Annotated in this window: 55 protein-coding genes, 1 tRNA gene and 2 pseudogenes (1 of these 58 only partly in view); 27 read left to right on the forward strand and 31 right to left on the reverse strand. The window is 54.6% G+C overall.

From position 1 onward, the window contains the following. Positions 1–25: 25 nt before the first annotated feature. Together APY94_RS08160 and APY94_RS08165 are read left to right on the forward strand one after the other, a co-directional pair. Entirely contained in the window at positions 26–295 is a 270-nt protein-coding gene (locus APY94_RS08160; protein WP_245610445.1) for an S-layer protein, read from the forward strand. A 50-nt stretch (positions 296–345) separates the two neighbouring features. Beyond that, positions 346–1,128: a hypothetical protein gene (locus APY94_RS08165; RefSeq protein ID WP_058939161.1), complete on the forward strand. Its 783-nt coding sequence runs from the start codon at positions 346–348 to the stop codon at positions 1,126–1,128. Here the strand turns inward: APY94_RS08165 and APY94_RS08170 are convergent. Next, complete coding sequence (locus APY94_RS08170) at positions 1,115–2,863, reverse strand: radical SAM protein (protein ID WP_058939269.1); 1,749 nt, start codon at positions 2,861–2,863, stop codon at positions 1,115–1,117. The two genes, APY94_RS08165 and APY94_RS08170, sit on opposite strands and share 14 nt — an antisense overlap. A gap of 84 nt (positions 2,864–2,947) precedes the next feature. On the opposite strand from APY94_RS08170, the gene APY94_RS08175 reads away from it, so the two are divergent. After that, on the forward strand, positions 2,948–3,490 hold the full coding sequence (locus APY94_RS08175) for a ferritin-like domain-containing protein (protein WP_058939162.1): 543 nt from the start codon (positions 2,948–2,950) through the stop codon (positions 3,488–3,490). Here the strand turns inward: APY94_RS08175 and rsmA are convergent, their stop codons facing one another. The 5 genes from rsmA to APY94_RS08200 all read right to left on the reverse strand — a co-directional run bounded on the left by rsmA (position 3,491) and on the right by APY94_RS08200 (position 6,963). Continuing rightward, positions 3,491–4,312: a 16S rRNA (adenine(1518)-N(6)/adenine(1519)-N(6))-dimethyltransferase RsmA gene (rsmA, locus tag APY94_RS08180; RefSeq protein WP_058939163.1), complete on the reverse strand. Its 822-nt coding sequence runs from the start codon at positions 4,310–4,312 to the stop codon at positions 3,491–3,493. Further along, positions 4,309–4,929, reverse strand: a complete 621-nt coding sequence (locus APY94_RS08185) for a DUF655 domain-containing protein (protein WP_058939164.1) — start codon at positions 4,927–4,929, stop codon at positions 4,309–4,311. The genes rsmA and APY94_RS08185 overlap by 4 nt, the downstream gene beginning before the upstream one ends. A 69-nt stretch (positions 4,930–4,998) precedes the next feature. Further along, positions 4,999–5,367, reverse strand: coding sequence for an RNA polymerase Rpb4 family protein (locus tag APY94_RS08190; protein WP_058939165.1), 369 nt, complete (start codon positions 5,365–5,367; stop codon positions 4,999–5,001). 2 nt (positions 5,368–5,369) lie between these two features. Continuing rightward, positions 5,370–5,666, reverse strand: a complete 297-nt coding sequence (locus APY94_RS08195; protein WP_058939166.1) for a 50S ribosomal protein L21e — start codon at positions 5,664–5,666, stop codon at positions 5,370–5,372. 136 nt (positions 5,667–5,802) lie between these two features. After that, the gene (locus APY94_RS08200; protein ID WP_058939167.1) at positions 5,803–6,963 is read right to left on the reverse strand and encodes a tRNA pseudouridine(54/55) synthase Pus10; all 1,161 of its coding nucleotides are present in this window, start codon (positions 6,961–6,963) and stop codon (positions 5,803–5,805) included. A 45-nt stretch (positions 6,964–7,008) separates the two neighbouring features. On the opposite strand from APY94_RS08200, the gene APY94_RS08205 reads away from it, so the two are divergent. From APY94_RS08205 to gatE, 3 genes are all read left to right on the forward strand, one after another. After that, positions 7,009–7,302, forward strand: coding sequence for a transcriptional regulator (locus APY94_RS08205; RefSeq protein WP_058939168.1), 294 nt, complete (start codon positions 7,009–7,011; stop codon positions 7,300–7,302). Between the two features lie 105 nt (positions 7,303–7,407). Then, positions 7,408–8,727, forward strand: a complete 1,320-nt coding sequence (gene gatD / locus APY94_RS08210) for a Glu-tRNA(Gln) amidotransferase subunit GatD (protein WP_058939169.1) — start codon at positions 7,408–7,410, stop codon at positions 8,725–8,727. A 5-nt stretch (positions 8,728–8,732) separates the two neighbouring features. Continuing rightward, positions 8,733–10,619 (forward strand): Glu-tRNA(Gln) amidotransferase subunit GatE, encoded by a 1,887-nt coding sequence (gatE, locus tag APY94_RS08215; protein WP_058939170.1) that lies wholly within the window; start codon positions 8,733–8,735, stop codon positions 10,617–10,619. Positions 10,620–10,689: 70 nt separating this feature from the next. Here gatE and hmgA read toward each other — a convergent pair whose 3' ends face one another. Beyond that, positions 10,690–11,919 carry a hydroxymethylglutaryl-CoA reductase (NADPH) gene (gene hmgA, locus APY94_RS08220; protein ID WP_058939171.1) on the reverse strand — a complete coding sequence of 410 codons (1,230 nt, stop codon included), beginning with the start codon at positions 11,917–11,919 and terminating at the stop codon, positions 10,690–10,692. 21 nt (positions 11,920–11,940) lie between these two features. After that, positions 11,941–12,684, reverse strand: coding sequence for a MinD/ParA family ATP-binding protein (locus APY94_RS08225; RefSeq protein WP_058939172.1), 744 nt, complete (start codon positions 12,682–12,684; stop codon positions 11,941–11,943). 201 nt (positions 12,685–12,885) lie between these two features. Here APY94_RS08225 and tdh point away from each other — a divergent pair, with 201 nt between their 5' ends. The 4 genes from tdh (at position 12,886) to truA (ending at position 18,290) form a co-directional block, all read left to right on the forward strand. After that, positions 12,886–13,938 (forward strand): L-threonine 3-dehydrogenase, encoded by a 1,053-nt coding sequence (tdh, locus tag APY94_RS08230; protein WP_058939173.1) that lies wholly within the window; start codon positions 12,886–12,888, stop codon positions 13,936–13,938. 71 nt (positions 13,939–14,009) lie between these two features. Continuing rightward, on the forward strand, positions 14,010–15,515 hold the full coding sequence (gene pheS / locus APY94_RS08235; RefSeq protein WP_058939174.1) for a phenylalanine--tRNA ligase subunit alpha: 1,506 nt from the start codon (positions 14,010–14,012) through the stop codon (positions 15,513–15,515). A 10-nt stretch (positions 15,516–15,525) separates the two neighbouring features. Continuing rightward, positions 15,526–17,232, forward strand: coding sequence for a phenylalanine--tRNA ligase subunit beta (gene pheT / locus APY94_RS08240; RefSeq protein WP_058939270.1), 1,707 nt, complete (start codon positions 15,526–15,528; stop codon positions 17,230–17,232). A gap of 254 nt (positions 17,233–17,486) precedes the next feature. After that, positions 17,487–18,290 (forward strand): tRNA pseudouridine(38-40) synthase TruA, encoded by an 804-nt coding sequence (gene truA, locus APY94_RS08245; RefSeq protein ID WP_058939175.1) that lies wholly within the window; start codon positions 17,487–17,489, stop codon positions 18,288–18,290. Here truA and APY94_RS08250 read toward each other — a convergent pair. Further along, on the reverse strand, positions 18,237–19,637 hold the full coding sequence (locus tag APY94_RS08250) for a DEAD/DEAH box helicase (protein WP_058939176.1): 1,401 nt from the start codon (positions 19,635–19,637) through the stop codon (positions 18,237–18,239). The genes truA and APY94_RS08250 overlap by 54 nt on opposite strands. Positions 19,638–19,704: 67 nt before the next feature. Here APY94_RS08250 and APY94_RS08255 point away from each other — a divergent pair, with 67 nt between their 5' ends. Continuing rightward, the gene (locus APY94_RS08255; protein WP_058939177.1) at positions 19,705–20,970 is read left to right on the forward strand and encodes a UbiD family decarboxylase; all 1,266 of its coding nucleotides are present in this window, start codon (positions 19,705–19,707) and stop codon (positions 20,968–20,970) included. 3 nt (positions 20,971–20,973) lie between these two features. On the opposite strand, the pseudogene APY94_RS08260 reads toward APY94_RS08255, so the two are convergent. From APY94_RS08260 to APY94_RS08280, 5 genes and pseudogenes are all read right to left on the reverse strand, one after another. Then, positions 20,974–21,890 (reverse strand): annotated as a pseudogene (locus tag APY94_RS08260) (ATP-binding cassette domain-containing protein). Between the two features lie 5 nt (positions 21,891–21,895). Beyond that, complete coding sequence (locus APY94_RS08265; protein WP_058939178.1) at positions 21,896–22,765, reverse strand: ABC transporter permease subunit; 870 nt, start codon at positions 22,763–22,765, stop codon at positions 21,896–21,898. A 266-nt stretch (positions 22,766–23,031) separates the two neighbouring features. After that, positions 23,032–24,345, reverse strand: coding sequence for an RNA-guided endonuclease InsQ/TnpB family protein (locus APY94_RS08270; protein ID WP_058939179.1), 1,314 nt, complete (start codon positions 24,343–24,345; stop codon positions 23,032–23,034). Between the two features lie 121 nt (positions 24,346–24,466). Then, positions 24,467–25,258: an N-glycosylase/DNA lyase gene (locus APY94_RS08275; protein WP_058939180.1), complete on the reverse strand. Its 792-nt coding sequence runs from the start codon at positions 25,256–25,258 to the stop codon at positions 24,467–24,469. 1 nt (position 25,259) lies between these two features. Further along, positions 25,260–26,228: a beta-ribofuranosylaminobenzene 5'-phosphate synthase family protein gene (locus APY94_RS08280; protein WP_058939181.1), complete on the reverse strand. Its 969-nt coding sequence runs from the start codon at positions 26,226–26,228 to the stop codon at positions 25,260–25,262. 218 nt (positions 26,229–26,446) lie between these two features. Between APY94_RS08280 and APY94_RS08285 the strand changes: the two genes are divergently transcribed. Together APY94_RS08285 and folP are read left to right on the forward strand one after the other, a co-directional pair. Further along, a complete protein-coding gene (locus APY94_RS08285) occupies positions 26,447–26,764 on the forward strand; it encodes a hypothetical protein (RefSeq protein WP_058939182.1) in 318 nt (105 codons plus the stop codon). After that, the gene (folP, locus tag APY94_RS08290) at positions 26,745–27,563 is read left to right on the forward strand and encodes a dihydropteroate synthase (protein ID WP_058939183.1); all 819 of its coding nucleotides are present in this window, start codon (positions 26,745–26,747) and stop codon (positions 27,561–27,563) included. The genes APY94_RS08285 and folP overlap by 20 nt, the downstream gene beginning before the upstream one ends. On the opposite strand, the gene APY94_RS08295 is transcribed toward folP, so the two are convergent. From APY94_RS08295 to sppA, 3 genes are read right to left on the reverse strand one after another with little or no spacing between them, the layout of a single operon-like run. Beyond that, positions 27,541–28,551 (reverse strand): AI-2E family transporter, encoded by a 1,011-nt coding sequence (locus APY94_RS08295; RefSeq protein ID WP_058939184.1) that lies wholly within the window; start codon positions 28,549–28,551, stop codon positions 27,541–27,543. The genes folP and APY94_RS08295 overlap by 23 nt on opposite strands. Further along, positions 28,541–29,020, reverse strand: a complete 480-nt coding sequence (locus tag APY94_RS08300; protein ID WP_058939185.1) for a PH1570 family protein — start codon at positions 29,018–29,020, stop codon at positions 28,541–28,543. The genes APY94_RS08295 and APY94_RS08300 overlap by 11 nt, the downstream gene beginning before the upstream one ends. A gap of 10 nt (positions 29,021–29,030) precedes the next feature. After that, positions 29,031–30,035, reverse strand: a complete 1,005-nt coding sequence (gene sppA, locus APY94_RS08305; RefSeq protein ID WP_058939186.1) for a signal peptide peptidase SppA — start codon at positions 30,033–30,035, stop codon at positions 29,031–29,033. Positions 30,036–30,128: 93 nt separating this feature from the next. Between sppA and APY94_RS08310 the strand changes: the two genes are divergently transcribed. The 6 genes from APY94_RS08310 to APY94_RS08330 all read left to right on the forward strand — a co-directional run bounded on the left by APY94_RS08310 (position 30,129) and on the right by APY94_RS08330 (position 35,859). After that, entirely contained in the window at positions 30,129–30,935 is an 807-nt protein-coding gene (locus APY94_RS08310) for a sugar phosphate isomerase/epimerase family protein (protein ID WP_058939187.1), read from the forward strand. 97 nt (positions 30,936–31,032) lie between these two features. Continuing rightward, positions 31,033–34,452: a hypothetical protein gene (locus APY94_RS13680; protein ID WP_058939188.1), complete on the forward strand. Its 3,420-nt coding sequence runs from the start codon at positions 31,033–31,035 to the stop codon at positions 34,450–34,452. 10 nt (positions 34,453–34,462) lie between these two features. Further along, entirely contained in the window at positions 34,463–34,882 is a 420-nt protein-coding gene (locus tag APY94_RS08320; protein ID WP_058939189.1) for a hypothetical protein, read from the forward strand. A 4-nt stretch (positions 34,883–34,886) separates the two neighbouring features. Next, a complete protein-coding gene (locus APY94_RS08325) occupies positions 34,887–35,168 on the forward strand; it encodes a hypothetical protein (RefSeq protein ID WP_058939190.1) in 282 nt (93 codons plus the stop codon). Position 35,169: 1 nt separating this feature from the next. Continuing rightward, the gene (locus tag APY94_RS13880) at positions 35,170–35,292 is read left to right on the forward strand and encodes a hypothetical protein (RefSeq protein ID WP_281176028.1); all 123 of its coding nucleotides are present in this window, start codon (positions 35,170–35,172) and stop codon (positions 35,290–35,292) included. Between the two features lie 129 nt (positions 35,293–35,421). After that, complete coding sequence (locus APY94_RS08330) at positions 35,422–35,859, forward strand: hypothetical protein (protein ID WP_157065510.1); 438 nt, start codon at positions 35,422–35,424, stop codon at positions 35,857–35,859. A gap of 233 nt (positions 35,860–36,092) precedes the next feature. On the opposite strand, the gene APY94_RS08335 is transcribed toward APY94_RS08330, so the two are convergent. The 6 genes from APY94_RS08335 to APY94_RS08360 all read right to left on the reverse strand — a co-directional run bounded on the left by APY94_RS08335 (position 36,093) and on the right by APY94_RS08360 (position 40,852). Continuing rightward, entirely contained in the window at positions 36,093–36,479 is a 387-nt protein-coding gene (locus tag APY94_RS08335) for a ribonuclease III family protein (protein WP_058939192.1), read from the reverse strand. Continuing rightward, positions 36,476–37,792 carry a hypothetical protein gene (locus APY94_RS08340; RefSeq protein WP_058939193.1) on the reverse strand — a complete coding sequence of 439 codons (1,317 nt, stop codon included), beginning with the start codon at positions 37,790–37,792 and terminating at the stop codon, positions 36,476–36,478. The genes APY94_RS08335 and APY94_RS08340 overlap by 4 nt, the downstream gene beginning before the upstream one ends. 107 nt (positions 37,793–37,899) lie before the next feature. Continuing rightward, positions 37,900–38,187 carry a DNA-directed RNA polymerase subunit L gene (locus tag APY94_RS08345; RefSeq protein ID WP_058939194.1) on the reverse strand — a complete coding sequence of 96 codons (288 nt, stop codon included), beginning with the start codon at positions 38,185–38,187 and terminating at the stop codon, positions 37,900–37,902. Continuing rightward, positions 38,177–38,809, reverse strand: coding sequence for a DUF2067 family protein (locus APY94_RS08350; RefSeq protein ID WP_058939195.1), 633 nt, complete (start codon positions 38,807–38,809; stop codon positions 38,177–38,179). The genes APY94_RS08345 and APY94_RS08350 overlap by 11 nt, the downstream gene beginning before the upstream one ends. A 2-nt stretch (positions 38,810–38,811) precedes the next feature. After that, on the reverse strand, positions 38,812–39,402 hold the full coding sequence (locus APY94_RS08355; RefSeq protein ID WP_058939196.1) for an exosome complex RNA-binding protein Csl4: 591 nt from the start codon (positions 39,400–39,402) through the stop codon (positions 38,812–38,814). A 118-nt stretch (positions 39,403–39,520) separates the two neighbouring features. Then, positions 39,521–40,852, reverse strand: a complete 1,332-nt coding sequence (locus APY94_RS08360) for an RNA-guided endonuclease InsQ/TnpB family protein (protein WP_058939197.1) — start codon at positions 40,850–40,852, stop codon at positions 39,521–39,523. Positions 40,853–40,997: 145 nt separating this feature from the next. On the opposite strand from APY94_RS08360, the gene APY94_RS08365 reads away from it, so the two are divergent. Then, positions 40,998–42,878 (forward strand): threonine--tRNA ligase, encoded by a 1,881-nt coding sequence (locus APY94_RS08365; RefSeq protein ID WP_058939198.1) that lies wholly within the window; start codon positions 40,998–41,000, stop codon positions 42,876–42,878. Here the strand turns inward: APY94_RS08365 and APY94_RS08370 are convergent. From APY94_RS08370 to APY94_RS08385, 4 genes are all read right to left on the reverse strand, one after another. Continuing rightward, positions 42,868–43,614 (reverse strand): hypothetical protein, encoded by a 747-nt coding sequence (locus tag APY94_RS08370; RefSeq protein WP_058939199.1) that lies wholly within the window; start codon positions 43,612–43,614, stop codon positions 42,868–42,870. The two genes, APY94_RS08365 and APY94_RS08370, sit on opposite strands and share 11 nt — an antisense overlap. After that, positions 43,607–44,293, reverse strand: coding sequence for a TBP-interacting protein (locus APY94_RS08375; RefSeq protein ID WP_058939200.1), 687 nt, complete (start codon positions 44,291–44,293; stop codon positions 43,607–43,609). The genes APY94_RS08370 and APY94_RS08375 overlap by 8 nt, the downstream gene beginning before the upstream one ends. Before the next feature lie 100 nt (positions 44,294–44,393). Further along, complete coding sequence (uppS, locus tag APY94_RS08380; RefSeq protein ID WP_058939201.1) at positions 44,394–45,188, reverse strand: polyprenyl diphosphate synthase; 795 nt, start codon at positions 45,186–45,188, stop codon at positions 44,394–44,396. A 6-nt stretch (positions 45,189–45,194) separates the two neighbouring features. Further along, entirely contained in the window at positions 45,195–45,719 is a 525-nt protein-coding gene (locus APY94_RS08385) for a gamma carbonic anhydrase family protein (RefSeq protein ID WP_058939202.1), read from the reverse strand. Positions 45,720–45,789: 70 nt separating this feature from the next. Here APY94_RS08385 and hjc point away from each other — a divergent pair, with 70 nt between their 5' ends. Beyond that, a complete protein-coding gene (hjc, locus tag APY94_RS08390; RefSeq protein ID WP_058939203.1) occupies positions 45,790–46,191 on the forward strand; it encodes a Holliday junction resolvase Hjc in 402 nt (133 codons plus the stop codon). Continuing rightward, positions 46,181–47,728 carry a COG1361 family protein gene (locus tag APY94_RS08395; RefSeq protein ID WP_058939204.1) on the forward strand — a complete coding sequence of 516 codons (1,548 nt, stop codon included), beginning with the start codon at positions 46,181–46,183 and terminating at the stop codon, positions 47,726–47,728. Before hjc ends, APY94_RS08395 begins: the two co-directional genes overlap by 11 nt. 50 nt (positions 47,729–47,778) lie before the next feature. Here the strand turns inward: APY94_RS08395 and APY94_RS08400 are convergent. Continuing rightward, positions 47,779–49,091 (reverse strand): annotated as a pseudogene (locus APY94_RS08400) (RNA-guided endonuclease InsQ/TnpB family protein). A 173-nt stretch (positions 49,092–49,264) separates the two neighbouring features. Between APY94_RS08400 and APY94_RS08405 the strand changes: the two are divergent. The 3 genes from APY94_RS08405 (at position 49,265) to APY94_RS08415 (ending at position 51,905) form a co-directional block, all read left to right on the forward strand. After that, positions 49,265–50,302, forward strand: coding sequence for a lysyl aminopeptidase (locus APY94_RS08405; protein ID WP_058939205.1), 1,038 nt, complete (start codon positions 49,265–49,267; stop codon positions 50,300–50,302). 233 nt (positions 50,303–50,535) lie between these two features. Beyond that, complete coding sequence (cyaB, locus tag APY94_RS08410; RefSeq protein WP_058939206.1) at positions 50,536–51,072, forward strand: class IV adenylate cyclase; 537 nt, start codon at positions 50,536–50,538, stop codon at positions 51,070–51,072. Continuing rightward, positions 51,069–51,905, forward strand: coding sequence for a hypothetical protein (locus APY94_RS08415; protein ID WP_058939207.1), 837 nt, complete (start codon positions 51,069–51,071; stop codon positions 51,903–51,905). The genes cyaB and APY94_RS08415 overlap by 4 nt, the downstream gene beginning before the upstream one ends. Here APY94_RS08415 and APY94_RS08420 read toward each other — a convergent pair. Together APY94_RS08420 and APY94_RS08425 are read right to left on the reverse strand one after the other, a co-directional pair. Next, positions 51,859–52,719, reverse strand: a complete 861-nt coding sequence (locus APY94_RS08420) for an energy-coupling factor ABC transporter ATP-binding protein (protein WP_058939208.1) — start codon at positions 52,717–52,719, stop codon at positions 51,859–51,861. The genes APY94_RS08415 and APY94_RS08420 overlap by 47 nt on opposite strands. Further along, positions 52,716–54,197 carry a TrkH family potassium uptake protein gene (locus APY94_RS08425; protein WP_058939209.1) on the reverse strand — a complete coding sequence of 494 codons (1,482 nt, stop codon included), beginning with the start codon at positions 54,195–54,197 and terminating at the stop codon, positions 52,716–52,718. Before APY94_RS08425 ends, APY94_RS08420 begins: the two co-directional genes overlap by 4 nt. Positions 54,198–54,292: 95 nt before the next feature. Between APY94_RS08425 and map the strand changes: the two genes are divergently transcribed. Beyond that, positions 54,293–55,180 (forward strand): type II methionyl aminopeptidase, encoded by an 888-nt coding sequence (gene map / locus APY94_RS08430; protein WP_058939210.1) that lies wholly within the window; start codon positions 54,293–54,295, stop codon positions 55,178–55,180. 144 nt (positions 55,181–55,324) lie between these two features. On the opposite strand, the gene APY94_RS08435 is transcribed toward map, so the two are convergent. Continuing rightward, positions 55,325–55,410, reverse strand: a tRNA-Ser gene (locus APY94_RS08435). Between the two features lie 130 nt (positions 55,411–55,540). Between APY94_RS08435 and APY94_RS08440 the strand changes: the two genes are divergently transcribed. Continuing rightward, positions 55,541–56,409, forward strand: partial view of a CBS domain-containing protein gene (locus APY94_RS08440; RefSeq protein WP_058939211.1) — the 5' portion only. Its footprint extends 307 nt past the window's final position; the window shows 869 of its 1,176 coding nt (coding positions 1–869); its start codon is at positions 55,541–55,543; its stop codon lies off the right edge, out of view.

Consider the following 56,409-nt stretch of genomic DNA (forward strand, 5'->3'; position numbering starts at 1 on the left):
GACACCGAGGTCATGGAGCAGGGCCTTGACAACGTCGACAGGCAACCTCATCCTCATCGGCGGTCCGGTCGTCAACAGCGTCACCGCTGCTCTCGCCGAGAAGCTCGAGGTCCCGAGCGACTACGACGGCTGGAAGGAGGAGTACGGCACCGGTGCCGACAGCGGCGTTGTCAAGTACGTCGCCGAGTGCGGCGACATCAACGGCTACGGCGTCGTCCTTGTCGCCGGTACCGACAGGGAGGGCACCGCTGCCGCCGCCAAGGCCCTTATGGAGTACCTCGCTGGCCTCAGCTGAAGGCCTTTTCTTCTTCCTTTACTTCCCAACACTTCTAGGAGGTTTCCAGAGTGTCAAGGAAGTTCTTGGTCGCGCTTGTTCTGGCAGTCCTGATTCTCTCGCCCATCGGCTACCTGCTGTACGGATACTCCAAATATGATGTCTCAGTAAACCCGGACAAACCCGCTCCGGAGCACACATACATAGTACTCAGGTTCCCAAGCGGCCAGTACGCTGTTTTCACGCTTCCCCAGTACGTCAATCTAACAATGCGCGGATTCAGAATACCCGAGGGAACAAAGGGCTACGCCATCAACGTTACGGGGTATATAACGGGCATACCCGAAGTCGATGTAAACATGACGATGAACGCGCCCTACCAGCGCTTCACAATCGTGCTTGGAGACCCCAGCGTCAAGGTCTGCTCCTCCAATCCTGAGGAGTTTACGGGAAGTTGCTCAGACCGCACCGCGGCAGTGGCTGAGATGAGTGCTTTCACTGCCACACTGTTTAAACGGTACTACTACGTTGAGGCCCTGAAGAACAGGATGGACGAGGCCAGCGCGAGACAGTACGCATACGAAGAGACCATGAAGCGCCACGACACCAGGTACCTCTCCTTCATGACAAAGACCTCCCTCGGGCTGGGGAGGATAGGCAACAAAGACCACCTGGCGGTTGTGCTGCTGGGTCCGGCGGAAGGGGCCGAGGTGAACAGGGTCATCGTTCCCAGACCCGGGCTGATAGTCCTCGAGGGCAAATCCGACGGCGCGCTCCGTGCGGAAGTGGTGTTAATCGAAAAAATCATGCAGTTTAAGTGGCCCACCGAGAACCAGACCACTACTTCAGGGTGATTACATCCCCAAGGGTTTTCCTTTTCTCTTCCCCCACCACCCGGAAGAATTCATCCTTGCTCCCAAAAGGCCTCTCCGCCAGTACTCTCACCACGGTTTTCTTCCCAATCCCCGGCAGGTACTGGAGAACCCTGGGGCTCTCGCGGTTGACGTTTATTGGGACGGGAACTCCCGTGATGCTCCGGTACCCATGTCCAACTATCAGGACGTCGTAGAACCTGTTCAGGGGCATCTCCTTGGGCATGCCCACGATCAGGGGATAGCTCCCTATCTGCCTGCCGTAGGTCAGGCCGTTCTCAAGGACCTCCGCGCGGACATCGCGGAGGATGGTTCCCACGGGAACAATGCGCCTGAGCATCGGGAGGTCTATCTCGTGCCTTATCTTGTATTTGTAGTGCTGGATGAGCTTCTTGTGCTTTTCGGTCTTGACCCTATCCCTCATGTGCCACAGTGGAGTTCCCGGAAAGACAACCACCTGTCTGATGTTTATCCTGCGGACCATCAGCCCATCGTCCAGGAGCCTCTTGAAAAACTGGAACGTCAGCTCGTAGCTCTTCTTTGTTTCCCCTGGAAGGCCAAAAATCACGTTTATCCCGGGCAGGAGCCACGGCATGCCGTTGGGACCCCGCTTTGCCCCCACTTCGTTGAGTATCCTCACCGCCTCGTAGGTCTCCTCGGCGGTGGCGTTCAGGTTGTTGAGCTTCGCCACCTTCGGGTCAGCACTCTCGAGGCCGAAGGCAACGACGTTTCCGGGGGTTCCGTACTCTATTAGGGTCCTGGCTATTCTGACGCTCTCCTCGGGGTAGTTGGCTATGACTGCGGGGTTTGCGTTGTCCACGTGGAGGGTCTTAAGCCCAGGTGCGACGGAGCGAATACCCCGGAAAAGCTTCTCCAGAGCCTCGGGATTAGGTACTGGGACTCTTCCGTCCGGTTTGGCCATGTACGAGAAGATGCAGCTCTGTCTGCCGACCCGGAAGTGCCTCACCCCCAGGGTGTAAAGGGCCTCGACCTCTGCAACAACGTCCTCAATAGGTCTGTCCTCAACGTTCCTGTAGCGCACGGGCTCGGTGCAGAAGGAGCAGCCGCCTATGCCCATCGCCTTAGGGCAGCCACGCTGGGTTTCTATCTCAGCTATCACGAAGTCGGGAAAGTCGGGAAACTGCCTGACCACCTCCGCCCCGAGCAGCGCGTAGTCTCTCAGCTCCCCGTAGGTCCTGAAGCGGAGGGGGTCGGCATCGGACGGATTCACGAGGTAGTCGTGCAGAAACGCCTCGAGGTCGCCGTAGACGATGTGATCAAAGACAGACTGGGCAAGGAGAAGCTCGCGGGAGGTTATCCTCGTCCCGCCCGCGTGGGCGGAGCCCATGAACGCCGGGCCGCCGAGGATTTTAACCCCCTGAAACGGCCGGAGGAACCTCGCCACCTCCTCAACCTGGGACGGGACGGCTGAGAGATACTTGCCGGGGGTGTGCAGGCCACCTATGTACACGAGAACGTCCGCCCTCTCGAGTATCTCACGGGTTCGGGGGAAGTTCAGAGTCTTGTTTTTAGTGGCCACCCCCCTTTCGCCCTCAAGTGCGGCCCTCAGGTCATCTATGGTCAGGTAGAAAACCCTGGCGTCTCTTCGAGCCTTTTTTACGGCGCCATACGCATAGCGCGGGTATATCCCCAGATACGGGGGGACACCAAGTCCCGCGGGCTCGTCGGTGTAGCCGTCGATGATGGCAACTATCATGGTCTGGAGTTCGCGGGCCCTTTTAAAAATCAATCGCCGGCGAAAAGTATAAACACCCAAACTCGTAACATACCGGGGATGGATATGGCGGAGCTTTCACCCAGGACGGAAGGAGAGAAGGCCAGGTTTAGGGAGATACTAACGGCAATCTCAAACCTGAACCACAGGGAACTGCTGGCGTACTGGATGGATCAGGAAGTGAAGAAAGCTGAAATGTACCACAAGCTGTACCAGCTCAGCCACGACGTCAACTGGGACAAACTGCTGTCGGAGCTTTTCTTCCAGCTCTATAAGGACAGCCTCAGGCATGCTGAGGCCCTGCTGGGGGTATTCAAGGGGATGTTCCCCACGGAAAGCCCGCCGAAGGTCAACCTGCCCGCCCTTGAGGTTGAGCTCTCGGAAGAGCGGTTGAGGGATATGATCTACCACAGTGATCTCAGGGACATCCTGGAGTACCTGATGGAGACGGAAAAACTGGCCCACGACGTTTACCGGTACCTGGCGGAGAAGACGGAGGATGAAAACTCCAAAGCAACCCTCATATGGCTCTCGAACATAGAGAACGATCACTACCAGAAACTCAGAAACCTGTACGTAACACTGTTCGGAACCGAACCTGGAGAGTAATCAGCCCAGGACGCCCTCCGCAGAGAGAAACTCCTCGATATCCCTAACTTCCGAAGGAGCCAGCTGAAAGACCCTCTTCCCGGCGTGGGGCACTGCCCCAATGATGCCGCGAACCCGTTTGAAATCTTCCTTACTCAACCCCAGCATGTGATGCGACTTTTTGAGGGCCGCCAGGACGGTGCTTCTCCTGTGCTGAAAGAGGGCCCTAACCAGATCCTCGTTCAGTTCAATGCGCTCGTCCCGTGGTTTGGGCTCAAGAACGATGACCGCGGAGTCAACCTTGGGCCTTGGCCAGAAGGCGCCCCTCCCGATGCGCTCCACGAGCTCGGCGTAGGCCTTCGCCCTAACCATCAACGACAGGCGGGAGTAGTTTTTATCCCCCGGCTCCGCCACCATCCTCTGGGCAAATTCCAGCTGGTAGATAAGAACGGCCCTCCCGAAATCATACCTCAGAAAGCGGAAGGTTATGGGGGACGAAATCTGGTAGGGGAGGTTGGAGACTATCTTGTTGAACCCGGGGAACTCAACCTTCACGGCATCGCCCTCAATTATTTCAACGTTGGGCCAGTCGTATTCGGCCCTCAAAATCTCCACGAGGCGGGGATCCTTTTCAATGGCGTACACCTTACCCGCGTGCCGGCTCAGGGCGTCTGTAAGAACGCCAAGCCCTGGGCCGACCTCGAGGACCGTGTCGCGCCCGCTCAGTTCCGCCCGCTCAACGTTGCGCTCGATTATATCCGGCACTACCAGAAAGTTCTGTCCCAGGTCAGAATTTGCCTTAAGGTGGTATTTTGAAATTAGAGAAAAGAGGCGCTCCCTCATACCCTGAATATCCTCCTTGAGCCAACGAAAAGGCGGTAGCGGTCCTTGCCCTCAATCTCGTCAACGACACGCTTCGCCAGCATCTTTGCCGGCTCTGGAAGCCCCTTGACACGGTGGCGCAGATCCTCAAAGTCCTTGAACGGCTCCTTCTTGCGCTCGTCGAGTATTTCCCACATGTGCTTCTTGCCGATGCCGGGCAGGAGTTCTAGGCTGTGGAGCCTGTTGGTTATAGGGGGAGCCATGTTAAAGAACTTCACGAAGTGCTCCTCGTTGTTTTTGATTATCTCCTCAACCACGTACGGAAGCTCGGCCTTGGCAGTGGCGGTGAGGTCATCGAAGTGAATCTTCTTGTTGATCATGAGTATCTTGTCCCTCTGCCCCTTGCCTATGAAAACCCTCTCATAGAGCATGAGGTCCTCCTTTGGGGCAACCTCGAGCAGCGTGAAAGCCTTTTCACCTATAACCTGAGCAACGGGCTTGCCGGTTCTTCTTCCAGTCTTTAAATCGGTGTAGCCCTCGGGCAGATAGTCCAGCACGTAGGCGTACTCCTCATACTCAACATTCCGCCTCTTCTTGTCGAGGCTTTCCCTGTAAGAATGTCTCCGGTACCTATCCATTGTCTCTCCCCCAGAAATTATACCCGTCCGGAGTTTTTATACTTTGTCTAAGAGAAAAGGAAAGGAGGGTCACTCCTCGGGACGGTAGTCGTCAAGGAGCCTTATTATTTCCTCGGCCTCCTCCCTGGTGGGCATGTAGTCCTCCTTGGCGAAGAGAACGCGGATGTCGAAGTAGTCCTCGGGCATGAAGTCCACGAGCTTCACGGCTATCCTCTCGTCTATCCACTCAAAGAGGCCGAGGAGCTTCTCCTTCAGCTCGGCGACCTGTTCGGGCTTGAGCTTGGCAAAGCGCTCGGCGTGCTCGAGGCTAACCCTGGCCTCGTAAAACATGGGCTCCTCCGGGTTCTCCACCATGCCCTCAGCCTTGCGCCTCTCGAGGAGCTCCTTGGTCTCGGATATCGTGAGGTAGCGCTCCTCGAGCTTCTTCCTCCCTATCATGCTCATCCCTTCTGAGCCCTGAGGTGAACCGGGTGGATGAAGAAGGTCTTGACCTTGCCACCGTCCCTGACCTGGACGACGTAGGCATCGCCGCGCTTACCGACAACGGTTCCCGTCCTTCCGTGGAACCTTGGGTCCGGCATGCCCCTGTGGTAGCTCGGCTCTATGACGATGTGAACCCTCTGTCCAGCCTCAAACTCCTGGAGGAACCTGGTGAGGGGCGGGAGGCCTCTCCTCCTCGGCTTCTTGCTGAGCTTGCCGCGGGTCTTCCTTCTGAAGCTGTGTGCTTTCTTAACCATTCCAATCACCTCGCAGGGTTTTACTCATCGCGCAACAGACGCAAAGGCATTTTTCAGAGTTTCACGCCTCTTCGGCGTATGGACTAAGCCGGTTATGGCTCCGCTATCCAATCGGCGGGAACCGTTTATAAAGTTTTCAGTCATCAAGAATGTTCATGACGTCAAGCCTCTCGCACCAGGCAGGTTTTCCGAGCAGGTCGCTCACCGAGGGCTTCGTGCGCCCCTTATCGCCGGATATGAGCTCCTTAATGTACAGGCCCCCGTCGGTGACGAGGCGAAGTTCGAAGTGCTTCCCATCGAGCCACCTTGCTTCCGCCTCGTGAACCCTCCGGACGCGAACTTTATCGGCCCTCGCCTTCCTCACGCGCCAGGGGGTTCTCTGGTGAATTTCAAGTCCTTTGAGTTTTCTGGCAACATCCTCGGCCTCCTCGGGGGTTACCCCCTCCTCAACCAGAACCAGCGCGAGGTATTCTTTGCGGTGATTCCGTGTGAGGACCTCTTCGGCCTCTTTCGGTGAAACGAAGCGCAGGTTCAGAACCTCGACCTTTCCGCTTGCGTTTATCTCCCCCTTTACCGCATCTAGGTCGAGCTTCCGTTTTTTCGGCCGCTTTACCTCGACGATAAATGGCCTGCCGTTTCCAAGCATGCGGACGTCAACGTCCTCCCTTCCTGCCCCCTTGAAAACGCACTTCCCCCCGCTCGCCCTGGAGAACGCCCCGCAGATGATCGAGGCAACGCTCTCATCAAAGTCCGGAAGGGGCGTCTGGGGAATGCCCCGCACGAGCTTTCTGTAGCGGCCGTAGACGTAAATTGGGTTTATCTGAAGCTCGATTCTACCGGAATACGGCTCGACGATGAAAACCACGTCGGGGTTCTTGGCGGTGTCCTTTCCCGTCACCCTCCCAAAGGCCTTACCAAGCTCACGGTTGAACTCACGGTTTATGGGCTCTGCGGTCCCTATGTCAAACTCCTCCCAGAGGGCTTTCTCGTTCTCCCGAACCTCCTCGGGGAAGCGGGAGCCGACGAGGAAAGTCTCAAACTCGACGCCAGCCGCGGCCTCCTCCATCCTTCCTGCGAGTTCGGGAATCCTTTCGAAAACGTTACCGCACAGCTCGCATGTTTCGGGTGATTCAACCGGGGGCAGGCCCTCGGCGGAGCGCTCCAAGTTGAGGACGAACCTTACCGCCTTTCCGCGCTCCTCGTTGGTGCCCTTCCCAAGCCCCGCGAACAGTCTGCCCAGACAGTGGTCGCAGAGTTTGTGAGATTCAAGAACCTTCGCAGCCTTTTTGGTTATCATGCTCTCACCCTAAGATTTATATCCCACGGCTCAAAGCTTCTCGCGATGATGACTCGCAGGCAGAGAATAATAAAGCTTTTGGAGGAGAGGGACTACTCACCGAGCGAGCTGGCACTGGCCCTTGAGCTCCCCGGCAGGGGTGCAAAGAAAACTGTGCTGGAGGACCTGAAGGCCATCCAGAAGACCCTCAAGCGCGAGGGGAAGGTGCTCCTCATAAAGCCCGCGGAGTGCAGGAAGTGCGGCTTCGTCTTCCGGCCGGAGATAAACGTCCCCTCCCGCTGCCCGAAGTGCCGGTCGGAGTGGATAGAGGAACCCAGGTTTAAGATTGAGGCCAGATAGTTGTCATTTCGACGAAGCTTGCCGATAATTGTGGCCGGTTTTTGTCACTTGTCCAGCCCGAAGGTTTATATTGGGTTTGTATCAGCTTAGGGCGGAGGGAGAGTTATGCGGAAAGTTGAGAGGTTTATGAAGGAGAAAGGCCTCGAAGTCGGAGATCACGTCCGGATAATCGAAAAGGAGAATGGAAACACGAGCGTCTATGAGGGCGTTGTCATGAACCCCTACGAGCTGTCCAGCGGCGAAACCCTCACGCTGAAGCTCGACAACGGGTACAACGTCGGAATTCTAGTGGATCAAATCCTGGAGGTCGAGGTGATCGAGAAGGCCGCCCCCAGGGAGGAGCTGAAGTTCGAGGAGGTCTTCCCCAAGAAGCCTGGCCTTCCAAGCGTCGCGATAATAGGAACCGGCGGAACCATAGCGAGCAGGATTGACTACAAGACGGGCGCTGTTCACGCGGCCTTCACCGCCGAGGAGCTCGCCAAGGCCGTCCCCGAGATATTCGACATAGCGAACATAACGCCGAAGCTGCTCTTCAACATAATGAGTGAGGACATGCGCCCGGAGTACTGGGTTAAGATAGCCCACGAGGTAGCCGGAATGCTGAACAACGGCGAGGATGGAGTTGTCATCGCCCACGGAACGGACACGATGGCCTACACCGCCTCGGCGCTCAGCTTCATGCTCCGCGATCTCGGAAAGCCGGTCATCCTCGTAGGTTCCCAGAGGAGCTCCGACAGGCCGAGCAGCGACGCGGCGATGAACCTCATCTGCTCCGTCCGGATGGCGACTTCAGACTTTGGTGAGGTCGCCATCGTCATGCACGGCGAGACGGGCGACACCTACTGCCTCGCCCACCGCGGAACCAAGGCCAGGAAGATGCACACGAGCAGGAGGGACGCGTTCAGGAGCATAAACGACGTCCCAATCGCCAGGATATGGGGCGACGGAAAGGTCGAATTCATGAGGAACGACTACCGCAGGAGAACCGAGAGCGAGGTATGGGTGGACGACGAGATGGAGGAGAAGGTGGCCATTCTTAAGGCCTTCCCGGGAATCCAGCCGGAGATAATAGATTTCTTCGTTGACAGGGGGTACAAGGGGCTGGTCATCGAAGGAACGGGTCTCGGCCACGTGCCCACCTACGTCATCGATTCGATAAAGCGCGCTACAGAGGAAGGCGTCGCCGTCTGCATGACGAGCCAGTGCCTCTACGGCAGGGTGAACCTCAACGTGTACTCCACCGGAAGGAGGCTCCTAAAGGCCGGCGTGGTTCCGTGCGAGGACATGCTCCCAGAGACGGCCTACGTCAAGCTCATGTGGGTCCTCGGTCACACCGATGACCCGAAGGAAGTGCGCGAGATGATGCTCACGAACTACGCCGGAGAGATAACGCCGTACACGAGGTTTGACACGTTCCTGAGGTGATGATGATGGTTGAGAAGTTCAACTACGAGGAGCTTGGCCTCAAGGTGGGCCTTGAGATCCACAGGCAGCTCGACACGAAGAGACTGTTCTCCCCGGTCCCCAGCGAGATGAGCGACGAGGTGGACTTCACGTTCCAGCGCAGGCTCAGGCCAACGATAAGCGAGCTGGGTGAAATCGACCCGGCCGCCCTTGAGGAGTTCAAGAAGGGAAAAACCTACATCTACGAGGGCAACCACAGGCTGGCGGACCTCGTTTACATGGATGAGGAGCCTCCCCACATGCCGGACGAGGAGGCGCTCAGGGTCTCCCTCCAGATAAGCTACCTCCTCAACGCAACCCCCGTTGACGAGGTCCACTTCATGCGCAAAATCGTCATAGACGGCTCCAACGTCTCCGGCTTCCAGAGAACCGCGATAATCGCCATGAACGGAAAGGTGGACACCCCCTGGGGAAGCGTCGGGATTCCCACCATATGCCTTGAGGAGGACGCGTGCCGTATCGTCGAGAGGGGAGAGAAGGAGGTCATCTACCGCCTCGACCGCCTCGGCATTCCGCTCGTCGAAATAAGCACCACCCCAGATATACACCACCCGGAGCAGGCAAAGGTCGTCGCCAAGTACATCGGCGACGCGCTCAGGGCCACCCGGAAGGTCAAGCGCGGCCTCGGAACCATCAGGCAGGACCTGAACGTCTCCATCAGGGGCGGGGCAAGGGTCGAGATCAAGGGTGTCCAGGAGCTGGACATGATTCCCGTCATCATTGAACGCGAGATAGAGAGACAGGTGAACCTGCTCAAAATACGCGAGGAGCTGAGGAAGCGCGGGGTCAGGCCCGAGGACATAACGGAGGAGTTCCACGACGTCACCGAGATATTCCAGAACACCGGCTCGAAGATAATCGCCCGCACCGTAAAGAAGGGCGGAAAGGTTCTCGCCGTTAAACTCCCCAAGTTCCGCGGCCTGATCGGGAAGGAGATACAGCCCGGCAGGCGCCTGGGCACCGAGATGGCGGACAGGGCCAAGAAGTACGTGAAGGGAATCTTCCACATCGATGAACTGCCTAACTATGGAATTACAGAATTAGAGGTTAATGGGGTTATCGAAAAACTTGGCCTGGGAGAGGAAGACGCCTTCGTTCTCGTCGCGGCCGAGGAGGAGACCGCAAAGAACGCCCTTCGCGAGGTCGTCCAGAGGGCCAGGGAAGCCATCGAGGGTGTTCCGGAGGAGACAAGAAGGGCTCTACCCGACGGCAACACCCAGTACATGCGTCCGCTCCCGGGGAAGGCCAGGATGTATCCGGAAACGGACATACCGCCGATACTTCTCACGGCGGAGATGAAGGACGACGTACTGGCGAACCTGCCCGAACTCCCACAGGAGCGCGTCGAGCGCTACGTCAGGGAATACAAGATAGACAGAAGCCTGGCCGAAACCCTGGTGAACGACGAGCGCGACGAGCTCTTCGAGGAGCTGATAGCCAGGGGCATCAAACCCTCCATGGCCGCCTCGATCCTCGTAGTGGTCCTCAAGGGACTCAAGAAGGAGGCACCCATCGAGAATATCACCGATGAGCACATCAGAGAAGCCTTTGACCTGTACCTCGGTGGAAAGATAGCCAAGGAGGCCTTCGAGGAGATATTCAAGGAGCTGGCGAGGAACCCCAAGAAGAGCGCCGCCCAGGTGGCGGAGGAGAAGGGCCTCACCCTCCTCAGCGAGGAAGAGGTCGAGAGGATAATAGACGAGGTCGTTCAGGCGAACATCGAAGTCATCAAGGCCAAGGGAATGGGCGCGATGGGAATGGTCATGGGCAGGGCCATGGCGAAGCTCCGCGGAAGGGCCGACGGAAAGCTCGTCAGCTCGCTCGTGAGGAAGAAGATAGGGGAGCTGAGCTGAGGCTGTTCTTTTAATGGTTTCTTTTGTTGTTTTTGCTTGTTTTTGTCAAAAGGACTGAAAAGAAGGGAAGCTAACGCCCCAGTTCGGCGTGGGCCTTTGCCAGGTGCTTTGCAGCTATCGCGGCCAGGAGGGAGAGCTCCCCAGCGAGGACGGCGCCCGCTATTATCTCGGCGAACTTCCTGGCGTTTGTACCGGGCGGCTCTCCCCCGCCGGCAACGCCCATTATGCTCAGGGCCTCCCTCTGGGTCGGAACGCGCGTTCCTCCACCGACCGTTCCAATCTCAAGGCTCGGCATGGTAACGCTGATGTACAGGTCTCCCTCAGGGGTAACCTCCGCGAGGGTTATTCCGTGAGAGCCCTCGGTAATCTGGGCTTCATCCTGTCCGGTGGCAAGGAAAATAGCACCGACTATGTTGGCAAAGTGAGCGTTGAAGCCGTAGGAACCGGCCTGGGCCGAACCGACGAGGTTCTTCCTGTAGTTGACCTCGGCTATGAGCTCCGGGGTGGTTTTCAGCTTCTTCTCAACTATTTCGCGCGGAATTATGGCCTCGGCAATAACGGTCTTCCCGCGGCCGTTGATGAAGTTCATGGCGTTCGGCTTTTTATCCACACACAGGTTGCCCGAGAGGGCGAGGTACTTCACGTCCGGGAACTCCTCCTCGATGACCTTCATTATCTCCTCGCTTGAGATGGTGACCATGTTCATGCCCATGGCATCGCCGGTCTCGAACTCGAAGCGCAGGTAGAGGTTGTTGCCGACGATGTGGGGCTTAACGTCCCTCAGCTTCCCGTGTCTGGTGACCTTGCTCACGGCCTTCTCCTGGAGGTACTCGATGTTGGCCTTGACCCACTCGGCAACTTCTCTGGCGCGCCTTGCATCGGGGCACTTGAGGAGGGGCGCACGAGTCATCTTGTCGTCGATTATGGTGGTCTTAACGCCTCCAGCGGCGGTGAGGGCCGAACAGCCGCGGTTGACGCTCGCAACGAGCGCTCCCTCAGTGGTGGCGAGAGGGATGTAGAATTCGCCCTTCGCGTACTCGCCGTTGATCTTGAGCGGCCCGGCGACGCCCATCGGTATCTGGACGACACCTATCATGTTCTCGATGTTCTTTCCTATGACCCTCTCGGGATCTATTGAGTAGTGTCCGATATTTTCAAGGCTCACACCGAACTTCTTCTCCAGAGCGCGGCGCCTTATCTCCGTAGCGAGCCTCTTGTCGCCGTTCGTGTACCTCTCAACCTGATGGAGCTTTATCTCCCCCGTTATTACCTTCTCAACGAGTTCATCAAAATCTACCATCTGGCTCCCTCCAGCCCCTATTCATCCGAACAGCCATTCCTCAAGCACCTTACCGGTCTCCATAAACGCAAGTGCCGCATCGCTTTTGGGGGCGTACCTCAGAACGGGAATACCCGCGTTTATCGACTCCGGAACCACATTATCAAAGGGAATCCATCCAAGAACGGGCACGTTGAGGTCGTCTTCAATTACCTCAATAATCTTGTCCATAACATCTTCCGACTCCCTGACCTTGTTCAGCACCACTCCGATGTTGAGGTTGTATCTCTCACCGAGGGCCTTCAGCTTCTCAATTTCGTTCTTGACCATTACTTCAAAGGAATATATCGGAGAGCGCTCTATCTCAACGACGATAATCTGATAATTGGCCAGCTCAAAGGTGGGAAGCGTATCGAAAGGTATGCCCGTGGGGGAATCAACAAAAACAACCCCAAACTTGTACTTAACCCTGTCAAGTATCTCGACCAGCCGCCTAGGGGAGATGCCCAGAACGTCCTGAAGGCGGGTACTTCCGGGCATGACATGAACGCCCGTTTCGGGGTGCCTGTACACGGCCCATTCCGGGTCAATATCCGGGTTCTTCATGAGGGAATGAACTGTGTACTTGACGGTGTCCAGGGCGAAGTGAAACCCGAGGTTCGGGAGGTACAGGTCGCCATCGACCGCAAGAACGCGGTATTCACTCATGGCTAGGTAAGCGCTTAGGTTGGCCGTGGTTGTTGTCTTTCCTGCACCGCCCCTCCCCGTGACAACAATGAGCGCCATTGCCCAGTCCCCCGAAATACCACGAAAAGAATAGTTGGAGTCCGTTATAAGGTTTCCGCTTAGTAGAGGGCACTCCAGGGGCTCAGTGCACGGCTGTTAGAGAAATCCACCCATAAACGGGCAAACGATTCAGAACAACCGCAAAAGGTTTATATCGTCCCCCGTTCAGATATCCATGTAAATGCTAAGGAGATGATTGCCATGGCTGACAAGATGCCGGCTATCATGAAAACTAAGCCCGCTTACGGTGCCGAGCTCGTTGAGGTTGATGTTCCCAAGCCAGGACCGGGTGAAGTCCTCATCAAGGTTCTCGCCACCAGCATCTGTGGAACCGACCTCCACATCTACGAGTGGAACGAGTGGGCGCAGAGCAGGATAAAGACCCCCCAGATCATGGGGCATGAGGTCGCCGGAGAGGTCATCGAGGTCGGACCCGGCGTTGACACCCTCGAGGTCGGCGATTACATAAGCGCTGAGACCCACATCGTCTGCGGCAAGTGCTACGCCTGCAGGCACAACCGCTACCACGTCTGCCAGAACACCAAGATATTCGGCGTGGACATGGACGGTGTTTTCGCCGAGTACGCGATAGTTCCCGCCCAGAACGCCTGGAAGAACCCGAAGGACATGCCTCCCGAGTACGCGGCGCTCCAGGAGCCGCTTGGCAATGCGGTTGATACTGTTCTGGCAGGCCCGATAGCCGGAATGAGCACCCTCATAACCGGTGCCGGCCCGCTCGGACTTCTTGGCATTGCCGTCGCAAAGGCATCCGGAGCGTATCCGATTATCGTGAGCGAGCCGAGCGAGTTCAGGCGCGAGCTGGCCAAGAAGGTCGGTGCCGACTACGTCATCAACCCCTTCGAGGAGGATCCCGTCAAGGCGGTCATGGACATAACCGATGGCGCCGGCGTTGAGGTCTTCCTGGAGTTCAGCGGCGCCCCCAAGGCTCTGGAGCAGGGCCTCGCCGCCACCACCCCAGGAGGAAGGGTCTCGCTTCTCGGCCTCTTCCCGAGGGACGTTACGGTGGACTTCAACAACCTGATTATCTTCAAGGCCCTCGAGATTCACGGCATCACCGGAAGGCACCTCTGGGAGACCTGGTACACGGTCTCAAGCCTCATCCAGAGCGGCAAGCTCAACCTCGACCCGGTCATTACCCACAAGTACAAGGGCTTCGAGAAGTTCGAGGAAGCTTTTGAGCTGATGAAGGCCGGCAAGACCGGTAAGGTCGTGTTCTTCCCGCACAAGGGTTGAATTATTTTCCCTTTTCTTTCACCGCAATTCTTAAGTAACTCCTCTCAAACTCACCCCAAGGAGGTGGCACTATGGAGCTAAGCTACCAGGAGAAACTCACGCTCATAAAGCTCAGCGAAGTTGGCAGGACTAAATTCGAAGAGCTCGTCAAAAGGACCGGTCTGGATCAGGTTGCGGTTATGCGAGCGGTTCTCGGCCTTCAGAGCAAGGGGCTGGCGAAGCTCTACGAGAAAAGTGAGAGGGTTGTCAAGCTCACCGAGACTGGAAGAAAGTACGCAGAGATAGGTCTCCCCGAGTGGAGGGCGCTGGCGGTTCTGAAGGAAAAGAAAAAGGCGACCCTGGATGACCTGGGAAACGTTCTCAGCGAGGATGAGCTGAAACCAATAGTCGGCCTCCTGAGGAAGGAGGGCTGGGCGAGCGTTAGGAAGGAGGACGGGAAGTTAGTCCTTGAAATCACCGAGAAGGGACTCAACGCGGAAGAGAGGCCCATCGATGCCGCCCTCAAGCTCCTCACGGAGAAGAAGACCGTACCTCTGGACGAGATTGAGGGACTCATTCCCGTTAAAGAGCTCAAGAGAAGGAAGATTGCGGAGGAAGATTCCGTTACCGAGAGGTTCGTTGAGATAGCCCCCGAGGGAGCGGAGCTCGTGAAGGGAGGCATCGAGCTGAAGGAAGAGGTCTCCAACCTGACCCCCGAGCTGATAAAGTCCGGAAAATGGCGCGAGGTCGAGTTCAAGCGCTTCAACATCTCGGCTCCGGTTCGGAGGATTTACCCGGGCAAGAAGCAGCCGTACAGGGCCTTCCTCGACAAGATACGGAAGAGACTTATCGAGATGGGATTCATCGAGATGGTCTCCGACAGTCTCATCGAGACCCAGTTCTGGAACTTTGACGCGCTCTTCCAGCCCCAGAACCACCCCGCCAGGGACTGGACCGATACCTACCAGCTCAAATACCCGAAGAGCGGCCACCTGCCCATGGAGGAACTCGTCGCCAGCGTCAAGGCCGCCCACGAGCACGGCGGCGATACTGGTTCCCGCGGCTGGGGCTACGTCTGGTCTCCGGAGAGGGCCATGCTCCTCATGCCGAGGGCACACGGTACCGCCCTGAGCGGCAGACAGCTCGCCAGGGGCGTTGAGATACCCGGAAAATACTTCACGATTCAGCGCGTCTTCCGTCCGGACGTCCTCGACAGGACCCACCTCATAGAGTTCAACCAGGTCGATGGCTTCGTCGTCGGCGAGGATTTGAACTTCAGGAACCTCCTCGGGATACTCAAGCGCTTCGCGGTGGAGATAGCCGGGGCAAAGAAGGTCAAGTTCCTGCCGGACTACTACCCGTTCACCGAGCCGAGCGTCCAGATGAGCGCCTACCACCCCGAGCTCGGCTGGGTTGAGTTCGGCGGTGCCGGAATCTTCCGCGAGGAGATGACGAAGGCTCTCGGAGTTGATGTCCCAGTCATAGCCTGGGGAATAGGAATCGACAGACTTGCTATGTTCAAACTCGGAATAGACGACATCCGCTACCTCTTCAGCTACGACCTGCGCTGGCTGAGGGAGGCGAGGCTGGTCTGGTGAGGTGATGCTCATGCCGAAGTTCGATGTTTCCAAGGCTGACCTTGAGAGGCTGGTCGGAAAGGAATTCAGCGTTGAGGAGTGGGAAGACCTCTTCCTCTACGCGAAATGCGAGCTGGACGACGTCTGGGAGGAGGACGGTAGGATATACTTCAAGGCGGACTCAAAGGACACCAACAGGCCCGACCTCTGGAGCGCCGAAGGAATAGCGAGGCAGATCCGCTGGGCGCTCGGCTTCCAGAAGGGGCTTCCCGAGTACGGGGTCGAAGACAGCGGCGTAACGGTTTACGTTGATGAGAAGCTGAAGGATATCCGCCCCTACGGCCTCTACGCCATCGTTGAGGGCCTCAGCCTCGACGAGGAGGCACTCAGGCAGATGATAAACCTCCAGGAAAAGGTCGCCCTAACGTTCGGAAGGAGGAGGCGGGAAGTCGCGATAGGCGTCTTCGACTTCGACAAGATAAAGCCGCCAATCTACTACCGCGCCGCTGAGAAGACGGAGCGGTTCGTGCCCCTCGGCTTCGAGGAGGAGATGACGCTCGAGGAGATACTTGAGAAGCACGAAAAGGGCAGGGAACACGGCCACCTGATCAGGGACAAACCCTATTACCCACTCCTCGTTGACAGCGAGGGCAAAGTCCTCTCGATGCCTCCGATTATAAACTCCGAGATAACCGGCAGGGTGACCCCAGAGACGAGAAACGTCTTCATCGACGTGACCGGCTGGGACCTGAACAAAGTCATGCTCGCCCTCAACGTCGTCGTAACGGCTTTAGCCGAACGCGGCGGGAAGATACGGAGCGTTAAGGTCGTCTATCCGGACTTCGAAATTAGGACCCCCGACCTCACCCCGAAGGAGTTCGAGGTCGGGCTCGACTACATCAAGAGGCTCACCGGTCTCGAGCTGAGTGACGGGGAGATCAAAGACCTCCTTGAGAGGATGATGTACAGCGTCGAACTCGTCGATGGCAGAGCAAGACTCCGCTATCCGGCCTTCCGCGACGACATAATGCACGCCCGCGACGTCCTGGAGGACGTGCTCATAGCCTACGGGTACAACGAAATAGAACCGGAGGAGCCGGAGTTGGCCGTTCAGGGAAGGGGCGACAAGTTCATCGAGTTCGAGGACGCCATCAGGGAGCTCATGGTCGGCTACGGCCTCCAGGAGGTCATGACCTTCAATCTGACGAACAGGGAATCCCAGTACGGGAAGATGCTGCTCGAACCCGGTGGGGACCTCTTCAGCCACCCGCCCGCAGAGCTCGTTGAGATAGAGAACCCCATAAGCCCCAAGTGGTCCGCCCTGAGGGTCTGGCTCATCCCGAGCCTCCTCGATTTCCTGAGCCAGAACACCCACGAGGAGTACCCGCAGAGAATCTTCGAGGTCGGGAAGGCCACCCTCATAGACGAGAGCAGGGAGACCAAAACGGTCAGTGAGAGCAAGGTCGCCGTTGCCCTCGCCCACCCGCGCGTTACCTTCACCGAGGCCAAGGAGATACTTGAGAGCGTGATGCACCACCTCGGCTTCACATACGAACTCGAGAGCATTGATCACCCGAGCTTCATCCCGGGAAGGGCAGGAAAAATAGTCGTCGAAGGAAAACCGATCGGCATCATCGGGGAAATCCACCCTGCAGTCCTGGAAAACTGGGGAATAGAAATGCCCGTGGCGGCGTTTGAAATGTTCCTGAGGCCGCTCTATCGGGCGCCGTACCTCTAATCCTCCATTTTTATCCTCTTCTCCAGAAGGGCGCACATTATCTCGAAGTTCGTCACGTTCTCAAGCACCTCAATCCCTATTATCGCATCCATCCTCCCACCTCCAGATACACTTGGGGGATGTGGTTTATCAATTTTTCTCGCTCCCGCTTGAACAGCATCCAAAATCGGGGTTTACATTTGCAAAATAATCCGTCGCAGTATCAACCGGCACCGTGGAAAAGACATTTATACCCGCCAGCCCATCCAACAACCATGAGGTTCGCACTTAGAATAGCGTACGATGGCACCGCATTCTATGGCTTTCAGAGGCAGCCCGACGTTAGAACCGTCGAAGGAGAGCTGATACGGGCTCTATCAAAGCTCGGAATAATAAGGGACGCCGAGAGCTCAAACTTTAAGGGGGCCTCAAGGACGGACAGAGGGGTTTCCGCCATATTCAACGTCGTGACCTTTGACGTCGCCTCGAGGCCGGACCTCGTTCGCGCGGAGGTTCTCAACCACCACCTCAGGGATGTCTGGGTTCTCGGGGTTGCCGAGGTTCCGGACGACTTCCACCCCCGGTTCCAGGCGAGGTCAAAGACCTACCGCTACTACCTGGTTGACGAGGGCTTCAATGAGCGTGACATGAAGGAGTGCGCGGCGCTCTTCGTTGGCGAACATGATTTTTCGGCATTCTCCCGGCTTGAACCCGGCAGGGATCCGATCAGAGAGCTCCTCAGGGTTGATGTCATCAGGCGTCAGGGCTACTACATCATCGAAATCGAGGGCAAAAGCTTCCTGTGGGAGATGGCAAGGCGGATAGTCAACGCCATCCGCCTCTGCGGCCTCGGACTGATGGAAAGCCGCGAGGTTGAGGGGATGCTCGAGGGTGAGTACGGCAAAAAGGTCCCCCCCGCGCCCCCCGAGGGACTCATCCTCTGGCACATGGAGTACCCGGACGTGGAGTTCCAGGTGGATGAAAGGGGGATCAAAAAAGCAAAACGCGACCTGTTCGAGCGCTACTCAAGAGCGCTTACGAGGGCGGCCCTTTTTGGTGACGTTCTCCTCGAGCTTTGAGTCCATCTCCCTGTCGTAGTATTTACCGTAGTACTGCTTGAGCGCCTTCTGCCGCTCGATGAAGTGGGTGAAAAGCAGGGGGTCGTCGTCCTGAACGTCAACTATAACGGCCTTCATTCCCTTCTTCGGCCTCAGGGCGCGTCCTATTGTCTGAATCGTCATGATGTCGCTCTTGCCGCCTCCCGCGAGTATTATCGCCGAAATCTCCGGTATGTCCACGCCCTCCTTGAGGAGTGTCGAGATAAGAACCGGAATCTCGCCGTTCTTGAACGCCTCAAGTATCTCCCAGCGGTTGGAGCTCTTTGAGCTCAGGAACTCCGCCTTCACGCCCATCTCGCCAAGCATCTTCCTGAGTATCCTGCCGTGCTCTATCCTTCTGACATCGATGAGGACGCGGTGCCCCTTTCGGGCGAGCTCGGCGGCCTTCCCGGCCACGGCCCGGTTCCTCTCGTCGTTGTTCATTATCATATCCTCGTACAGCTCCTTGTAGCGCTCGCTGAAGGAGGGCATGCTCGACTCGTAGGTGATTATTTCAAAGCGCGGCTTCGCAAGGAACTTTTCCTTTATGAGGTCTTCCGCACGAACCTCGAAGATGGTGGGCCCAACGACGGCCTCTATCTTAATCTCCTCACCGCGTATGCGCCTCCAGGGCGTTGCGGAGAGGCCAAAGCGGTATATCTGGGGCAGCGAAAGGCCGAGCTGGTAGAACTTCTCGGCGGCGGAGGTTCTGTGGCACTCGTCGAACATGAGGATCGCGTATTCGTTCTGGAGCTTGTCAGCACCCCTGGACAGGAGGGTCTGTATCATGGCTATGGTGACGTCTTTCTCGTCCCACCTGTTGTCCCCGACGATGCCAGGTTCGACCCCCAGGACCTCACGAACCTTGTCCGCCCACTGATAGAGAAGCTCCTTGGTGTGGACCACTATAAGGGCCGAGAGGTCAAGCTCGTGTATTATCCTCAGCCCAACGACGGTCTTACCGCTTCCAACAGGAAGAGCCAGAACCCCCATTTTCTCCCGGAGGGCCTTTTTAACCGCCCTCCCTTGATACCTGCGCATGCTGTAGTTCTCGTTCCACGTGGAGTTCAGCTTGGCACCCCTAACCTGCCGCTCGTCCTTCACGCGGACGCGGTATCCCTTGCAGTTGAGGAACTTCTTGACCCTCGGAAGAACCCCAACGGGAAAAGTCTTCTCGTAGGGGTCGTAGAGGCTCTCCGGCTTTTCCCATTTGCCAAAGTCCCTCTTGTAGCTCAGCAGCTCGTAGATTTTAAAATACACCTGTGGATCCGCCTTCTCAATCCGAACCAGTGCGGAGCCATCGGGAATGCGGAGGGTTACCGTAGGCATGGCCAATCGTCGAAAGTTTGGAAAAAGGCTTTATAGGCCTTTTGGAACACCAAACTAAGGTGATAGAATGCTGAGGGAAATCATCGAACGGTTTGATGATGCCGTCGTTGTCAAGGAGCCGGTAAGCAAAGAGCTCGGGGTAACGCGTTATCTCCTGAAGTACCGCGACAGACCCGTCCTCTTCAAAGACGTGGACGGATGGGAAGTCGCGGGCAACATCTGGAGCACCAGGGAAAGGATTGCATCGTACCTTGGTATCGAGAGGGAGGAGATACTTCACACAATGACGAAGGCCCTGGAAAATCCCGAACCCTACAGGATGGTTGATGATGCACCCTTCATGGCGAACTCAACTGAGGACTTCTCCCTAACCGAGCTTCCGATTCCAAAGTACTACCCCCAAGACGGCGGCCAGTACTTCACCTCCGCCATGGTCATAGCCAGGGACGAAAACGGCTTCGTCAACATGTCCTTCCACAGGATGATGGTCATCGACGAGAAAAGGGCCGCCATAAGGCTCGTCCCGAGGCACCTCTACGCCATGTGGAAGGAGAAGGCCGAAGCCGGGGAAGAGCTGGACGTCAGGATAGTCGTCGGAAACCCGATTCACGTCCTCCTCGCCGGAGCCACGAGCGTTGCGTACGGCGTAAGCGAGCTTGAGATAGCCTCGGCGATGAGCCAGAGGGCCTTCGGAAAGCCCCTCGAGGTCTTCAACCTCGGAGGAATCCCCGTTCCCGTCGAGACTGACTTCGTCTTCGAGGCGAAGATACTTCCCGAACTGACGGACGAAGGGCCCTTTGTGGATATAACCGGAACCTACGACTACGTGAGGAAGCAGCCGGTGGTGGTCTTCGAGCGCATGCACCACGTCGATGAACCGGTTTTCCATGCCCTTCTCCCCGGCGGCTACGAGCACTACATGCTGATGGGTCTGCCGAAGGAGCCGCAGATTTACGCGAGCGTTAAGAGGGTCGTCCCAAAGGTTCACGGCGTAAGGCTCACCGAGGGCGGTGCGATGTGGCTCCACGCGGTGGTGAGCATAACCAAACAGCACGACGGTGACGGCAAGAACGCTATCCTGGCGGCATTCGCCGGGCACCCCAGTCTGAAGCACGTGGTAGTTGTCGATGAGGACGTGGACATATACGACGACAGGGACGTCGAGTGGGCGATAGCGACGCGCTTCCAGGCGGACAGGGACCTTGTGGTAATCCCCCACGCCCGCGGCAGTTCCCTGGACCCCTCGGCGGAGAAGAGCTTAACCGCAAAGTGGGGAATCGACGCAACGAAGCCGCTGGAGAGAAAAGAGGAATTCGAGAGGGCTAGGCTCTAGCCCTCATTCCACCATTTCAAGGAATATCTCCTCAAGGCTCGGCTCTTTGATCTGCATCGTGAGTATCTTGGCGCCGCGTGAAGCAACGAAATCGTGAACATCCTCCCTGATGTCGTCCGGTGCAACTATGCGGTACTTCTTCTCGCCCAGCGGCGTGACCTTCCACGCAGCCCCCGTGAAGTTCACCGGAACGTTGGTCTCCAGCACGATGGTGTAGCCCGCCTTCCTCAGGAACTCCCTCTTGATGTTGTCAAGGTTGTCCTCAACGCGGAGCCTGCCCTTGACTATTACCCCAACGGTATCGCATATCTCCTCAACGTGCGCCAGAATGTGGCTTGAGAAGAAAACCGTCCTCCCGGCCTTCTTCTGCTCCCTGATGATGTCCTTGAACTCCGCTATTCCCGTCGGGTCGAGACCGGTCATGGGTTCATCGAGGATGAGAAGCTCCGGGTCGTTGATGAGCGCCTGGGCAAGCAGGAGGCGCTGCCTCATTCCCTTCGAGAACTTACCGACCTTTCTGTCCCGTTCCTCCCACAGGTTGACCAGTTCAAGGAGCTCCCTGACCCGCTTCTCCCGCTCGGCCTTCGGGATTCCGAAGCGTCGGCGATTATCTCAAGGGTCTGGATGGGGGTCATGAAGTCCCACAGGGTGGCGTGCTCCGGCATGTAGCCTATGCGTTTTTTGGCCTCGACGAGCTGGTTCTCGTTGAATTTTCCATCGGCGAAAACCTCAAGGTCGAAGAGCTGAATCCTCCCCTCCTGCGGGAATATCAGGCCCAGGGTGCTGAGGATGGTGGTGCTCTTTCCGGCGCCGTTAGGGCCGAGAAAGCCGTATATCTGGCCGGGCCTAACCTCAAGGTTCAGGCCGTCGAGGGCGCGAACGTCTTTGTAAACCTTAACAAGATTCTCGATTCGTATCATCGGCATCACCTCAGATCCATGCGGAGGAAGCGGTAGAAGGCCAGGGCGAGGTAGACGAGGGTGAGTCCAAAGAGTATGCCCAGGTTAACCAGGTTCTTCTGTATGGCCCCCCCTATTCCCACGTATTCTATCTGCGGGTTCTCTATGTCCCCCGTAACCTTTGTGGCATCGCTGACTATGACGTCTATCTGAGTCGTTGGAACGTAGAAGAGGTATCTGGTCTTGTACTCCTTGCTTTTCTCCTGATACGCCTCCCAGTCGGGGTGGTCGCTTATTATGGTATCCTTGGCGGCCATGAACTGAACTATGGCGGGCATTATCATGAAGACCACGAACATGATCACCAGGGCCACGCCGAGGGCGGTGCTGGAAGACTTCACGATGGTGGAGATTATGTAGCCCAGCGCTATCAGCTGTATCATTGCCAGGAGCAGCAGACCGTTAAGCAGGAGAGAATCGGTGACGAGCTGGCTTCCCATTGGAGCACCCAGCCACGCCAAGCCGGCTATTCCAACGAGGGTCGTCAGAAGGAGCGCCATCAGCACAACCACCGTGTGGGCAATGAACTTGCCGCCGATGTAGCCCAGCCGCGTTATCGGCTTGCTCATGGCAACGCGCAGCGTTCCCTTCTCTACCTCGCTGTTTATCGCGGTGGCCCCCATCAGAAGGGCGAGTATGGCGATGAAAAAGCCGCCCAGTCCATTGATGTTGCCTATGAGAACCGAAACGGCCTGCTGAACGGTTTCTATTCCCTCCCCAGAGGCCTTCTGGAAGTAGAACCCCGGTATGTACAGAAGCATCATGACACCCAGGATAACCCACAACTTCTTAGTTCGAAGGCTCTGCTTGAACTCAAGCTGAAATCCCCAAAACATAACACCTACCTCCTTATTTCGGTACCGGAGTGAAGCCGTCCACCCGACTACAACTAATCGGAGGAGTATAAAAATTTTGTCTATGGGGTTGAAGTGACGGCGCCCCCTGCGGTTGCTGGCCGAAGCTCCACCGACAGTTATAAGAACCTCGGACATACCTTTCACTCCGATGCCTCGAACTTCGATGTGTTATTGACGGCGGAATATTTAAACCTTTGGGTCGACCCAACTGACCTCCTCCCCGTCCTGAAGGGCGAGGGTTCGGCTTAACCCCTCGCTAAGGGCGGGGAGGTTTGAGGGGTAATCCTCACCACCCTCTTTGAAGAGGGTTCGGAGAACCCCTCCGGGAGGGTCTTCCCCCAATTACCCCCACCGCCCGACAAAGCCGAGAGGCTCGGGGTTATGGTTTCCACCACCTTCCTCAAAATGTTGAAAGCACCAACTAAATCCGCATTCATGACAACGTCCTCTCTACGGCACTTAAATAAACCCCTAACAAAACGAGCGTTCTCATGACGCTGGCCGCAGAGAGGGCAAAGCTGGGAAGTGAAAGCCTCATCAACAACCACAACCAGAATACCATACTCCTCAGCCACTTCCTTCAAGCGTTTAATGACAGTATTAAACCTCCACACGTGGGAGAGGAGAAAATTCTGTCTCCCGCCTTTCTCAGAGTTTCTGGCAATTCCTTTGGGGTAACCAACGAGGATTCTCGAAACCCCGAGGTGATAAAGCCTCTCGACGGTCTGTCTCACAACAGTGTTAATGTAATGCTTTGCCTGAAGTTTAGCCTTCTCGTGCATTCTTTTGAGTTTTCTACTCTTCTTTGCACCACTCCTGTTGAGTTTGGACTGATACTCGGCTATCCTCCTCCGCCAGTAGAAGGCTATTGACTTTAAGGGCCTGCCGTTCACGAGGAAGCTTTCACCGTTCTCAACGTAGACCGCCATTAAATTGTTCACTCCCAAGTCAATTCCCGCTGAAAGGTCGCCCAAGGGTTTTCTTGGGATTTCTACCCACTCGTCCCCAATTATCTTCTCCTCGACGGTAAAGCTAACGTGGGCATACCACTTGCGTTTAACATCATCATAGATTATCTCTAACCTTCCTTGCTTGCCTTTGAGGTGTATTCTCCCCTTGAATTGAATCCTCAGCCTTCCGAACTTTCCAAGTCTTCGCAGTTCAATAACGTTCCCGTCAATCTTATATTGGTCATTTCGGAGAGGGATAATGAAGATTTTCCTGCCGTTTTCTTCCCTAACAAAGCCGGGCGGTTTCGGCCCGAACCATTCCGGCAGTCCCCCATTCTTTCTCTTCTTGTTGAGCGTAAAGAAACTCCTCCAGCTTTCCGCGTTCTTTCTGGCCAATTGCTGGACTGTCGAGCCGCCAATCCAGTTTTTGAACTCGTGGTAAGCTTCCTTTTCCGTCCCGCTAAAATCAATCCTGCCGAATTCTTTGAATTGTTTTAAACGCTGGTAGTTCAGCTTGTTCCAGATTACTGCCGAAGCGTGAGCTAACTGGAAGAGGGTTTTTTCCTGCTCTTTTGAGGGCTGGAGTTTGACCGTTACCGAGCGCTTCATCTCAAAGTATGGTATGGGTTTTGAAGTTTAAAATAGCAACGCTTTCCTGCCAGATAGCTCGTTGGGTGGCGTTTGTCCCCGCCCTAAAAGGCGAGGCTTGGAGAAGAAAAATGTCAAAAATTCAAAGGGCAGTCAGCCGCAAGACGTCCTCCCACTTCGTGCAGTGCTCCCTCAGCCGCCTGAGAACTTCGTCATTTCCTCCCAGAACGGGCCAGAGTATCGAATCTATGTGGAGCGGCGGAATTCCCGTTTCCTCCGCAATTCTACCCCAGAAGCTCACCGGCGGCTCGTTCGTGAATCTCTTCGTGTAGGCGTTTATCCTCACGTCGTCGGGTATCTCGATGGCCATTGGATACGGCACGAACTCGCCAAAGGCTATCCTACCAGCGTAGCCGAACATCTTAACCGCGAAGACTATCGTCTTGGCGCTTTTCTTTGAGCCAAGGGCCTTCGCAAGCTCGTCGCGCAGGCGTTCCATGCCATTGAAGTAGTAGTCCCTCAGGTCACCCAGCGACAGGGAATCGAAAAACGGCTCGATCCTCTCCAGTCTTTTGACCTTCCCCGTAACAAGTCGCCGGTTGGTCCTGGAGTTCGGCAGAAATCGGGAGTATGCTTCCGATATGCTCCTTCCCGGCGGATTTTCCGAAAAGTGCTTAGAGAACTCCCACCACCACCGCTCGCCCTTCGCCGTCAGCTGGTAGCTCACGAGGGAGTTCGCCATGACCAGCTTGATGAAGAGTTCATTATTTTTCAGATTTTCGTGGAGGTTTTTGAGGGCGTCGAACTGAAGGTCCACCCTCTCCTCGATGGTTCTGGCGCAGTCGATGCCGAGCTCGCTTAGAATCTCCCGGAGAACTCCCACCTTTTCCTCATCCGCACGGTACTTTACCTTGATGAACTTGTCGAGCGTCAAGCTAACCACCCACGGATTTTATCAGCCTCTCAAGGAACGCGCTCTCCTCGATTACCTCCGCCCCGGTGTTGTTCGGGACGCCGAGCTCGACCTTCGCCCTTATCCCGTGCTCCCTCAGGTAGTCGTGGGCCTCGGCGCTGAGCCTTGGGAACTCGTCCCTCATTATCAGCCCATAAACAGTCGGGCCCCATGAGCTTTGGCCATGGCCGTAGGTTTTTTCGGCGAGAAAGTCGAGTATCAGCTTAACGTCCTCCCTGAACTCCCCTCCCTGATACGGCTCGAAGTGCTTTCCAACGAGCCTCTGTATCGCGGAGAGGTGTTCACCGAAGGTCTTCACGTCACCCTCCTTCAGAGCGGGTAGGAGGCCGAGCAGTATTCTGTGGCTTATCTCCATGGCGACGTCTGCCCTTCCAACGACTCCCGCCATCACGGGCTTTTCTTCCTCCTCGTCGAGGCCGGGCTTGAGTTCCGGAATCACTAGGAGGAAGCCCCACTCGGGTGGAAAGTCCTCGCGGAATATCAGAGGGGGGATGCCGTTCCTAACGCCGCCGTCTATGATGAACCCGCCGTAGGCGAAGGAGTAGATGCCGGCGCCGCCGTTCCTCCCCCTTCCGAGAACCCTCGCCAGCTCCTCAACCGAGACGTTCAGGTTGTTAAGCCGGGCTATCCCTGTCGCAACGGCCAGACTGAGTTGAGTGGTGGAACCGAGGCCAACGTGCCGGGGGATGGCCTGTCTAACCTCAACGACGTAGTTAACCCCCGTTTCGTAGGCGGAGTTCATCCTCTTTATGGCGAACTCGATGGTTTTCCTGTCTTCTCCATCTGCAATCACTTCCATGGCCTCGCCCTCGACGATTCTGACCTCGTAGCCACCCCCAAGGGCAACGCCGAGGCTCCCAAAGCGCCTTCCAAAGGTAGCCGATGGATCGATGAGACCCAGATGAAGCCTCCTTGGAGTACGGATTAGCATGAACGTCACCGGGGAAAGTTGGGGGTATCGATTTTTAACCCTTCGGGCGGGAAGTTCCCTTCTGAGAGGAGAGAATGAAGCCCGCTCGTGCCCTATCGGGCGGTCATCACGAGGCAAGTCTTCCCGATGAAGCAGAAAGCCCCGCCCGAAAGGACGGGACAGTTCACCTGTTGGCAAAACTTTTAAGCATTTCCAATATTACACTCAATGGTGATAATATGGGGGAAGGTGATGACGCACTTGGGATTGCCCTGTACATCCTCACGATATTCACAGGACTGATAGGGATAATAACCATAGCGCCCCTCGTGGCCGAGCTGTATCTCTTCCACGTCCTCGGCAGGCTCAAGGCGAAGGTAACCGACGAGGCGGTCCTGGCCGGCTTCAGCGCGGTCAACGGCCTCCTCGCGGTCGCTGTGTATTCCAACGACCCGAATGTCGACCCGTTTCTGCCCGTCCTAATAGCCACGCTAACCTTTTTATTCATGGCCATCAAGCTCGAGCTGGGTGTGAACCATGAAGTTCGCGGGGATTGATCTGAGTGAGCCCAGGATAATGGGCGTCATCAACGTTTCGCCTGAGAGCTTCTACAAGGGGAGCGTCAGGGACGATGAGGACAGGCTCATCGAGACCGCGGTGAGGATGGTTGAGGATGGAGCAACATTCATCGACATCGGTGCCAAATCGACCGCCCCCTACCTCGAGACCCAGATTCCCGTTGAGGAGGAGGTAAGGCGGGCAGTATGGGCGGTTAAGGCCATTCGCGACCACGTGGACGTGCCAATAAGCATAGACACAACGAGTGCCAGGGTCGCGGAGGAGGCCCTGAAGGCGGGGGCGGATGTGATAAACGACGTCACCGGTCTGAAGGGCGACCCGAGGATGGCGGAAGTGGCCGGTGAGCACGGTGCCCCTGTGATAGTCTGCGCCCATGGGAAGGTGAGGAACCTCAGCGACCCGATTCACACCGTGATAGACCTTCTCAGAGAGAGCCTCGTTGTAGCCCAGAGACACGGTATAGAGGACGTGGCGGTGGATCCGGCCATAGGCTTTCTCCGCCCGGAGTGGCCCCCCTGGTACGAGTGGGACTCAAAGGTTCTGGCGAACCTCAACATGCTCAAAATCTTCGGGCGGCCCATCCTTATAGGGGTCTCCAGAAAGTCGTTCATCGGGGCAATAACTGACAGAAAAGACCCCTCGGAGAGGCTCCCGGGGAGTCTTGCCGCCACGGCAGTGGCCGTCTTCAACGGAGCGAACGTAATCCGGACACACGACGTCAGGGAAACACTCGATGCCGTTCGGACGGCAGCGTTCATGAGGAAGTTCCGGATGTAGAAGCCGCTTCTTTCGTCTTCTTCCATTCCTCAACCAGGGTTCCGAGGAGGGACAGGGCAACGGGGCCGATTATCAGGCCAACGAAGCCGAAGGCTATGTAACCCCCGAAGATTCCAACGAGGCTTATCAGCGCGTTTACCCCGGTTTCCCTCTCGCCCAGGCGAGACCTGAGGATGTAGTCCGGCATCGGGGAGACGAAAACCGCCCCGTAGAGGGCAAAGACGACCGCCGCGGCAGTCTCTCCGGTGCCGAACAGATAGGCCGCCCCGGCCAGCCAGACTATCCATCCCCCGAGGACGGGGAGAAGCTCAAAGAGTATCGTGAAGATGCCGGCCGCTATCGCACCGCCGGCGTCGGCTATAGCGAAAAGATAGAAGCCTGCCGCTATAGCCGCGCCCTTGAGTATGCTCAGAGCGAGCCATCCGCGAAGGAGGCTGTGGAGGGTCCTTCCAGCGCTGTTCAGGAGTTTAAGGGCCAGCTCCCTGTTGTCCTGTGGAAGGAGGGCATGAACTTCCTCCAGTATTGTCTCAGTGTTCACGAGGATTCCATAAAACGCGAAGACCATCACGATAGCCTGAAGAGAGAGCTTGGGAAGGGAGTAGGTGTAGCCTAGAACGTACTCCTCAAAGCGCTTGGGAATATCCTCCGCGAGGCGCTGGATGAGCTCGTAGATTGCGGGGGGAAGGTGGAAGCCAAGCAGCCACCGGAAAAAAGCATCGATATAGTACGCCAGAGACTGCTTGACGTCGTTTATCCAGAGGGCAAAGCCGATCATGAAGAGAAACGTCAGGATCGTGAGGATACCGGTCATAGTGAAGGCCGAAACACGCTTTCCGGTTTTCCGGGAGAGGCGCTCATGGAACGGATAGAGGATGTAAGCCAGGGTTATCGCGAGTATAAGGGGAGAAAGGATAGGGCTAACTGTCTCCCAGACGAGGTAGAGGACGACGAGTGATATCGCGATCCAGACTGCGGCTTCAAGCTCCATCCAGCATCCCCAGGTATTTCAGTATGAGCTCCCTCGCACCGGGTTTGTTGAAGACTATGAGGTACGCCCCCTCGCCGAGTATAAAGTTCTTCCCCATGGCTAATAAACCTTTCTTGAGCTTGTGAACCTCGGCCTTTTCGAAGTCTATGGCACCCTTAACCTCCTGGGGCGCATCGATCTCCTCGAGGGCCTTTTCGAGGCGATTGAGAACGCTGCGGTTGAGGAACTTGATGGGACTCGGCCGGAACTCCTCGGTGACTATCTCGGAAGGATCCATGTGGATGTCCCAGAACTCCTTGGCGCACTCAAAGGGATAGACGTAGTCCTCCCCATAATCGGGGAGGTAAAGCTCCCTTATCACTGCAAGGAGAAGCTTTCTGGCGTCCTTTCCGTAGAACTCCACCTCGAGGTTGAACTTCTCATCCCGGAATCCATTTTCAAATACCTCGAGCTTCTCCTCACAGAGCATTTCAGCCACCTCAGCCGGTCTTCAGGTAAGCGCTCACGTAGCGCGGATCAAGCAGGAGGGCCGTGCTCCCGAAGATACCAAAATCCGAAGGAGAGTCCCCACTGTATATGACGACGCGCGGGTTGGTGACGTTGAGCTCCTCCGAAAGGATTCTCAGGGCACGGTCGATGTCCCCGGTTTCATCCACAAGGGAGCCGGTCACGTTCATGGCGAACCAGGTCTGACCGGTTGCATACTTCCTGGTCTCGTTGAGTGGCATGTTTCTCCCGCTGCTCACCGCCTGGAGGAATGCCTGGAAATAGGTGTCAATGCTCTCCGCTATCCTCTCACGCTCCTCCTCGCTCAGGTCGCGCCACTCCGCGCCGGTGTCCTTGTAGGGGCCGGTCTTGAAGACATCGACCTTGATGCCGTTCATCTCGTAGTTCTTCTGGAGATTGTAGTGGACGTAGATGACGCCGATACTGCCCACCTCTGCGAGGGGGTCCGCTATTATCTTCTCGGCGCCTGCGGCGATGTAGTACCCACCCGATGCCGCCATGCCTCCGGTGTAGGCGACCACGGGCTTAATAAGGTTGAGCTTCCGAACCGTGGCGTAGATATCCCTCACCGGCCCCACGTATCCACCCGGACTCTCTATCCAGAGAACAACGCCGTTGATTGAGTCGTTCCTGGCAATTTCCCTCAGAAGGGGCACGATTCTTAGGGCGGTGTACTCGTCAATCAGACCGAATATCGGGACGACGGCTATCGTCGTGTTGTCTTCGGGCAGGTTCCGCTCCCTGAGCTGGGCCCGCATGAAGTCCAGCTGCCTCTGGAGTTCCTCTATCTGGAGCTTGTACGCCGTTTCGTTGCACGTCGCGTTCAGTGAGGTCTCCACAACTATCGGGGAGACGTTCGAAGGGGTGTAAGATTTCAGCTCAGAGTTCTGCATGTAGAGCAGCACCACCGCCACGCTTGAGGCGGCGAGCAGGAGTATAAGAACCGCGGATATGTACTTCCAGATGTCTTCCCTCATCCACTCACCCGAAAGATGTTCCGCCCGGAACTTTTAAACCCTGTCCTCGGTAAGCTTTTATATCCAGCGGTACACTCTCTTGTAGGTGGTAGCATGGAGATAGGAATTACGGTCTATCCGCATTTTGTCACGAAGGACAAGACCCTCGCGTCGGTGCTCGCGGATGTCAAGATAAAGAACTACGACTTCGTCTCAATATTCCCCCACACGCTCGGCCTCATAAAGAACGGCGTCGTTGTTGAGAAAAAGCTCAGAAACATTGAAACGACCCTGAGGGGCGTCGGAATCGACTACATCGTCAGGATGCCCACCTCCGTCAACCTCCGCGATCACATCTACTACACCCGCCACTTCCGCGTTGCAAGGGCAGTCGCCGACGTCGCGATAAAGCTGGGCGCCAAGGTCATCGTCATGCAGAGCGGGAGGACTGGGAGGCTCGACCTCGAAATAGAGGCCCTCCAGCAGCTTGCGGACATGGTGGGCCCGTTCGGGATAAAGATAGCCCTCGAGAACACGTTCAGCGTCAAGGACACGCTCTACGTCGTCGAGAACGTGGACAGGAAAAACGTCGGCTTCGCCCTCGACGTCGCCCACGCCTTCCTCAGCGCCCAGGGTGACGCGGACAAGCTGCTTGAGGACGTAAAGCTGGGGACCGACAAGACCGTAATCCTCATGATACACGACAACTTCGGAAAGCTCTTCCCGCAGGTTGAGCCCGAGGATGCCCTCGCCTACGGTGTCGGCGACCTCCACCTGCTCCCCGGCGAGGGAAGCATACCATTCGGAAAGGTTCTCAAGCTGTTTGGCGACGTCCCCCTGCTCCTCAAGGTCAAGGATCCCGAGAAGTTCATGAAGGTCCCGACGAAGCAGGGGTTGATAGAGCTGCTGACGAGTTTGTGATTTTCCATTTTTTGCGTACTATTTTTGGTGGTGTGCGAAAGATGGATAGAAAAATCTTTTAATTTCTAACTTTGATTAGTGCCATGGTGAAATTTCAATGAGAAAGGCGGTAGGAGTGTTCTTGATAATCCTCCTGCTTGGGTCGATAGTAGCAGCGGCAGGGAGTACAGCCTACGCCACTAGCGTTGACGCCCAGAACGACCCGTACGAGAAATTCTGGGAGATTCTCAACAGGGAATCCGAACTTGTGGTTCGTCTCAACGCCACTGGAAACACGACTCTTGTCAATGAGTTAATCCAAAACTCTCGCCTCGGTGCCGAGAATGCCGCCAACATTTCAGCATTAATCTGGCAGGCTCTGGAGGAACTGAAGACTTCCGGCGTGAAGACGTTCTACACTGCGGAAGAGCTGAGGGAAATGGCTCAGAACATTAGCCAGAACGGTCTCCCCCAAGAGACGGTAGAGGCTTTGAAAGCCCAAGGCTGGACTGATGAGCAGATTCAAGCATTGGAAGAGTACATTGTTAAGAACGCTGACGAAATTAACGAAGACTTCAATATGACGGCTTTCCTCGAGGATTTCTCTATGGCATTCATTGACGTGGCATTCAAATACAACGAGTACGGAGCATGGGCCTTGAAAACAGGTTATTGGAAAAATATCGAAGAGGCCCCTTCAACGGCAGGCTTGTCCCTTCAGGTCAACCCAATTCTGAAAAGATCGTGGATCGAAACATATGCAAGCTACTACAATTACTCGGGAGATTCGATGGACATAGAAACTTTTTACAGCAACGTCCGCGGACTAAATAAGCTAATAAACGCACTGATTCTTGACAGGATAAAACCAAAGGAGAAGGAGTACGAATATACAAAATTCATGCCTCCCCATCCAATACCAAGACCGCCTCGGAACATAACTCTCAACGGATCGATCTCAAAATACCTCCACCCACCATCCAAAGAAACTGAGGTAACAAAGGTTGAGAAGAGAGCCCCCAACGGAGGTCTTGTATTCACAATCGAAAGAACAAAAATAGTCAAGGTCTATAGTGATTTTCTCATAAAAGACATCGGTAGGAGTGGTGACGCTGACGTAAAATCAACTCCAGAAGTCTGGTGTCCGGAGACCTGGATAACAATAAACCGCACAGTATATTACTGGCCATCTGCCCTCGAAGCATATGAACTGTCAAGCAACATCATGGCCCTGTTGGAGGCAAAGAAAAGGGGCAACAACAATCCCGAGATTGACAAAATCATAAATCAAAAAATGGCGGAGTTAAAACAGTCCCTTGGGGTCTACATGATATACAGCACTAGCGAGATCAAAAGGGTATCGTGTTATGACAATATTAAACCCGGTCAGCCCAGACCCATGAACGGTGCGGACATCGAAGAGACTGTCCCGGTGGGGAATACATCTAATGACTTCCAAGAACCCCTGAACCTGCCCGAATGGCTGATCAAAGAAGCGCTGGATATGGAAAATACCCCCGGAGTTCTCTCAATAAACGGGATCCATGTCGTGGTGGACAGGAACGATGCGAGTGAGATAAAGTACCACGTCGAAATTTCGATGGTAGCCAAGTATAACTCGGTAAGCAAAATCCGGGTCAATGTTTCAGACAAAACCTCCGGGGGAACTGACACAGGAACCATAAGTTACCTGGGCCCGGACGAGGAGGAAACATGGAGGAGCGGGAAGTTCTCAGCCAGGGTATCCGGAAGCAGTATACGGATAACCGGGAACGTAAAAATCACCTATCGGCCAGTATGCAGCAGCCCACCAACATCATTTAAAGACGGCCAGACCCTCTCCAGGGAATGTCAGGACAGAACTATAACAAGGAGCTACTCAGAAACCATCGATCTCGGGTTCTCACTTGACTGGAGCAAGGTCGATGTCATCGTTACTGCATCAAGGCACAACATTGTTGAGGGGGAGAGCGTCACGTATACGGTGAAGGTTAAAAACGGCAATAGTCTGCCGGTGGACGGTGTCAAGTACAGGGTAACAGTATCTCTCCCCCAATTTGACCCCAAAAACTATTCAGGTACCGTCACGATCCCTGCAAATGGCGAGAAGACGATACTCACCAAAACCGTGGCATATCCAGATTCTGGCACATATCTGGCACGGGCGACCATTTCGTGGAACGGACACACGAAGAGCGCAAGCGATAAGGTCATAGTAACCACGGGGACCCTGGTCATATCGGACGTTGATGTATCACCCCGGAATCCGGATGATGGGGACAGAGTGAGATTCGACGTGAGTATCAGAAACCCCTCCTCCAGGTCCAGATCCCTGAATGTGAAGCTGTTTATTGATGGGGTCAAGGAGTCCAGCAGAACCGTCTCAATTGGGGGCAACGACGAGAGCACCACAACCCTAACGTGGACCGCAACTGCCGGGAATCATAACTGGCGGGTGGAAGTGTGGGAAGGAGGAAAACTGGAGGATTCGAGGAGCGGGAGCATTGAGGTTAATTCCGATGAGAGCGATCCAAGTGCCCCATGTTCCAATGGGGAATATTGGACTGCATGGCTGGAAGTTAGTCCAACTAAGATGGTGGGGGAGGGAAAAGTGCATGTAAAGATAATGGCATCATACTGTAATGCTCTCCCAGATGTCGGTGGGGGCAAAATAAACTTGCTGTACCTCGAAGGAAGTGTGTACTTAGATGGGAAGGAAATACACACATTTGACACGAATACTAACGGGAATTACTTACTAGTTGATGAGACTAAGGTTATAGAGGAGTTTGATTGGCCTGTGAGCGTGGGAAACCACAATATTAAATTAAAAATCAAGAACACCAATGGTCTCTTAGACTACATTAAAACCAAAACTGACAGCGTTAGCGTTAGAGTTCTACCCTCGGAATATTCCTTAGAACTCACCGAAATTTCATGCAGTAATCTGAACTTTAACTTCGAAGCCAGCAATTACTATACTCAAGGAAGCTATGTCTCACCAATAGAGTGCACCCTTAAATTCAGAAATGCTGGAGACACGCAAGTATATGTCAAGGAGCTAAGTGCCGATATCTCAGTTAGCCCACCGGATTTAGAAAAAACGATCCCTGACCATATAGCGGTCTCGGTGAACGAGAATGTCAATCCAGGAGAGGCCATCCCAGTACAAATACAGAGCAAAGCCACCACAACAGACCGACAAATGCTCCTCAGAGTTGATGGAACAATGGCAACGCTGTACATTGGCTACATGATAGAGGGCATAATTAACGGAGCCAACAAAATAGTAGGAAAAGGAGTGACAGAGATTACAATAGGAATTAATGTGGACACAAGGACAGCATGGGCAGATTACGGGTACGACACAGCAACTATTTTTATCAGTTTTGTCAAGATAACAAAGGCGACTAAGATTGCAAAAATAATGAAGACTGCAGGGAAGTTAACGGGTGTGTTGACTTTCCTAGACAAATTTGTAAATGGTATCCCAAACATACCCAAAAATATTGTACTCGAGATTATAAGTAATACCTGAGGTTGATACTATGACGATCCAAGTTCGGAGGATAAGTAGGAAGATAACCGAAATTATAGATAGCCTCTCCTTTCCAAAATTTTTATTTTTAAACATCTTGACCACAGGACTTTTACTAGTTCCACTATCAAAATTCACACTGTTTGGGTATATTGAAGAGACAATAAAACTAGGAGTAGCCTATGGATGGTTTGTATTCTTAATGGCTCTGCTATACTCAATCATAGATGTCCCAGAAAAATGGGAGGTATCCATACATGACTGGATCGCTTCATTTGGAGCTTTCAGCATTATCACGTCCCTAATCTTGTGGAAACGGCAATGGCCAGTAGCCCTCAAAGTGCTTATTGTAATACTACTTGCATATCTTTGGACCCATTTAACTATCAAAGTACTACAACATATCCAAACGCAGGAGGATATTGAGTAGGCAAATGCTCCTCAGAGCTGATGGAACAACGGCGACGCTGTACATTGACTACACGATAGAAGGCATGATTAACGGAGCCAACAAAATAGTAGGGAAAGGAGTGGCGAAGATGGATATAAGCGTCAGCGTGTACCAAGGAACAGTGTATGCGGACGTAAATCAAGTCTACAAAGTAGACTATCTCGTGCTCAGCATGGGATTCTTCTTTGGATTTGCTGTGTTCGTGATGATTCACTATGCCAGCAGGATGACTAAGGTGCTAGAAAATGAATTAGGGGGTAGTTAAAATGCGTAAAGTGCCTACATCTACAATCCCGGCCATGGACGCTACTGTCAACGAGAAGACAGGAGCCGTTGGGGAAGCTCTATCCAAAGAGTACGGCATGAGGGAAGGGCATAGTTGGGGTTGATGGATATCAGCTCACCTGATGGGAACAATATTGTGGGGGGTAAGAGAAAATGTGGGTCCTCAAAGCCCTTAGAGCTTTTGCCACCTTTTTTCTTTATACATCCTTTATTATGGGATTCAATTGGGCAGTATGAAAGTAGCACTACCGTATCTGCTCCCAGGAGTGTTTTGGTGTGCTTACTATTACTATTTCGTTCGGGAAATTCTCAATAAACAGAGGGTACCGCTGGAGGAGCGGATCTGGTACGTCCTGTTTCTGATGATTGGAATCACCGGCATCTTTACAGGAGCTGCGCTTTCAAGCACAGGGACGCAGTTTTTGATTAGTGTCGTCATTTGGGTTTTCATCCTTATAATCCTCGGCAGGGCAGAGGAGAGAATCAAAAATGCTGTAAATACCTTAAGAACCCACAGTGGTATACTTTTGCCTGCGATTTTTGTTGCAACTGGAACACTCGTCTATATAGGAGTTCCTGCCCCACTACATATCACATATCTCCTGACTTTTATCGCAATAGGAGGGACGATTTATGAATGGGAACTTGAAGAGAAAACACAACGATGCTAAATCCTGGATAATCGGAATACTTGATACAGTAACGGTTAAAGGAGGTAAAGAACCGGCATGGATATTACACTACCACACATTGCTTGAGGATCGAGAAACGCCTAACAATGATATTATTGGGAGTTGAACGTATGAACCGTGGAGACTGGGGTGTACTGGTGCTTGAAATCCTCTGGTTTTTTACCCTCTTTTTAGTAGTCATTAACGGGTTAAATTATCGGTCGGGTGTTCCATCATAACCTCAACCTCTCCCCTATTACCTTAAAAACCTCCGCGAAGGCCCTCCCTATCGCTTCCTTTCTTCTTGAGAAGTGCGTAACGTCCTCGGTGAAGTTCTCCCTCAAAATCTCGACGGCTTCCTCCACCGTTATCTTCCCCTCAAGCCACGCGTAGGCGAAGATGGCCTCCGCTATGTCGCCCTTTCCGTGCTTGTCGGTCCTCGGCGGAACCACGTGCCTAAGTCCCGCCAGCTCAAGGGCTATCGTGAGCGACGCGTTCGGAACCCTCTCACCGGTGGGTCTGTCCAGATACTCGCTTAAAGCGAGCGAGAAGACGAAGTTTACCAGGGAGTCCCCGAACTTTGAAAGTCCCTTGTCCGTGAAGTTTCTCTCGTACCTCAAGCTCTCACCCAAACCCTCTCCGAGAACCAGGCTTTAAGGTTTTTGAGGTACGGCAGGGTGCTCCCCAGGAGGAGGGCATACAGCAGGATACTCAAAACCAGAGAATAGGCGACGTAGGGGACATCGCCCCAAACCCCAATCGTGAAGTGGCCCACAAACCTGACAACGGTCCAGTTGGGGTTCCGCAGGTGGACGTGAAACCAGAACTCGCTCGGCTGGAGGATCGGCCATATCCCGATGTAAAAGGCCGTGAAGAGTGAGATTGGCCTGACCTTCCCCCGTGTGTTGAAGGCGACGAGGGTCAAAAACGCGACCAGGGGGAGGAGGTACTGGGGATTAACGCGCCAGTAGGACGCGGTAAAGGCGGCGTAGGCAAGCGAGGCGGAAACCACCAGGTTTCTTTCAAAGGAATGCCTCACAAGGATGAGGAAGAGAAGGAGAACGGCCGGGACGTACCAGTGCTCGATAAAAATCAGCGTCTCAACCCCGTGAGCCTCGTGAAAGTACGTGAGCAGGCTGACGAAGCCGTTCATGCTGTACGATAACGGAAGGGGATACCCGACTTCAATCCCCTGCATCAGCTCGGGAAGCGTGCGCAGGCTCGACGGGCAGAGGAGCAGCATGGGAAGAAACGGCACGGCGGCCCCCGCAAAGAGAAGTGTGGTTTTTTTGAGGCCCCTCACCCCTTCCAGAAGGTATTCCCACAGAGAAACGACGGCGGGGAACAGGAGGGTGTGTTTAATCGCCAGGGAAAGGCCCTGGAAAGCGGGCGAGATGTTTTTCCTGTTCCGCAGATGAAGTCCGAGGAGGAAAACGGCCAGGGGAATGGCATCGAACATGCCGTAAACCGCAGAGACGTGGATCACCATGGGGTTTAGATAGTAGAGGGCGCTTCCAACGACGCTCTCCCACGTTCCCCTCCCCCGGAGGAGGGCGTATATGAGAAGAGCGACTGCCGTATCGGCGGCTATGAATACCAGCTTAACGGAGAATGCCCAGGTGGGGTCCACGTAGACGTGGTAAACGCCGCCGCTCCAGAAGAACTCGACCGAACCGCCCACCATCAACCTGATCACTGCAAGGAGACACGCCAGGACGGGCCCGTAAACGTAGGGCCATGGGTACGGCCAGCCCTTGCCGGAGTAGCCAATCCAATCGGCGTAGGCGTAGAAGCAGGCCTTCTTTTCGAGCATAGTCCCGGCAAAGCCGTAGAACTGGGCAAGGTCGCTTCCCGCCGAATAGGGCGCAAGGGCAAGCCGGACTGTGAGACCGGCCAGTACGATGAGGGCAAGAGCTCGTTCAGGGTGCCTCAAGATTCCATCCCTCGAAATGTATCCATTTCAACTGGAAGTTAGAAGAGTTCCAAATTTAAGGGTTTCGAAAATCGCCGCGTGGAACACATCAAAGGAGAAAAGGAAGGTCACTCGCTTATAGCGGCCTTCCAGGCATCCAGAACCGCCCTGGCCCTGTCGAACACCTTCTGTGCGGCCTCCTCAAGGACCTTCTCGGGGGTAACCTTGCCGTCGGTAACGATGCGGAACTTGGGCTTCCTCGCCATGAGAACCGGGTGCTCGATGGTGTAGCCCGCGAAGGTCACGTGCTTGTTCTCGTGGAGCACCTCGTTGAGCAGGTTGGCGAAGGTGTGATCCTCCCCCTCAAGGTAGAACTCAAGGACGTTTTCCTCACGCTTGATGACCTCAATCTTCATTTTCCTCACCCTTCAAGTGGTTAATCAGCATCTCCAGCGCCTGCTCCTTGTTCTTCACCAGTTCGTATTTAAACTTATCTTCCTTCCACTCGGCGAGACCGAGTTCCACCAGGAGGTCGATGACGTCCTCCGGTCCGAGGTCGTAGGCAACGGCGGCGGGCAGGACGACCTCCCTTATCTGCCGCGTTGTTTGGAGGGAGATGTCGGACAGGTATCCGCCAAGGGTTCCCGTCAGGGAGACCAGCTCCTCCCATGGCATGGACGTTACCAGCTCCCCCTCCCGCACTTCAACGGTTTCGCCGAGGAGCTCGAGGGTCTTTACGAGGATAGGGGTTGAAACGCTGGCCCCCGCCTCTCTGAAGAGGTCGTCTATGGTGTACCTGTAGAGGCCGCGCCTGTCGGGGTAGAGCTTGGCCCTGACGCGGTTGTGTATTTCCCGTATCCTGCGGATGGCCTCGCGGATGTCCTCCTTCGTCCCCTGGACGTTTATCTTCAGGTCGTTCAGCTTGCCGTGGACGTATATGAACGCCGGAAGGCGGAGGCGCTGAAGCTCCCGCATGAACTCCTCTTTCTCCCTGTCGTCGCGGACGTGGATGGTTATTACCTTCTTAGCCCTCGCCATGCTCACACCCTCATCTTCCTGTAAAGGGTGGAGAGCTTCCTCGTCTCAACGCTTCCGCAGCGCGGACAGATAAGCCTGTCGCCGCGCCTCACCAGGGGAGTCCTGCAGCGGGAGCAGAGGGCATAGACCACACCGAGGTCCGGCCCTTTGGTGGAGAGCTGTATGGGACTCTTCTCCGTGGCCACGACCCTGGCCCTCACAACGTCGCCGACCTTGAACTCCGTGGACATGCCCTCAACGTAACCGTCCCGGACCTGGGATATATGGATTCCGGCGAGCTTCGAGGTGGCTATCTCTCTGTCATCCTCTCTTCCTTCGATTTTAATGAGCTGGACTATCGCCGCCTGCGGCTTGACCTCTATGACGTTCGCTATGACCACGTCACCCACCTGCGGCAGGGGCGGGGTGTCGGTGACGGGTTCAACGCTGATTTCCATCTTGTCCTGGTCGATTACAACCTTCCCCGCTCTCACGGCGTAGAGCTCACCGTTCTCTTCTTTAACACCTTCCCCTGGGAAGTACTCCTCGATGACGCCGAGGTAGTCACCGGGAAGAACGATATCACCGCTTTTTGCGCCATTCTTTTCGTCCATTCTCCCACCTCCATGAAAGTTGCGGTCCGGATTTTTAAGCCTTTGCCATGCGGGAGGATTTATAAGGGCGAGGGGAAAAGTTTTACTGGCCCCCTCCCCGCTGTGGGGCATACAACCCCTACCCCACAGGCGGAAAGGTTTGAGGGGTTTTCATCAGGGAACCCGTTAAAGCAGTTCTTTCGAACCCCCCTGGCCGGGCCTTCGGCCAGTTACCCCTCCCATGGGCGTATAAACCGCCCAAGTTTGGGGTTATGGTTTCAACCCTCTTTTTCAAAATATTGAAAGCCCCAACTAAATCAGCGTTAAAAACGAACCCCGTCTCGGGACACTTAAATAATCCTCGAACAAAGCGAGCCCCCTCGTGAGGCCTCCCGCAAACGGGGCAGATTTTCGAGGTGTAAGCCTCATCAACAAGCTCAACCTGGATACCATATTCTTCAGCAACTTCAGTCAGGCGTTTGATAACGTAATTGTACCTCCAGACTTTCGAGAGAAGGAAGTTCTGCTTCTTACTTCGCTTCCCTGACCTCTCCTCACCTTTTAGATTCTGGGCAATACCTTTAGGATAACCGACAACGATCCTCGAAACTCCAAGCTCGTAGAGTTTTCTCACCGTTCCCCTCACGACAGCGTTAATGTAGTGCCTCGCTTGAAGTTTGGCGGTTGGGTGGAGTTTTTTGAGCATTCTACTCCTCGTCCCTCCCGACTTGTTGAGTTTTGACTGGTATTCAGCAGTCCGCTTTTGGAAGTAGAAGTCAATCGCCTTAACCGGCCGCCCGCTGACCAGAAAACTCTCACCATTCTCGACATAGATTGCCATCAGGTTGTTAATTCCCAAGTCTATCCCAGCTGAAAGGCTTCCCTTCGGTTGCCTCGGAAGTTTGACCCATTCGTTCTTTTCCAGTCTCTCCTTGACTTTGGAGAAGCTAACGTGAGCGTACCACTTCCGCTTGACATCATCATAAGTTATTTCCAGCCTGCCTATTTTGCCTCTGAGGTGAATCCTGCCTTTAAATTGGATTTCGAGTTTTCCGAATTTTCCAAGGCCCTTGAGGATTAGTTTATTCCCTTCAATCCGGTACTGGTCGTTGCGGAGAACAATTAATGGTCTTCTTTTCTCCCCCTTCTTGCGGTACTTTGGTGGTTTTGGATTCTGTTTTTCGGGGAGTTCACCGTTTCGCTTCTTCCTCAGCAGAGCAAAGAAGCTTCTCCATGCTTCTGCGTTTTTCCGACAGATTTGCTGAACGGTTGCCGAGCCGATTTCATGCTTATACTTCTCGTAAACGGTTTTCTCGGTTTTGTTAAAGTCCACGATTTTGCCTTGAAAGTATTGTTGTCGCCTGAGGTAGTTTACGTGGTTCCAAATTTTGGCCCCAACGCTGGCTAACTCAAAAAGAGTTGTTTCCTGCCCCTTTGAGGGCTGGAGTTTTACTGTAACTGAGCGCTTCATTTCAGGAGATGGTATGAGGTTTAAGCTTTAAAAATAGTTTTGCTTTTCTGTTCACTGAGTCTACCAGTTCCCCATACTCGCCCCAAAGGGCGAGGCTTTAAAAAGAGAAATGCAATTCCCATTAAGGCTATGGTGGTGGTTAAAGATGAGAATGCTTCTGATACACTCGGACTACCTCGAGTATGAGGTCAAAGACAAGGCCCTTAAGAACCCGGAGCCGATAAGTGAAGAACAGAAGAAGGGAAGGCTCGACGAGGTTCTGGCGGTTTTCATGAGCGTTGAGAAGGTCGACGAGACCAACCCCGATGAGATCGTCGAGAAGGCCATTGTCGAGATTAAGGACGTTGCTTCACAGGTAAAGGCTGACAGGATATTCGTTTATCCCTTCGCCCACCTGAGCAGCGAGCTGGCGAAGCCCGACGTCGCCCTCAGAGTGCTCCAGAAGATCGAGGAGCGCCTGAAGGAGGAGGGCTTCGAGGTCAAGCGCGCGCCCTTCGGCTACTACAAGGCGTTCAGGCTGAGCTGCAAGGGCCACCCGCTGGCGGAGCTCAGCAGGACGATAGTCCCGAGCGGCGAGGCGGTCAGCAGGGAGGAGCGCAACATCGCCCTCGAAAAGGAGGAGGAGCTGAAGAGCTACTGGTACGTGCTCACGCCGGAGGGTGAGCTGGTCGAGGTCGAGAAGTTCGACTTCACCGGCCACGAGAACCTCAGGAAGTTCGCCAACTACGAGATAAGCAAGAACAGGATAGCCGACAGAGAGCCGCCGCACGTCAGGCTCATGCTGGAGCACGAGCTTGTGGACTACGAACCGGGAAGCGACGGCGGAAACCTCCGCTACTATCCGAAGGGAAGGCTCATCAAGGGTCTCCTCGAGCAGTACGTCACCGAGAAGGTCATAGAGTACGGCGCCATGGAGGTCGAGACCCCGATTATGTACGACTTCGAGCACCCTGCGCTCGAGAAGTACCTCAACCGCTTCCCGGCGAGGCAGTACGTCGTCAAGAGCGGCGACAAGAAGTTCTTCCTCCGCTTTGCGGCCTGCTTCGGCCAGTTCCTCATCAAGAAGGACGCCACGATAAGCTACCGCAACCTGCCGCTCAGGATGTACGAGCTCACCCGCTACTCCTTCAGGCGCGAGAAGAGCGGTGAGCTTTCGGGCCTTAGGAGGCTCCGGGCCTTCACGATGCCCGATATGCACACCGTTGCGAGGGACCTCAAGCAGGCTATGGACGAGTTCAAGAAGCAGTACAAGCTCAGCATGGAGGTTCTCAGGGGAGTTGGTCTCACCCCGGACGACTACGAGGTTGCCATAAGGTTCACTGAGGACTTCTGGAAGGAGAACAGGGACTTCATAGTCGAACTCGCGAAGATCATCGGAAAGCCCGTCCTCATCGAGATGTGGAAGCAGAGGTTCTTCTACTTCATACTCAAGTTCGAGTTCAACTTCGTGGACAACCTCGACAAGGCTGCAGCTCTGAGCACCGTCCAGATCGACGTCGAGAACGCCGAGCGCTTCGGCATAACCTACTACAACGAGGAAGGCAAGGAGGAGCACCCGCTCATACTCCACTGCTCGCCCAGCGGCGCCATTGAGCGCGTTATGTACGCCATCCTTGAGAAGCAGGCGAAGCTTCAGGCTAAGGGCACCAAGCCGGCCTTCCCGCTCTGGCTCAGCCCGATACAGGCCCGCGTTGTCCCGGTCAGTGAGGAGGTCATGGACTACGCACTCTACGTGGCCGGAAAGCTTGAGGGAGCCAGGATCCGCGTTGATGTCGATGACACCGGCGACAGGCTCAACAAGAAGATAAGGAAGGCCGAGAAGGAGTGGATTCCCTACGTCATCGTCGTCGGCAGGAACGAGAAGGAGCAGGGCACCGTAACCGTCAGGAGGAGGAGCGACGGAAGGCAGGTCGAGATGCAGCTCGAGGACCTCATCAAGGAGATAAGGAGCCAGGTCGAGGGCTTCCCGTACAGGCCGAGGCCCCTGCCGCTGCTCCTCAGCCGGAGGCCCAAGTTCAGGGGTTGAGGTTCTCTTTCAGCACTTTTTTCAGGTATATCTTTTCCTTATCCCCCGTCACCCTCAGGGAGTACGTGACTGGCTCAAAATCCGCACAGGGGGATTTTATTATGTACAGCAGCTCCTTAATGTAATCCTTCTCGATCCACGACCTCGCCAGAACGACGTAATCACTGATGGTAGAAGTCCACGCGACGAACCTCTTTGAAACTATATCCGAGTTCACGGGGAGCAGAAGAATCGAATCGGGGAATCTAACGCTCTTTGTGGCCACAGTCTGGTTGAGCAGCTTGAGTGTGTTCTCCTCCCCGAGCATCATAGCCGCACCGTCGAGGGTGTATACCAACCGGATAATTTTCCCGGAGCTCACCTTCATCCTAAGGGGGCCCCAGTAGATACGGTCTATCTTGGGGTTTATTGTTTCGGGCTCAACCTTGTCGAGATAGAACACACCTGGGAGGTTTTCTGTACTTGCGTAGCGGGAGCCAAACACATCTATCACTGCAAGGTTGCCGTTTTGGAGCGCTTCCATGAAGTCCAGTCCAACACTGCGGCCCCGTCGAAACAGTCCCCGGAGGGGGACGCTGTAATTTGACATAACCCCAAAATAGCCCTCTTCAAGGGCTTTCTTAAGAAAAAGAAGAGAGACCTGCCACGCCGAGGAGTACGCATCATATATAACCGCGACGGTGGAACCGGAAATGCATTTATCCTGAAACAAATCAAAAATATTAAAATCACTCATTTGGGCCACCCTGTGAGGCCCCTGCGAGGATCTCACTCAGGAAGTCCCTGGCATCCTCGCTGAATTCCTTCATAGGGACTTCCTTACCGTACTTGTCGTAGACCTTGCCGTCCCTGAAGTTTATCTCAAAGACCTCGTAGCGCTCCTCGCTCTTCTCGTGGTGCTTGATGCCGTGCCCCTTCAGGTGCCTCTCGAGGCTCTCGACATCGACGTACTTTCCGCACTCTTCACACCTGTAGAACTGCCAGAAGACGTAATCCTGGCCGGCGAGCATGTTGTTCTTGATGTGGTTGATGAGGGCGCCTCCGAGGTACTCATAGAGGTCCTCCTGGATCAGGTTCCCCCCATCCTCGACGACCTTGAAGCCGCTCCATACGATGTGGTCGTTGATATCGGCGAGGGTCGCCTTTATGTAGCGGTAGGTAAGGATGAACGCCCCGTTGTGGACGTAGAACACGTTCTTGTCCGGAACCGCTATTATCCGTATTCCGGCCCCATCACTCTTGGCCAGCTTCTCCGCGTGCTCCTTGTTGTCCGCGACGTCTATTGTGACCCGGACGTTGCTCTTCTTGTGGATCCCCACTATCTTGTCGCCGGATATTTCCCAGTGATAATCATCCAGGTATCTCACCTGAGCGTAGACCCTCTTTATTCTTGGGCTCAGTTCACCGTACTGCATCAGTCACCACCGTGGGGAACTCGAAGCCAACGTTAATAAGCTTTAGCGGAAAATTTTAAAAAGGGTCGTTCAGGGAGGAAAAGGTTCCGATGGAGAAAAGCTACCTCCCAAAGCGCCTCTGGCGCTTTTGATACTCGCGTATTATTCTGAGGAAGTCAATCTTTCTAAACTCTGGGAAATACACATCAACGAAGAACAGTTCGCTGTATGCAATTTGGTACAGGAGAAAGTTGCTTATTCTCTCCTCTCCGCCGGTCCTTATGACGATGTCGGGGTCGGGCATGTTCGGGTAATAGAGGTACTCCTTTATGAGCTCCTCATCAACGTCCTCCGGTTTTATCTTTCCCGCCAGGGCGTCCCTCACGATGTCCTTAACCGCATCGGCTATCTCACTCCTCCCCCCGTAGGCGAGGGCTATGTTCAGCGTGTAGTTGGAGTACTTTCTAGTGGCCCTCTCTGCCTCCTCCGCGGCTTTCCTGACGTTCTCAGGGAGAAGCTCCTTCCTGCCCAGGACGTTAACGCGGATGCCGTACTTGTGCACCCTCTCGTCGGTGAGGAGCTCCTTGAACTTCTCTTCAAAGAGCCCCATGAGAGCGTTCACTTCCTCAGGCGTTCTCTTGAAGTTCTCGGTGGAGAAGGCGTAAACTGTGAGCGTCCTTATACCCAGCTCACGGCACCACTCGAGTATCTCCTCGAGCTTCTGGGAGCCGAAGAGATGGCCGTACCAAGGCGGCTTCTCGAGCTTTCTGGCCCAGCGCCTGTTTCCGTCCATTATTATGGCCACATGGTTGGGTATGCGGCCTCCCTTGACCCTATCAAGAAGGTACCCCTCATAGACGTCGTAAACGGGCCTGAACAAAATGTGGGGAACGTGAGAAAGAAGACGGGAAAGCATCCGGCATCACTCGATCCTCTTCCTTGACCCGAGGTGCTTCTCCGCCAGCTCCATGTATATCTCGGCGTTCTTCTTCGTCCACTCGATTTCTTCCTCGCTGAGCTGCCTGACGACCTTGCCGGGAACGCCAACGACGAGGCTGTAGTCGGGTATCTCCTTTCCGGGCGGAACGAGGGCACCGGCACCTATAACGACGTGCTTGCCTATCTTGGCACCGTCGAGCACCACGGCACCCATGCCTATGATGGTGTAATCACCTATCTCGGCACCGTGCACGACGGCGTTGTGGCCGATGGTGACGTACTTTCCGATTATCGTCGGCTGGCCGTGGGAGGTGTGTATGCTGACGTTGTCCTGAACGTTGGAGCAGGGGCCAATGTAAATCTGCTCTATGTCTCCCCTCAAAACGGCGCTCGGCCAGACGCTGCTCTTCTCCTCAAGGACGACGTCTCCTATGACGGAGGCACTCTCATCGACGAAGGCGGTCTCATGAATTTTAGGCCTCTTTCCATCGAGTTCGTAAATCGCCATAAGCATCACCAGGTTTACTCCTCGACATAACTTATAAACCTAACCGGGCAAGATGGTTCGAGGGAGTGCAATGAGGTACAGAAGGGGAGCGAGCGCGGAGAGAGAACTCATAAAGATGCTCGAAAAAGCCGGCTTCGCAGTCGTCCGCTCTGCCGGAAGCAAGAAGGTTGATATAATAGCCGGAAACGGGAAACTCTACCTCTGCATAGAGGTCAAAAGCACCCACGATGATCGGCTCTACTTCAGCGAGGAGGACTACAGAAAGCTGACATCCTTTGCCGAGCGGTTCGGGGGAAGGCCCGTGGTGGCGGTTAAGTTCATCAACAACGGCTGGAGGTTCTTCTACCCAGCAAACCTGGAGAAAGGGGGCAAGAACTATAAGGTGAGCCTTCAAACAAAGAATTACCTTACCTTCGATGAAGTCATCGGGCGACAGAGATCCCTCGAAGGGGTGATAAAACGTGAAACTTAGGGGCATCATGATTATACTCCTGCTCACTGCGGTGCTTCCGTTTCTGCCCCCCACAAGCGCCCAGTCGCCTCTCGTAATCGTGCCGCTGAACAACGACTTCTCCGGGGTTCCCGGGGACACCATAATAATCCCGTTCAGGCTGGAGAACCTCGGAAACCAGACCCTCGAAAACGTCAGCGTTTACATCACCGGGCCTGCCGAAGGATTCCTCTACCAGAGCAAGGTCATCAGAGAGCCTATAGAACCGAACCAAACTTACCAGGACACGCTCTCCGTGAAAATACTGAACGCAGACACCGGGAGGTACACCCTGAAACTGGTAGCGAGGATGGGAAACACGTATAGTGAAGCTCCAATCGATGTTAAAGTCAGACTCGTGGTGGACTATTCCCTGTACGTCATCTCTGAGGAGAAGTACATATACGGTCATGAGGTTTCGCTGAAACTTAAGGCCGTTACCGGGGCGAACGGCGTGCTGACCGGAAGGATCGGATATTATATGAACCACAACGGACACATCGTTAAGAACGTCAGCCTGGTGACATACATTAAACCCGGAGACTCGTGGGAACAGGATGTGTTCCTCCAGAAGCCTGAAATCGGGGAATACACCCTGACTCTGTGGGCAAACTTTAGCGGAGTTTTCAAAGAGGTTTCCAAGACGTTCATTGTATACCAGAGGAACCTCACCTACCGGGCGTTTTACAGGGACGGTTCAATAAACGTAGAGGTTTATGGAGAGGACGGAAGGGGTGTGGAGGGAATCCCCGTCAGCATCAACGGTACGGTGCTCACGACCGATGAAAGCGGCAGGGTGATTTACGCGGTATCCACCCCCGGAACTTATCAGATAACCCTGAATCTGGACGGAAGAATAGCCCACACTACTGTCAATGTGGACTCCCTACAGATGACACTCTTCCAGAATAAAACCAGGATTGTTGTCACAGTCACCAACACAAAAGGCGACCCCCTGGCCAATGTAACTGTTGTGGCCGTTGGGCCGAAGGGGACGGATTACAGGATAACCGACACATCCGGGACCGCGGTAGTTAACCTTGAAATCACCGGGTATGGAACGGTCATGATTCGGGCCACGAGCAGCAGGTATCTGGGCACGTCCGCCAATCTCAAAGTTGCCGAACCGGAAAAGCCTTCCGCGCCGACCACAACGTCCAGCCCGAGCCCAACGACCACGCCCCAACCAACCACAACCATCATTCCCTCAAAGCCTCCGAGGAGTTACGGTCCGCTGGCGGCTATACTTCTGATTGCTGGTGTAATCCTGGCTGGAACCTCATATGTGGCATTCTTCAGGCCAACGATTCTGGAGGAAACCCTCGATAGATACTACTTCGTCAAGGTAAAGGCGCCCCGGCTGAAGGGCGTCGATAACTTCAGGTTCGAGAAGGGTGTCAACGCGATAGAGGTCAGGGCGACGAAGGGCAAGGCCACAATAAGTGATGGAACCGTTGTGTGGGAGATAGACCACATGGAGCCTGAGGAGGAGGCCTACCTGCAGGTCATCCTCGGCTGAATCCCTTTTCTTTCCTGACCTCCTTCCCGCCGTGAGGGGCGGGGGTTTGCCTAACCCCTCGCTAAGGGCGGAGAGGTTTGAGGGGTCTCATTCAAACCCACTAAAAAGCGGGTCTTCGACCCCTCCGGGACGGTCTTCCCCCAATTACCCCTCCTCTGAGCGTAAAGCCCGCTCAGACTCGGAGTTATGGTTTCCACAGCCTTCTTCAAGATATTGAAGGCACCAACTAAATCCGCATTGAAGACAAGCCCCGTCGCGGGACACTTAAATAACCCACGAACAAACCTCGCTCCCTCGTGAGGCTTCCCGCAGACGGGACAAGTCTTCGAAGTGAAAGCCTCATTAACGACAATAACGCTAATACCATACTCCTCAGTCACTTCTTTGAGACGCTGAATCACCGTGTTGAAACGCCACACGTGGGAGAGAATGAAATTCTGCCTCTTGCCTTTTTCAGAATTCCTACTAATGCCCTTAGGATAGCCAACGACGATTCTGCTAACACCCAACTGATACAGCCTTTCGAGGGTCTGTCTTACAGCAGTGTTAATGTAGTGCCTCGCTTGGAGTTTAGCCTTCTCGTGCATTCTTCTAAGCTTCCTGCTCCTTTTACAACCAGATTTGTTGAGTTTTGACTGGTATTCAGCGATGACCTTCCTAAAGTAGAAGTCTATGGCTTTCAATGGTTTCCCATTGACGAGAAAGCTTTCTCCATTCTCGACATAGACGGCCATTAAATTATTTACCCCCAAGTCTATTCCGGCTGAAAGGTTTCCTAAGGGTTGTCGTGGGACTTTGACCCACTCGTCGTTGATTAACTTCTCCTCCACCGTGTATGAGATGTGGGCATACCACTTCCGCTTAGCGGGGGGTCATAAGTTATTTCTAATCTTCCTTGCTTGCTTTTTAAGTGTATTCTCCCCCTGAATTGAATTTCAAGGCGTTTAAACTTTCCAAGACCCTTGAGGACTAACTTATTGCATTCAATATCGTATTGGTCGTTTCTGAGAACGATTAAGAGTTTTCTCTTCCTATCGTCCTTCAAGTAGTTCGGTGGTTTGGGCTTGAGCCATTCTGGTAGTTCTCCATTCCGCTTTTTTTGAAGGAGTGAGAAGAATGAACGCCAGCTTTCAGCGTTTTTTCTAGCTATTTGTTGAACGGTTGCCGAGCCGATTTCTCGCTTGAATTCTTCATAAACGGTTTTTTCCGTTGAATTAAAGTCCACGATTTGCTCTTTGAAGAATTCTTGTCGTCTTAGATAGTGTACTCGATTCCAGACTTTGGCTCCGGTATCGGCTAATTCGAAGAGTGTTTTCTCTTGTTCTTTGCTCGGCTGGAGTTTTATGGTTACTGTTCTCCTCATCTCAAAGTATGGTATTGTTCTTAGGCTTTAAAATGGTTTGCTTTCTCGCTTAATGGCTCGTTGGGTGGTTTACTGTATCCCCGCCCTAAAGGGCGAGGCTTTCAGAAGAAAAAAGTAAACCTTATTAAGCTGACTAAACACATTCAGATGGAAATCTAAAGGAGGCGAAAGCCATGGTGGACATTGAACTGCTCAGGAAAGTTGTAGAGGCGCCAGGCGTTTCCGGCCACGAGTTTCTTGGAATAAGGGACGTCGTTTTCGAGGCCCTGAAGGACCACGTGGACGAGATATACGTTGACAAGCTCGGAAACGTTATCGCCCACAAGAAGGGTAACGGGCCGAGGATAATGATCGCGGCCCACATGGACAAGATAGGCGTCATGGTTAACCACATAGACAAGGAGGGCTACCTCCACGTCGTTCCCGTTGGAGGCGTTGACCCCAGAACCCTCGTCGCCCAGAGGATAAGGTTCTTCACCGAGAAGGGCGAGCGCTTTGGAGTCGTCGGCCACATACCGCCCCACCTCCAGAAGCCGGAGGACAGGAAAAAAGCGGCGGACTGGGATACCATAGTCGTTGACGTCGGCGCGGACAGTAAGGAGGAAGCCGAAGAGATGGGCTTCCGCGTTGGAACCGTCGGTGAGTTCGCCCCCGCCTTCGTTCAGCTCAACGAGAACAGGATTGCGACGCCCTACCTCGACGACAGGGTTTGCCTCTACGCCATGATAGAGGCCGCCAGGAGGGTTGAGAGCCACGAGGCGGACATCTACTTCGTCGCCTCCGTACAGGAGGAGGTCGGCCTCCGCGGTGCCAGGGTCGCGAGCTACGCCATAGACCCCGAGATAGGCATAGCCATGGACGTCACCTTCGCCAAGCAGGTCGGCGACAAGGGCAAGATAGTTCCGAAGCTCGGCGGCGGCCCGGTCATGGACGTCGGCCCGAACATCAACCCCAAGGTTCGCGCCTTTGCCGACGAGGTTGCCAAGAAGTACGGCATAGAGCTCCAGGTCGAGGCCAGTCCGAGACCGACGGGAACCGACGCCAACATAATGCAGATCAACCGCGAGGGCGTTGCAACGGCAGTCCTCAGCATACCGATACGCTACATGCACAGCCAGGTCGAGACCGCTGACCTTAGGGACATAGACAAGACCATCGAGTTTGCCAGGCGCTTCCTCGAGGAGCTTCGCGAGATGGACCTCACTCCGTGAGGTACTACTCAATAGCGATCCACTCAACACACACCAAAACAAACGCTGAGGGCATGATAACCGCTTCCCGCGTGATCAGGGGCCTTTTCTAATTTTTCCTGTACTTCTAACTCTTTGGAATTTATACAATGTTCCCAAAGCGTTCCAAGGAAAAAGTTTATTTTGTCCGGGGTTAACTTTGATATTGATAACGCAACAACGATTCAGAAACATCCGGCAACGGAGGCACCGCGATGATAGAAGTTGAGCTGAAGGGGTACGCCAACGATGACATTTTCGACCATGTCCGGGAGAAGTTCAAGCTCATGAGGCGGGAGTATCAGGAGGACACGTATTTCTCGCATCCCTGCAGGGACTTCAGCGAGACGGATGAGGCACTGAGGATACGGGTGAAAAAATTTAATGGACATTTTGAGGCGTTCTTGACGTACAAAGGACCCAAACTTGACCAAGAATCAAAAACCCGCCGGGAGATAGAGGTGCCAATAACCGACCCCGACGAGCATGAACAGATACTGAACTCCCTGGGTTTCCACGAGGTCATGACCGTTGTAAAAGTGCGGGAGAAGTACTACTACGACAAGGGGATAGTAATCACCCTGGACAATGTGGAAGGACTCGGCAAGTTCGTGGAAGTGGAGACCCTTGTGGAGAGCGAGGAGGAGATAGAACCCGCCGTAAAGAGACTTCGGGGTATACTCAATTCGATAGGGGTAACCAAACTCGAGAGAAGATCCTACCTGGAATTGTTGCTCGGGGGGAAAGGATGAGTAGAAGCAAACTCGACGAGTTCTTCAAGTCCCTTGGGGGTAAGGAGAATAAAAAATCAGACCTGGAGATACTTGATGAAATCGAGGATTCTTTAAAGGAGGGCAATATAGACCACGCCATACTCCTTCTCCGTGATATAAGCAAGGAGCACAATCTTTTCCTGGCCCTGAGAATGGTGCTCAGAGAAATCCTCTCAACAGGCAATCTCACTGGAAATAAGTCAGGAGCTATCTCCCCGAACGAGGCCGAGGTCAGATCCAGGATTAAGGAGATGACCCTCCTGGTGAACACTATACTTAACCCCCTGCACCGTGCGGTTTTAATGGCGGACATTGCCATCGCGTTTTACAAAATCAACGATGATTTCAGCGGGGACATGACACTCAAAGCTGCCATAGACCTCGCAATAAACAGCACGAACATACTAAAGGAGATAATACTCGGGCTCGTGAATCATGGCCTCCTTGACAAAGCGGGCTACGCGATGAATCTCGTCAAGGATCCAGAAAAGCTCGACGTTGTTCTGGTCCAGCTGGCAGAAAAGCTGTACCGAGAAGGGGACTTGGAAAAGGCAACGCGGGTTCTAAAGCACATAACACACCCATTCCACAAAGCCATGGCGCTTTACTCCATAGCCATGATAGAGGCAGATAGAAACAGGGAAGACGCCAAGAAGATACTGGAGGTAGCGTTTAAGGTGGCGGAGAAGATAAACGACCCTCACGCGAGGTTTGAAGTGAACATGAAGCTCTACGACTTAAAGCACACGCTCGAAGGCACCTCCGTCAGTCTGATGAGCGTCCTATCAGGCGAAGAAAAGCCTCAGGAGTGAGAACCGCCTCACCGAGCACGCCCCTTTTCCTCAGCTCGTGGGAAACCTCAAGGGCCGGCGGAAGCTTCACCCCGAGCTTTCTGAGGGTATCCGCCTCCTCCGCGACCTCCTCGGGGGTCCCCTGAAGGACTATCTCACCACGATCCATGACTATAACCCTGTCGGCGTAGCGGAGAATGTAGTCAGTATGATGCTCCACGAGGACGACGGTTATACCGTGCTCCCTGTTGAGAAGCGACACAAGGCCCAGAACCTCCCTCCTTCCCACGGGGTCAAGCTGGCTCGTCGGCTCGTCGAGGACTATTATTGACGGATCCATCGCAAGAACCGCCGCTATAGCGAGCCTCTGCTGCTGACCGCCGCTCAGGTTCGGCGGGAACTCCCCCTCAAGACCCCTCAGGCCAGTGACCTCGAGAGCCCACCGCAGCCTTCTGAGTATCTCATTCCGCTCAAGCCCCAGGTTTTCCAGACCGAAGGCTATCTCCTCCTCCACGGTCATGTTGAAGAGCTGGCTCTCGGGGTTCTGGAGGACGAGACCGACGACCGCGGAAAGCGTTGGGACGGGAGTTTCCTTCGTGTTGTACTCCTCCCCCGTCCTTGGGTCGGTAATAACCACATCGCCCTCGAACTCCCCCTTTATCGAGTTTGGGATTATTCCGTTGAGGGTGAGGCAGAGGGTGGACTTTCCGCCCCCACTCGGGCCGATTATCCCGAGGAGCTCCCCCCGCTTTACCGTGAAGCTGACGTCCTTCAGGGAATACCTCTCCGCCCGACGGTACCTGAAGCGAAGGTCCTCAACACTGATTACGTTCATCTGCCCCTCACCACCCTCGGAACGAGGAAGAACGTGCTTATAATGAAGACCAAGGTGGAGAATATCTCGAGCCTCCCTATCCACATGTGGAGGATGAGGAGCACCTTCATATCAACGGGCATGTAGGTTGAGGTTATCCCCACGCTCAGCCCAACATTGCCCTGGGCGGAGGCCACCTCGAAGAAGGAATCCACGAGGCTGGTTCCCATGCGAAGCATCGTGTAAACGGTTCCGAAAAGGAGCAGGGCGATGTAGGTTATCGTGAAGCTCATGACCTCCTGAATATCCTCCTCGGTGAACAGATAGCTGCCGACCTTGCGCTTTATAATGGCTCCCCTGGGGAGTATGGCCTGTTGAATCGTCCATTTGAGACTCTCGTACATCAGCGTGACGCGGATGAGCTTTATACCTCCGGCGGTACTTCCAGCTCCGCCGCCTATGACCATGAGGATTCCGATTATGAACTTGCCGAGCTCGGGGTACCTGCTGAGATCCGCTATGCCAAAGCCTGTGCATGTTATTGCAGAGACGGAGTGAAAAACCGCTTGGCGGAGGGAATCGCCCACGTTATCGCCCACCTGGATGAGGCTGTAAGCAGTTATCGCCACCGCGGGGATGAGGAAAATGAACATGTACCTGACCTGGATGTCCTCAAAGAAGGGCTTCAGGTGCTTGCTGACGAACATCCTGTAATGAACCGTGAAGTTGACGGCACCCATTATCATCAGGAATATCGTGACCGCCTCGATGGACGTGCTGTTGAAGTAGCCGATGCTGAGGTCGTGGGTGCTCATACCACCCGTCCCCAGGCCGGTCATGGAGTGGGTAACCGCATCGAAGAGGGGCATGCCGTTGATGTGGTACAGGTAAACGCCCACAACGGTCAGGACGGAATATATCTGGAAGATGACCTTGGATGTGTTAACTAGGTTGGGAAGGATTCTCTCGCTCCTGGCTTCGGCCCGGTAAAGCCTCGCAGCAGCCACCCCCGGACGTATGAGGACGGTAAGGGCAACGAGAACTATACCGATTCCACCGAGCCACTGCATCCAGGCACGCCAGAAGAGGAGGATATGGGGATAGCTCTCCAGATTGGTCATCATGGTGAGACCCGTACCTGTCCACGCGCTCATGCTTTCGAAGTAGGAGTCGATGAACGACATCTTGGCTATGGCCATGAAGGGTACGACGCTTATGGCGGAGGCAAAAAGCCAGGTGAACGCGGCCGAAACCATTGCCTGCCGGAGGTTGACGTCCTCAATTTTACCCATGTGCCTTGCCAGCCAGGCACCGAAGAGCACACAGAAAGTGCCCGGGAGGGCAAAGTAGATGACGTAGTTAATCTCCTCTGGATAGAACCATGCCAGCAGCACCGGGATGAGGTAGGCAATACCCACGCCCTGAAGGATTGAGCCGATGAGGTTCTTCACCACGAACAGATCGTCCGAGATGTTGATGTGCTTGCCGAGTTCCAGCATAGGCCCACCGTAGGGTTAGGGTTCGCACCAAATAAAAGGTTTTCCCGTGGAAAGGTTTAAGGGGCACGGTGCTCCCCCATTTATGGTGATAAAAAGTGGACGAAAGGGAGGCACTGATAAAGGCCGGCGAGATAGCCAGACAGGTCAAGAAGGAAGTTGCCGAACTCATAAAGCCGGGAGCAAAGCTCTATGACATCGCCGAGTTCGTTGAAAGGCGCATAGTTGAGCTTGGCGGAAAACCGGCGTTCCCGTGCAACCTTTCAATAAACGAGATTGCGGCCCACTACACACCATACAAGGGCGACGAAACCGTCCTCAGGGAGGGTGACTACCTCAAGCTCGACCTTGGGGTCCACGTCGATGGATACATAGCCGACACCGCCGTGACCTACCGCGTCGGGATGGAAGAGGACGAGCTGATGGCGGCCGCCAGGGAGGCCCTCGAGAACGCCATCTCCACGATCAGGGCAGGTACCAAGATAAACGAGCTGGGGAAGGCCATAGAGGACATCATACGCGGGAAAGGATTCAACCCGATAGTCAATCTAAGCGGCCACAAGATACAGCGCTACAAACTCCACGCCGGCATCAGCATACCCAACATATACCGCCCGGCCGATAGCTACGAGCTCAAGGAGGGGGATGTCATAGCGATAGAGCCCTTCGCGACCACCGGTGCCGGCCAGGTCATAGAGGTGCCGCCGGCGCTCATCTTCATGTACGTGCGCGATAGGCCCGTCAGAATGGCCCATGCAAGGAGGCTCCTCATGCACATCAAGAGGGAGTACAGCACCCTGCCCTTCGCCTACCGCTGGCTGCAGGACTTCATGCCGGAGGGACAGCTCAAGCTCGCCCTCGCCCAGCTCGACAGGGTCGGGGCCGTTTACAGCTACCCGATACTGCGTGAGGTCAGGGGCGGTACGGTCGCCCAGTTCGAGCACACGGTCATCGTGGAGAAGGACGGGGCGTATATAACCACCTGACTTCTCTTCTTTTCCATTCGGTACAGAGCCGTCGGGCATCTCTTTTCACGGTTGGGGCTGGAAAATACAGGAAAGTTCACATCACCACAACTCCTGAACTAGAATGGGAAATGAGGGGAAACCCTCGCGGGCTCGGCAGTTTGATGGCGCCGGGGCAGGGATTTGAACCCTGGTGGGCAGAGCCCACTGGATCTCGAGTCCAGCGCCTTCCCAGGCTAGGCTACCCCGGCGCGGTTGAGAGTTCATGATGGAGTTTTATAAATCTTTCCGCGAAAAATTTATTAATTTAAAGTTACTAAAATCCCGTTGAAAAGGTTTAAATTGAACGGCGCCCTAGTATATTATGAAGGAGGTGACAGCATGGTCGGTATTCTTGTGCAGGAAGTTATGACCGACAGGTTCCAGAAAATCGACATCGCCGCCCCGCTTTCTGAGGCGATCGGAATTTTTGAGAAGGAAGACCCCGACCTTATTCTGGTCTTCGACGAAAACCTGTACAAGGGAGTCCTGACACAGGACCTTATTATACGCTCCCACCTCAAGTGGGACCCAACCAAGGCCAAGGTTAGGGACGTGTACAAAACCGCCCCGGTTATAAAACCCGATGAGGACCTGAGCAGGGCCGCAAAGCTAATGATGGAGGTTGACCTGCGCTCCCTTCCCGTTGGGGAGAGCAAGGCTGAAATCATAGGTGTTATAAGCGACATAGAGCTTCTGAATAAGGTAGCGGAGGGCGATTTTGGAAAGAGGAAGATTGAGGAATTCATGACCAGGGACGTCATAACCCTCAAGCCCGACGACACTGTCGCGAAAGCCTTCGCCACGATGCGCGACCACGCGATATCAAGGATACCCATAGTGAACGAGGAGGGCAAGCTTGAAGGCCTGGTGACCCTCCACGACCTCATCATAAGGTTCATCAAGCCGCGCTTCAAATCCCAGTACGGAGAAGTCGCTGGGGAGAAGATACCCCCCTTCAGCATGCAGCTCCGCGACGTCATGATAAGGGGTGTTATCACAATATCGCCCAACGCAACGGTCAAAGAGGCCGTTGCCACAATGCTCGACAACGACATCGACGGACTGGTTGTCGTCAACGAGGACAACCGGGTAGTTGGCATCCTGACGGTCAAAGACCTCCTCCTGCCGATATCGAGGATGGTCGAGAAGGAGGCGAGGTTCTACCTCCAGCTGGGCGGAGACGCCGAGATACTCAGCGACTTCACCAG

The organism is Thermococcus celericrescens (assembly GCF_001484195.1).
GTDB lineage: Archaea > Methanobacteriota_B > Thermococci > Thermococcales > Thermococcaceae > Thermococcus > Thermococcus celericrescens.

Excerpts from the sequence above, each read along its gene's own strand:
- APY94_RS08185 (WP_058939164.1), bottom strand. The coding sequence starts at position 4,929 with ATGGATAGGTACCGGAGACATTCTTACAGGGAAAGCCTCGACAAGAAG.
- APY94_RS08285 (WP_058939182.1), top strand. The coding sequence starts at position 26,447 with ATGGGGGAAGGTGATGACGCACTTGGGATTGCCCTGTACATCCTCACG.
- APY94_RS08415 (WP_058939207.1), top strand. The coding sequence starts at position 51,069 with ATGAGTAGAAGCAAACTCGACGAGTTCTTCAAGTCCCTTGGGGGTAAG.
- APY94_RS08190 (WP_058939165.1), bottom strand. The coding sequence starts at position 5,367 with ATGATAGGGAGGAAGAAGCTCGAGGAGCGCTACCTCACGATATCCGAG.
- APY94_RS08405 (WP_058939205.1), top strand. The coding sequence starts at position 49,265 with ATGGTGGACATTGAACTGCTCAGGAAAGTTGTAGAGGCGCCAGGCGTT.
- APY94_RS08385 (WP_058939202.1), bottom strand. The coding sequence starts at position 45,719 with ATGGCGATTTACGAACTCGATGGAAAGAGGCCTAAAATTCATGAGACC.
- hjc (WP_058939203.1), top strand. The coding sequence starts at position 45,790 with ATGAGGTACAGAAGGGGAGCGAGCGCGGAGAGAGAACTCATAAAGATG.
- APY94_RS08310 (WP_058939187.1), top strand. The coding sequence starts at position 30,129 with ATGGAGATAGGAATTACGGTCTATCCGCATTTTGTCACGAAGGACAAG.
- truA (WP_058939175.1), top strand. The coding sequence starts at position 17,487 with ATGAGGTTCGCACTTAGAATAGCGTACGATGGCACCGCATTCTATGGC.
- APY94_RS08365 (WP_058939198.1), top strand. The coding sequence starts at position 40,998 with ATGAGAATGCTTCTGATACACTCGGACTACCTCGAGTATGAGGTCAAA.
- APY94_RS08325 (WP_058939190.1), top strand. The coding sequence starts at position 34,887 with ATGCTCCTCAGAGCTGATGGAACAACGGCGACGCTGTACATTGACTAC.
- pheS (WP_058939174.1), top strand. The coding sequence starts at position 14,010 with ATGGAGCTAAGCTACCAGGAGAAACTCACGCTCATAAAGCTCAGCGAA.
- APY94_RS08370 (WP_058939199.1), bottom strand. The coding sequence starts at position 43,614 with ATGAGTGATTTTAATATTTTTGATTTGTTTCAGGATAAATGCATTTCC.
- APY94_RS08360 (WP_058939197.1), bottom strand. The coding sequence starts at position 40,852 with ATGAAGCGCTCAGTTACAGTAAAACTCCAGCCCTCAAAGGGGCAGGAA.
- gatE (WP_058939170.1), top strand. The coding sequence starts at position 8,733 with ATGGTTGAGAAGTTCAACTACGAGGAGCTTGGCCTCAAGGTGGGCCTT.
- APY94_RS08425 (WP_058939209.1), bottom strand. The coding sequence starts at position 54,197 with ATGCTGGAACTCGGCAAGCACATCAACATCTCGGACGATCTGTTCGTG.
- APY94_RS08375 (WP_058939200.1), bottom strand. The coding sequence starts at position 44,293 with ATGCAGTACGGTGAACTGAGCCCAAGAATAAAGAGGGTCTACGCTCAG.
- APY94_RS08195 (WP_058939166.1), bottom strand. The coding sequence starts at position 5,666 with ATGGTTAAGAAAGCACACAGCTTCAGAAGGAAGACCCGCGGCAAGCTC.
- rsmA (WP_058939163.1), bottom strand. The coding sequence starts at position 4,312 with ATGAGGGAGCGCCTCTTTTCTCTAATTTCAAAATACCACCTTAAGGCA.
- APY94_RS08280 (WP_058939181.1), bottom strand. The coding sequence starts at position 26,228 with ATGCTAATCCGTACTCCAAGGAGGCTTCATCTGGGTCTCATCGATCCA.
- gatD (WP_058939169.1), top strand. The coding sequence starts at position 7,408 with ATGCGGAAAGTTGAGAGGTTTATGAAGGAGAAAGGCCTCGAAGTCGGA.
- APY94_RS08205 (WP_058939168.1), top strand. The coding sequence starts at position 7,009 with ATGATGACTCGCAGGCAGAGAATAATAAAGCTTTTGGAGGAGAGGGAC.
- APY94_RS08330 (WP_157065510.1), top strand. The coding sequence starts at position 35,422 with ATGAAAGTAGCACTACCGTATCTGCTCCCAGGAGTGTTTTGGTGTGCT.
- APY94_RS08225 (WP_058939172.1), bottom strand. The coding sequence starts at position 12,684 with ATGGCGCTCATTGTTGTCACGGGGAGGGGCGGTGCAGGAAAGACAACA.
- cyaB (WP_058939206.1), top strand. The coding sequence starts at position 50,536 with ATGATAGAAGTTGAGCTGAAGGGGTACGCCAACGATGACATTTTCGAC.
- APY94_RS08295 (WP_058939184.1), bottom strand. The coding sequence starts at position 28,551 with ATGGAGCTTGAAGCCGCAGTCTGGATCGCGATATCACTCGTCGTCCTC.
- APY94_RS08300 (WP_058939185.1), bottom strand. The coding sequence starts at position 29,020 with ATGCTCTGTGAGGAGAAGCTCGAGGTATTTGAAAATGGATTCCGGGAT.
- APY94_RS08420 (WP_058939208.1), bottom strand. The coding sequence starts at position 52,719 with ATGAACGTAATCAGTGTTGAGGACCTTCGCTTCAGGTACCGTCGGGCG.
- APY94_RS08250 (WP_058939176.1), bottom strand. The coding sequence starts at position 19,637 with ATGCCTACGGTAACCCTCCGCATTCCCGATGGCTCCGCACTGGTTCGG.
- uppS (WP_058939201.1), bottom strand. The coding sequence starts at position 45,188 with ATGCTTTCCCGTCTTCTTTCTCACGTTCCCCACATTTTGTTCAGGCCC.
- APY94_RS08320 (WP_058939189.1), top strand. The coding sequence starts at position 34,463 with ATGACGATCCAAGTTCGGAGGATAAGTAGGAAGATAACCGAAATTATA.
- APY94_RS08265 (WP_058939178.1), bottom strand. The coding sequence starts at position 22,765 with ATGTTTTGGGGATTTCAGCTTGAGTTCAAGCAGAGCCTTCGAACTAAG.
- APY94_RS08200 (WP_058939167.1), bottom strand. The coding sequence starts at position 6,963 with ATGATAACCAAAAAGGCTGCGAAGGTTCTTGAATCTCACAAACTCTGC.
- APY94_RS13880 (WP_281176028.1), top strand. The coding sequence starts at position 35,170 with ATGCGTAAAGTGCCTACATCTACAATCCCGGCCATGGACGCTACTGTC.
- sppA (WP_058939186.1), bottom strand. The coding sequence starts at position 30,035 with ATGAGGGAAGACATCTGGAAGTACATATCCGCGGTTCTTATACTCCTG.
- APY94_RS08175 (WP_058939162.1), top strand. The coding sequence starts at position 2,948 with ATGGCGGAGCTTTCACCCAGGACGGAAGGAGAGAAGGCCAGGTTTAGG.
- APY94_RS08270 (WP_058939179.1), bottom strand. The coding sequence starts at position 24,345 with ATGAAGCGCTCGGTAACGGTCAAACTCCAGCCCTCAAAAGAGCAGGAA.
- APY94_RS08350 (WP_058939195.1), bottom strand. The coding sequence starts at position 38,809 with ATGGCGAGGGCTAAGAAGGTAATAACCATCCACGTCCGCGACGACAGG.
- hmgA (WP_058939171.1), bottom strand. The coding sequence starts at position 11,919 with ATGGTAGATTTTGATGAACTCGTTGAGAAGGTAATAACGGGGGAGATA.
- APY94_RS08345 (WP_058939194.1), bottom strand. The coding sequence starts at position 38,187 with ATGAAGATTGAGGTCATCAAGCGTGAGGAAAACGTCCTTGAGTTCTAC.
- APY94_RS13680 (WP_058939188.1), top strand. The coding sequence starts at position 31,033 with ATGAGAAAGGCGGTAGGAGTGTTCTTGATAATCCTCCTGCTTGGGTCG.
- folP (WP_058939183.1), top strand. The coding sequence starts at position 26,745 with ATGAAGTTCGCGGGGATTGATCTGAGTGAGCCCAGGATAATGGGCGTC.
- APY94_RS08355 (WP_058939196.1), bottom strand. The coding sequence starts at position 39,402 with ATGGACGAAAAGAATGGCGCAAAAAGCGGTGATATCGTTCTTCCCGGT.
- APY94_RS08170 (WP_058939269.1), bottom strand. The coding sequence starts at position 2,863 with ATGATAGTTGCCATCATCGACGGCTACACCGACGAGCCCGCGGGACTT.
- pheT (WP_058939270.1), top strand. The coding sequence starts at position 15,526 with ATGCCGAAGTTCGATGTTTCCAAGGCTGACCTTGAGAGGCTGGTCGGA.
- tdh (WP_058939173.1), top strand. The coding sequence starts at position 12,886 with ATGGCTGACAAGATGCCGGCTATCATGAAAACTAAGCCCGCTTACGGT.
- APY94_RS08255 (WP_058939177.1), top strand. The coding sequence starts at position 19,705 with ATGCTGAGGGAAATCATCGAACGGTTTGATGATGCCGTCGTTGTCAAG.